The organism is Flavobacterium succinicans LMG 10402 (assembly GCF_000611675.1).
In the GTDB taxonomy this organism is placed as follows: domain Bacteria; phylum Bacteroidota; class Bacteroidia; order Flavobacteriales; family Flavobacteriaceae; genus Flavobacterium; species Flavobacterium succinicans.
Genome location: NZ_JATV01000019.1, coordinates 1 through 57671, shown reverse-complemented (window position 1 = coordinate 57671; position 57671 = coordinate 1). Strand labels below are relative to the sequence as shown.

Genomic DNA, 57671 nt, shown 5'->3' with positions numbered 1-57671 from the left:
ATTGAATTTGAACGGATCATCGAACAATCCCAATTCGAATTTCTTGCGCAGTATCCGTTTTACCGCATCATCAATCAAAGCCATTGGCACTTTTTTCTCTTTTGCCAATTGTGCCAAATGATAACGATAGGCATTGCTTTCCATATCCATATCACTACCTGCTGTAATCGCGGCCAATGCTGCTTCTTTGTTATCTTTTGCAAAACCGTGATTGACCATTTCGCCAATAGAGCCCCAGTCTGAAACTACGAAACCTTTAAAATTCCACTTCCCTTTAAGAATATCGCGTTGCAAATAGGCATTGCCAGTGGCTGGAATTCCGTTCAAGTCATTGAAAGCATTCATCAATGTTGCCGCACCCGCATCTAAAGCCGCTTTGAAAGGAGGCAAGTAGGTTTCCCACAACATTCGATCACTCATATCTACCGAATTATAGTCGCGTCCGCCCACCGCAGCACCATAGGCCGCAAAGTGTTTTACACAAGCCATCACCGAAGTAACGTCTCCTAAATTTCCTTGAAAACCTTTAACTCTTGCATAAGCAATTTTAGAACCCAAATACGTATCTTCTCCAGCACCTTCCATCACACGACCCCATCTTGGATCTCTAGAAATATCGACCATAGGCGCAAACGTCCAGTGAATTCCAGCAGCCGCTGTTTCTATAGCCGCAATTCTTGCCGAAAGTTCCATGGCTTCTAAATCCCATGAAGCGGCTTCAGCCAAAGGAATAGGGAAGGTGGTTTTGTATCCGTGAATGACGTCTTGACCAAATAACAACGGAATTTTCAAACGCGATTGCATGGCCAATTCTTGGTATTGACGCGTATATTTGGTTCCCAAAATATTCAACATAGAACCGATTAGTCCTTGTTTGATTTCGGCTTTTTTGTTGGGATTAATGGTGATAGGGCCAGTAGCAGCATTATCACCTGTATATTGATTGAGCTGTCCTATTTTTTCTTCCAAAGTCATTTGTCGCAATAACGCCTCGACTTTTTGATCGATATTCTTGGATTGTGCAAAAACCAGCACATTGCACCCCAAAAATAGTAGTAGTATTACCTTTTTCATTTTCTTTAGTACTTATTTAGTTGTGGAATGATCCACACATTCTTCTTATAATCGACGCTTCCTTTACTTTCTTCTTGAACAACTCTATCGATAATTTCAATTCCTTTTTGAGCCATATTTTCAAAAGTGTCGATGCCGTTGTTTGGGAATCCCATTCGGGTTCTGTGAATATTAAATTGATTTGAAAACTTTCGATTAAAGGCTTTTTCAATACCTTCTTTACCCGACATAAATCCTAATAAACCTCCCCAAGTAGCTGTAGGATTATCAGAATCCCAACCTGCTAATGTTCCTATCTTGATTGTTTCGACGATATTGCCTTCTCCATAAAAAAGGCTGATTAAACTCGAGGCGAAATTAATTCCAGAAGCAAAGCAGCCATTGCAATACCGATTCTTTGAAGTCATATCGTACCCGTCTTTTTGTTCGACTTGATAGCGCTGGTACACCTCATCTCGGGTTTGTTCCCAAGGTATGTTTTCCAAATACCTGCTTTTTACAAAATCATACATTTTGCTAGCATACGAATCTTTAGGAAGTTGCTTTTTCGAAACCTCAGCCATCCAAAGAATGCTCTCCTTATTTGATTTTTTGGTATCAGCAACAGAAGCCAAAGCATACATAGACACATAAAAATTAGCAATCCATTCGGAGTCGTATCTAGCGGTATTTTGAATGGGAAGTTTGGCCATTTTTAGAGCAATGTCTGGTCTTGATGGCGCAAAAAAACCAAAAATTTCGGTGGTCAATTGTGCGTCAATCATTTCGTATTCAGGATTATTCTTTGGATCTCCAGTAGCGGGAGGAATCATTCCAAGTTGCATTAAATCAAATGCTTTTTGGTTGGAAACCCACAAATAATTTTCCTCTTCTTTTTTAATATGCCGCAACCATCCCTCTCTTATATCTTCGCCTGAAAGGATTGATTTTTGCTTGGTATAAAGAAGTTCTTGGTAGATATACTCGATGTCGGTATCATCATCGGAACCCCAAATGCCCTCAGGACCTACAAAAACAAAATCGATGTTTTTAGACAAATCGCTCGGCACACCTTGTCCCCAAATACTTGGCTGATCTGTTGTTCCCCAATCCAATCGGGTATAAAATTTGCCTGTTTTTATTTCACCTATATCGCCTATTTTGTCCATCTCGGTAACCAAACCTGTCCAATTGGCAATGCATTGTCCTAACCAAAAACCATAAAGTTTGTCCTTATAGTCACTTCGGGAAATGACCAAATCAGTAGCTTTAGGCTGAATCATTGAAACTAGAGATTTTCTTTTTTTAGTTTCTTTTTGATTTTGACTGTTTAAGGAAACACTCCAAAACAAAAGAAAAACAATTATAGTAATGGGGTACTTCATTTCTGTTTTTTCTTGTTAGCTACTAATTCTACATAAACTGGAAAATGATCCGAAGGATAGCGCAAGTCTTTAGCATCAGTCAAAACCGCATATTTTTGAACCGTCAACCCGCTATTTTTTGACAAAAAGATATAATCAATTCGGTCTTTCACCGCCACATCATAACGAAATCCATTAAAAGTTCCCTCGGGGCCAAAAGGTTTTTCTTGGGATAGTTCTCTGGCATCTTCCATCACTTTTTTCAATTCCAAAATTCTACTCTCGTTGGGAGTCGTATTGAAATCGCCTATAAAAATAACGGGGTAATTTTTAGTATTTAGCTCGGCTATGGTTTTTGAAATAAGCTGAATCCCTTTGGTACGAGCTTCCTGACCTTTGTGATCCAAATGCGTGTTGAATACCCAAAGGAATTGCTTACTTTTTTTGTCTTTCAATAAAACATAAGTACATACTCGGTTGCACGCAGCATCCCATCCCATAGAAACCTGATTAGGCGTTTCAGACAACCAGAAGGTATTGGATTGTAGGAGATCAAATCGGTCTTTTTTAAAAAACACACAAGAGGCTTCTCCTTTTCCTTCCAATTCTCTACCAATTCCTACCTTGGTATACTCAGCAAAAACTTGAGTCAAATCGGTTACTTGATTGGGTGTTGCTTCTTGTACCCCAAAAACATCTGGGGCATAAAACTGCATTTGCGCAATCCAAAAGTCCTTTCGGTGCGACCAATCATTGAGCCCATCACTGGCTATATCCAAACGGATATTGTAAGTCATCACTTTTAAAGATTGTGCCGAAACTGTTGTTCCAATCAACAGTACTAAAAGGCCAAGGATAATGTTTGCTTTGCTTTTCATCAGATAAAAGAATTCGTTTGTATTAATTATAGACTCTAATATAATCAATTTCGAAAGTAGATGAAGTAAAATTAGGATCTACGTCTCCACCCCAAACGCCTCCCATTGCCAAATTGACAATCAAGTAGAAATTTTTATTGAATGGAAATTTATCTGAATTTTGAAACGTGTAAAACAACACATCATCTACATAAAATTTGATTTCGGAAGCAGACCAATTGGCTTTGTAAATATGAAACTCGGTGCTGCTGTTCGGTACTTTTATGGTTCCGGTATCAGGAGTCGCTCCAGAACGTCCAGGCGAATGCAGTGAGGAATGATTTTGATCTAAATTCTTTCCAACCGATTCTAGAATGTCTATTTCTCCACAAGCTGGCCATCCTACTGTTCCAATATTGGCGCCAAGCATCCAAACTGCTGGCCAAGTTCCAACACCAACTGGCACTTTGGCTCTGATGACAATCGTTCCATAGGTAAACTCAAATTTGCCATTGCTCTCGATTCTACCTGAAGTAAATTTACCTTTGCCATAATCTTCTCTATAAGCCGTAACTTTTAAAACGCCATTTTCAACGATTAGATTTTTAGAACGATTGGTATACGATTGCAATTCGTTGTTTACCCGCCCTGGATCCCAAACTTGAGTGTTCCATTTGGAAGGATCAGGAGCTCCGTTTACGTTGAACTCATCAGACCAAACCAATTTTGATTCAACTTTTACCGTTACCGAAATAGTAGTATTGATGTATTGCGCACCATTATAAGCCGAAGCTAAAATTGTATAACTATTCGTGCCTACAGTTTTAAAAGCATAAGCATAATCGGTAGTGGTTACATCAATCACTTTGCCTTCAATCAATAGTTTGTATGAAGTAGCATTGGTCGCTTTGATTTTGAAATTAACTTTTCCGCTTCCGTCACCGGCAGGATTTTGCGCATCGGCACCCACAATAGTTGCGGTAACCGAAAGATTGGAAGGTGTTGGAATAACAGGCTCTTCAGAACCGCTACCCGAGCCACTACAAGAAAGAAAAACCAATAAAAACAAGCCCAAAACGAAACCTATTTTTGCATTAAAAGTGTGTATTTTCATCATTAGTTCATTATTTTAAATTGTAAATACGTAAAATAGATTCCTCCTTTTTCAAAAACGACCCGTACGGGTGTTTCCCCTTTTTCTAAAGCAATATTAGAAATCCTAACTGAGCTATACTTTTCATTATTCCCTGTAGCGGGAAGCAGAACACTTTCTGTTTTTTTGTTGTTCCCAAAAACCAAATGCACTTGCCCCTCTGTTGTGGCACTCGCATAAGTAATACTAACTGAATACGTAGCTTTCTTTTTGGAAGTTACAGTGTATTGTAACCATTCGCCCGCTTCAATAAATCCTACTTGAAAACCGTTGCTTTCTTTATTGTTTGAAGAAACAATATCAACGCCATCATTTCTTCCTATGAAACCTTTGTTGTACGGAGTAAACTTTGTCCCATCGATATTTTGAAAATCGGTATCATAATAAGCTACTCCTTGTGTGCCCAAGTCATAATGCGTGGCAGGAACACGAGCTGGAAGTAGGTGTTTTTTGAAAGCTCTGGCAGTAGAATTTTGTACTTGTCTGAACATAGCATCTACCACATCTGGTCTAATAGTTACGTGCTCGAGCTTGTAATTATCTGCTAATTCCATTAGGACTTTTTTGGCAAAAGCTGGACTTGGTTTTGATTTTCCATCTTTCCAATACTCCAGTAATTGCTGGTAGCCTTGCGGCTGTGTTACCGAAGTTACACCAGCGATACTTTCTATTTTTTTCATTGGCCAAAAAGCCCAACCAATATTGTTTTGCTCTACTAGACTAATGGCTTCTTTGAACCAAACATTAGAGTTTTCACCACTTTCACCTAACCAAATAGGCACGTCGTATTGGGTTCTGTAATCCAACATCGTTTGAATGGAAGCTTGGTCATTGGTATTCCAATATTTATGAAAACTCAAAGCCAAGTTATCATCCCAAAGCGGGAAAATTCCGTTGTAGTTATTGCCCCAACAGTTGCCTTCGATAAAAATCAAATGGTTTTTATCAATGGCTCTAATGGCCTGAGTAGTCTCCATTAGCAAAGAGCGCAAAGGACCATTCGAAGCTTCGTCACAGCCATTGGCATTGGTTCCAGTAAAATTCCAATTGGGCTCATTGATAATATCATAGGCTCCCACCCAAGGATTGTCCTTGTAGCGTTCGGCTATTTTTTTCCAAAAAGCAATCATTTTATTGCGATTAGCAGCACTCTCCCAGAGCGATGGTTTTGACTCATCATAGTCTGATATTGCAGCATCTTTTCCTTGACCTCCGGGAGCGGCATGCAAATCTAAAATCAAATATATTTTATTGGCTTCGCACCATTTTAGCAAAGCATCGGTGCGTTTGAAACCTTCTTCAAGCCAGGTGATTTCACCATTTTTTTCATTTTCAATAGCGGGTGTATACAAATTGTAATGCATAGGCAATCGCACCGAATTGAATCCCCAAGCAGCCAAGGAATCAATATCCTTTTTGGTGATGCCATTGTCTTTGTAGGTTTGGTAAAATTTTTCGGTGGCCTCTGCGCCAATTACATCTAAAATTTTTTCCTTAATCTTATATTGTGGTCCAGCAAAATTGCCCGTTTTGAGCATGTACCCTTCTTGCACCATCCAACCTCCTAGACCTAAGCCTCGAAGCACTATATTTTGTCCTTTTCCATCCACAATTTTTTGATGGTCTCTGTGCAAAAAGCCTTGAGCCCATCCGACTGTTGGTAGCCAAGCAAGAAGTATAAAAATTACTTTTTTCATTTTTATTCTGTTTTAAATAACCCTTTTAAAGTTTGATACTCTAAAAGGGTTGCGAAGAAAAATTACCAAACAAATGTAGCTACAGCACCCGCATCAAGTGTGGTGGTCACCCATTTTCCATTGTTTTTTATATTAAAAACTTCGTTAGTATTGCCATCGTTTTCTACAATCAAAACTTTTTTTCCTGCTGGTGTTTTGAAAGCCACATTGTTTAAGTTTCCTATTATATTACTGCCAATTCGAATGGAACCTGCAGGTACAAATTTAGAAGCATGGGCAATGATATAATAGGCAACATTTCGATCGAAAGATTCGCTAGAATTTATCGTTAAAGCACCTTTGCAAGTAGTACATCCGCCATTAGTGTGTGGTCCGAAAGAACTGTTGTTGGCTAGGTTCCATTCCAATGCATTTTTACTCCAATTACGCATAGAGCCAATGATTACATTTTTTAAATGCCATTTTAAATCCTCTCCGAAATTACCATCTGAAGAAGTATATTGTTCTGTGAAATATACATTCTTGGTAGGAAAAGCATTGTAAATTGAAGAAAGTGCATTGATGTTTCCAGCATACAAATGATACGCAGATCCGTCTACAAATGGAGCTGCTCCTGCATCATTAAAAATAGTAGTGGCATATTGAATGTTATCGCAATTGTGGTCATAAGCAATGATCTTAGTCGTGATTCCAGCTGTTTTAAAAGCAGGACCTAAATTGTTTTTGATAAAATTAGCTTGTTCTTGCGCTGTCATTACCATACTTGGATTATTACCTCCGTGTAAAGGTTCGTTTTGTGGCGTAATCGCATCGATGATGATGCCCTCAGCTTTCATGAGTTGGATGTATTTTACAAAATAGTTTGCGTATACTTCATAATATTTTGTTTGCAAATTGCCACCAACGAAACTTGCTTTGTCTTTCATCCAAAGTGGCGCTGACCATGGCGTTGCTAAAATTTTGATGGCTGGATTGATCGCTAGGATTTCTTTTAAAAGAGCAATCACGCCATTTTTATCTGGGGCCAAACTGAATTTTGACAAAGCCAAATCTGTGTCGCCAGCAGGAAGATCATTGTAAGTGAATGGAGTAGCATTCATGTCTGACGCTCCAATACTGATACGAATGTAGCTCACGCCGATACTAGTTTCGGAAGCACCATATAGCTCTTGCAATACTTCTTTCTTCTTGGCAGGAGTCAGCTGGTTGATGACATCGGCACTCCCGCCGGTTAGTGTATACCCAAATCCGTCGATGGTTTGAAAAGTTTGGGCGTCGTTTACTTCGATAGAAGGATAAGTATTGGGTAAAGTACCAAATGTAAGCACTTTGTTTTGTTTGGCTAATCGTACGGATTGATCGCCTTTGGTGAGCCAGTAATCGACCTCGTTTTTGCCTACTGGTGGAGTGGGAGTTGGGGTAGGAGTGGGTGTAGGAGTGGGTGTAGGATCTCCGCCATCGCTAGGTGATGAGCAACTGATTTGCATGGAGATAGCCAAAGCAAAAAGAAGGTAACGGATAATTTTTATACATTTAGATTTCATTAGTACTGTTTTTTATGGGTTATGATTACTTTTTGGAAAAATAGAGGGTCCTATAATGTTCCAAAAATTCACAATTGATAGCTGCCTAGCCCCGACAGGAGGGATAAGCAGCTGAGCCGGGGTTCGGCTCGGCTGCTTAGGAAGGATGGCGGGAACGTTGCCTACAGGTACTGCCTGATGTTTCGCTCCCAATGTCATTAAGTTAAGTGATTTTTGATTGAAGATTAACGATTTTAGATTTTAGAGTAAGTGAATAAAAATTAAATGCTTTTAAGTATGTTATACATCAGCAATCAAAAATCGTTACTCAAAAATCAGCAATCATTTTATCATTTAACCCTTAACTTAATAACATTGGTTTCGCTCTTTTTTTTCCTATTCCTGTTTTTGCTGATATTAATACAGCAAGGTCTGGATACTATGTGGTGGTATTGTGGTTACGGTTTTCTCGGAAGCAATCATCAAATTGTAGGTGACTTCTTTGTCGCTTTGGTTCATGACCACGGTGACCATAGAGCCATCTGCATTTTGAAATGAAGTGCTGATTAGACTACTGCGGCTAGAGGCGGTGGCTACTCTGCGCGCTTGCGGGCGAATGAATTTGGCAAAATGACCAATATAATAATAAGACGGCGTGTAGATTAAGGCTCCCGATTGAGAGTCGGCATGGATGGGCGAGAAGCAAAAATTCCCCACGTGATTAGGTCCTCCTTTGTCGTCGAGTAGAATATTCCAATCGGTCCAAGCTACGGTTCCGTTGTTAAAATCATGAATCATTGAGGCTCCATATCGTTCGGCGTTGGGCCAAAACTGGTATTTTTGGGTATCGAATTTTTCGATACAACCTTCGGTAAATATGAGGTTTTTGTCAGGAAAGGCTTCGTGTACTTTGCCTACATTTTCATACATGGAGTTGCCGCCAGACCAAGATTCGTACCAGTGAAATCCCATTCCCCAAGCATACTTAGAGGCTTCGGGGTCGGTAAAAATGACATTGGCTCTTTGGTTCATCAAATCGCGGTTGTGGTCCCAAACAATGATTTTTTTGTTGCCTAGTCCTTCTTTTTTCAAAGTTGGTCCTAGGTAATTTTTCAAGAAGTCTCTTTCGGCTTCGGCAGAGAAAACACAGGATTCCCAAGTTTGTACTGCCATAGGTTCGTTTTGAATGGTCAATCCCCAAATAGGCATTCCTTCTTTTTCGTAGGCTTTGATAAACTTAGCGTAATAATTCGCCCAAGCTTGGTAATATTCTGGCAAGAGTGTTCCGCCTTTTAGCATTTGCTTGTTGCTTTTCATAAAGGCTGGTGGACTCCAAGGAGAAACGTAGGTCACTATTTTTCCGCCTGCAGCTTGAGTGGCTTGCTTGATCATTGGGATTCGGAATTGTTTGTCATGCGCAATAGAAAATGTTTTCAAATCCTTATCGCCTTCTTCGATATAAGTATAGCTTCCACTGCTAAAATCAGAGCTATGAATTGTTGTTCTTAGCAATGAATAGCCTATGCCTTTTTGTGTATCGTAGTAAGCGGTTAAAAATTCTTGTTGTTTTTCTTTTGACAATTTGGCAAACACTTCGGCACTTGCATCAGTAATGGCACCACCAATTCCCATCAAGGATTGGAATTTGCGTTGAGGTTCCACAAAAATGGAAATTTCTGTTTCTAGCGGTTGTGATGCTTTTGCAAAGACCAAATGGGCTGTAGGACTTAATCGCAAGTTGGTATTGGCTGCTGTGGTGTAAACGGTCACTTTTTTTCCAGCTGTTGTAAACGCTTGTTTTTCTTTGCTTTCCTTTTGTTGTGCAAAAAGGGCTCCCATAAGAAGCAAACAGAATAGAGATATAGCTGATTTATTCATAAGTATAAATTTTATTTATTATGAGGCATATCGGTTATCGCCTTTTATGCATTTGGTGTTTGCTTGGACAAACTTGTTTTTGATGGCGATTCCGTTTTACTGTGTCTTGTTGTACGTATTTAGTAATCAGTTGTCTAAGTTGTGCTTTTTTTATTAAAAAATAGCCCATAATCATATGAAAATGAGCTATTTTAACCAAAATCAAAGCATAACTAACAACTTTTATTTTCCTCTAAACTCCACTTTAGAAATAGTGATTCCGCTAGGAGTAAAGGTGTTTCCACCACTTCGGATGACAAAATATATTTTACCCGTTTGATTAAACTTCACGGTATTAGAAATAATTCCTGCGGTATTTTTACACAGCCAACTGCTCAATTATGTATGATCAGCTGCGTTGTCAAAGTTGCCTCCTTTTACCGAATTCCCTTTTAATGGATCTGAAGTAGCTACAAAAATTTCTTTGGTCGTTACGTTTTCGGCAGCACCTCTTCTTGCAGCAATGTGTGTGATTTTGTAAGTTCGAGCATAAATGGATAAAAAAAAATGATTACAATTCTAGTTTTTTTAATACTAATTTATTATAAATGTAATCCATCAATAAGTACTAAATTTAATTTCATAAACTTTTAATTAGTGCTTATTGATGGATTAAATACAATGTTAATATCCAGGATTTTGGGTTAACAGTGCATTAGCATCTAATTTATCTTGAGGGATAGGCCATAAAAGTCTATTTTGGTTGATATTACTAGCATATGGTAATAAATTTCCATTGCCATCTTTTTGTTTAGATAGAAATTCTATTGCTTTCCCCATTCTTTTTAAATCAAACCAGCGATCGCCTTCGAAAGCTAATTCCATTAATCTTTCTTCAAGAATTTTATTAAATGCGTCTGATTGGTTTGAAGCACTAATTGAAGCAATTCCTGCTCTTGTTCTTATTATATTAACTTGAGACATTGCTCCAGTAATATCTCCTTTATTAGCTAATGCAGCAGCTTTCAGTAATAAAATATCAGCTAAGCGAGCAATATAAAAATTTTGATTACCATTAGTATCTCTCATTTTATAACAAAAAGGATAGTTAGTTGAAGGCCAATAGGTGTCAGCCCAACCTACGTTTGCTCTTGTTATAGTTGATGCTACTCTTTGTTTATCGTTATTATTTGCATAAGCTTTAACTAAAGTATGGGAAGGAGCATTAAATTTTTTCCAATCTGTTCCTAAAAACATAAAAGTATTCCAAGCACCGATAGGACTACCCCATCCATCTCCGTTAATTTCCCAAATTGATTCCGAATTTCCTTCGTGAGCGTTGTCAAAAAGATGATCAAAAGTAGGTAATAGAGTGTAACCACCACCAATAACTATATCGCAATATTGGTTTACTTTTGTCCAATCAGGATTTGGCATAGTTGCATATACTTTAGCAAGAAGGGCGTTGGCTGCCATTTTGTTGGCTTTAAATTTATTAGAAGCATCTGGAGCTTTTTGAATTGCAACTTGGCAATCAGCGATGATTTGTGCATATACTTCGACAATAGGTTTTCTTGCTGGGAATAGGGCATTAAATGCTTCATCAAAGTTAGCACTTGAAATTGAAAATATAGCTTCTTTTGCTATCGGACAGTCTCCCCACAGTTGAACTGCTTGAAAATGATTCAGTGCTCTAATTAGTGAAGCTTCACCTATCATTTCGTTTTTTCTGGTTGCGTTTAAATCTGTAGCTTGATCAACGTAATTGATTACAATATTACAAGTATTGATATTGTTGTAAAGATCATTCCAGTCGCCTTTCATTTGTGAATTAGTTGATAACATTTGGTAAGCTTCATACTGAAAAATAGCAGGATTATCTGCACCAATATAAGCATTATCAGATTGTCCGTCTCCAATCAAGAAATAATCCAATTGCCAATAACCAGAACCAAAAGTTCCATATACTGCGTTCATTCTTTTTTCCGCATCAACGGCATTTTTTATTACTATCCCACCATTTAGAGAAGTTGCTTCTTCAGTAATAGGTTCTGTATCCAAATAATCTGAACATGATGTTAAAAAAATCAGCATCAATGCTGTGAATATTTTTAAATAATTTTTAAATAATTTCATAACTATATAGTATTTATATTTTAGTTCTAAAAATTGGCTTTTAACCCAAAAATAAATGTCTTAACTTGAGGATATGTACCAAGATCGATACCTTGACCAATTCCTGTAGCATTATTAAAAGCTCCAACTTCTGGATCAAAACCTTTGTAATTAGTTATTGTATATAGGTTTTGTCCTGTTAGATATAATTTTATTGAATTTAATTTCCAATTTTCTAATTTAAATTGATATCCTAGTGTGATAGCTTTTAATCTTATATATGATCCGTCTTCAATGAATCGGTCCGAAACGTGCAAGGTACTTGGGTCATTGGCTTTTGGAACATCAGTAATTTGACCCGAAGTAGTCCATCTATTTAACACTTCAGTTGATTGATTGTTGTAGTTATTCATTAATGTTAAATCCATTCTGGAAGCATTGTAAATATCTCCTCCTTGTGTTCCTGTAATTAATGCATCTAAGCTAAATCCTTTATAGCTAAAATTATTACTTAAACCAAATGTAAAATTTGGATTGGGGTTTCCAATATTTGTTCTATCATCTGGTGTAATATTTCCGTCCCTATTAATGTCTTGATATAATAACGAACCTGTAGCAGGATCTACTTTGTCTACTTTATACCCATAGAAAGTTCCTAAAGCGCTTCCTTCAGTCAATAGAATTATGCTTTCTCCAATAGATGATAAATTTTGGAATGGTAATTTTTTAAGTAAACCTAATTTCACTACTTTATTATCATTGAAAGAAATATTAAAGTTAGTATTCCATTTAAAATCACCTGTAAAGTTTATTGTGTTTATACTTAACTCAAGTCCTTTATTTTCAATTTCACCGGAATTGTAGTAATACGGTTTTGAAAACCCTGGGAAATAGATAATTTGAAGTAAGTCTTTGGTGGCTTTTTTATAGATATCTGCTGTAAATTTTATTCTATTTTTAAATAATCCAAGATCTACACCGAAGTTAATATCAGTTGTTGTTTCCCATTTTAAATCAGGATTACCTATTTGATCTAATGTTGTCGTATTCGTTAAAGGATTAGTATAATTCAAATCGAAGCTAGAATAAGCTGGTAAACCTGATAAATTACCTGTTTTTCCCCAACCACCTCTAAGTTTTAATTCACTAATAGAATTTGACTCTTTCAAGTAATCTTCATTAGAAACAATCCATGCTGCTGAAATTGCTGGAAAGAAACCCCATTTATTACCTTTTGATAATTGAGAAGCACCACTTTGTCTAAATACTCCATTCAAGATGTATTTGTTGTTAATGGTATAGGTTGCTCTCCCAAAATAGGATAGGCTCCTTACTTCGTTTTCTCTTATTTCGAAAGATTGATTTTTTGCAGCATTAATATCGTAATGAGTTTGATCAACAGAAAAACCAGTTCCAGAATTTGCTTCTTTAGTATATTTGTTTTTTTGCATTGATACCCCTCCTAATAAATTTAAATCTGAATTACTAAATTTCAATTGATAGTTTAAAGTGTTTTCAAAATTCCAATTATTATTATTATCAATTGTGTTGCTACCTCTTCCTTTGATAGACAAAGGATTGTCATTTCCATTTCGTCCCCAAACATTACTATAAGGGTCTACAAACTGAACATTATCGGATCTTGTTAAATCTAATGATACCATTGGTTTCCAAATCAGGTTATTCATAATGTTAACATCAAAACTAATACTGCTTAAATATCTATTTACAGCTGTTTTGTTTTGTCTAGATAATAAAGACACTGGATTTTCCCATCCTGATTGATAGGGGTTTTCGGCATATTGACCATTTTTGTATCCGTCTTTATAAGATCCATCAGTATTTGTTTCTCTAATATTTAGTTCAGATCCCCAGATAGGTAAAAATGAAGGGGTTACTAAAGCACTCATAATAGCACCACCTTGTCCTACACTATTGTTATCACTAATAAAAGAACCATCCGATTGAATGATATTCATGCTTACATCTGTTTTTAGCCAAGAATACAGATTTGCATTTATATTTATCTTGCCTGAAAATCGATTATACTTTGATGGTTTTATTATACCTTCTACTTTTTGATATCCTAGAGCTCCATAAAATTTTATTTTATCTGTACCTCCTGCATAGGAAAAGTTATAATTTTGATCAATACCTGTCTTCAAAATTTCATCTTGCCAATTTGTGTTTTTTCCTGCATATTTTGCATCATTTGCAGTTGTTAAATAATTGGGATTAATTTCAGTTATTAATGTTTTATAATCTGTTAAATTTAGAACGTCTACGTTACTTACCGCTTTTGAAAACCCTAAGTAGGAGCTAAATTGAAAATCATTTTTATTTGATTTTCCTTTTTTAGTGGTTATAATTACTACTCCAGAAGAACCATTCACACCATATATAGCTGTTGCAGTTGCGTCTTTTAATATGGATAAATCTACAATGTCTTCTGCATTTATGCCAGAAATATCTTTAGTTTGGATTCCATCAACAACGTACAAAGGTGAGTTTTCTGAATTTATAGAACTAAGCCCTCTAATTCTTACATCAAAACTTGAACCTGGTTTTCCCGAAGTTTGGACAACATTAATTCCTGCCGCATTACCCTGTATTGCTTGAGCAACAGATATGATAGGGCGATTTTCAAATGCTTCCGACTTAACTTTAACAACTGCATTTGTTGAATTTTTCATTCTCTGAGTTCCATAACCAACATTAATTACCACTTCATGTAAATCTTGAGACTGAGTTTTTAATTTGAAATCAATTTTGGTTCTACCGTTAATCAATTCTTGAATGGTACTGTACCCAATAAAGCTAACTACTAGTGTTCCATTAGATGGGGCTTTGATTTTAAAACTACCATCAAAATCGGTACTAGTGGCTACTTTTGTGCCTTTTACAGCTATTGTTGCCCCTGGTACAAATAGTCCATTTTCGTCCATTACTTTACCGTTTATTATGGCCTCTTGTGCAAAGCCATATAAAGAAAATAAGAGTGACGAAAAACAGAGAATAAATGTTTTTGTGAATTTCATTTTTCTAAAATTTAGGTTAATTATTTATTTAATTTTCAGCAATACTAAGGTTATTTTTTTGATATTCTCAATAAAAATTCCTTACAAAAACACATCAATTCAAAGAAATAAACTTTATAAAAACACATCAATTTTATTTTAAAATATTGATTATATGTATTTTAAATATGTTTTATTGATATTTTTAAAAATTATAAAAACTAAAATAAACACTACATTTGTCTTAAAAGCTACATTTTTGTAATTTTAACAAAATATAAATAATGTATAACCCAGTTTGAGTATTTTTTTTAAGAAAATGAAAACGTTTTCGTTTTTATAAACAATTTTTACCTACGCTTACTTTTATGAGACATTTAAAATCTACCCTTTATGCCATTTTACTCTTATTTTACGTTTCGTCTTTATTAGGGCAAATAAAAAACATAGGATTACCCGATATTAAAAATTATACCCGAGCTGATTATAAAGGAGGCACTCAAAATTGGGGTATAGATCAAGATAAAAACGGAAATCTTTACTTTGCCAATAATGATGGTTTGTTTCAATTTGACGGTACGACTTGGAGAAGATTCAGGATGAAGAATTCTGAGGCGATTCGATCGGTTAAGATTGATGCAAGTGGAAAAATTTTTGTAGGTGGGTATAATGAGTTTGGTTTTTTCCAGCCCAATGCAAAAGGTAAATTAATGTATCATTCATTAACTCATTTATTACCCAAAAAAGTGGTCGAAACCATAGATTTTGTCTGGAAAATTCATTTAGTAGACAATGGTGTAGCTTTTCAAGCATTTTCAAAAGTATTTTATTATAAAAACAATACCCTTACCATCATAAAAGCCCCTAAGCGATTTCAATTCTCCTTTTTAGTTGATGGTAAATTATACTTACAAGATATTGCCAATGGTATTTTAGAATATAAAAACAAAAAACTGTATTCATTGCCAGGGACTAAGGCTCTTAATTCGACGGAAATTTGGAGTATCATTCCATTACCCAATCAAAAATTATTAATTGCTACCTTAAATAAAGGGCTTTTTACCTATACCAATGGATCCTTACAATCTTGGAATACAGAAACGAATGCTTTTGTGAAAAAAAATAATTCTTTAGGAGGAATCGCAATACAACATAATTTTATTGTAATCAACACCGTTTTGAACGGAATTGTGGTTTGTGATACCAACGGAAAAATTATTCAACTTATCAACCATAGAAAAGGTTTGCAAAATAACACTGTTTTAACCTCCTTTGTGGACAATAAAAATAATATTTGGTTAGGATTAGATAATGGTATTGCTTTTGTCAATGAGAATTCTCCGTTTACCTATTTTGGTTTTAGTTATGATATTAGTACAGTATATGCCTCTGTAGTACATGATCAAAATCTTTATGTAGCCACAAATAGAGGTGTTTTTTTTCACAGTTGGACTAAGAATTTTAAGGAAGATGTGTTCAAATTAGTTGAAGGAACTACAGGACAGTCTTGGAATATTCAAGTGGTTGATAATCAATTATTATGTGGCAATAATAATGGAGCTCTGGTTATTCAAGGTGGTCGAGTGAGTGAAGTATTAGACAACAAAGGGTATTTTGGCTTTAAAAAAATTCCTGGAAATGAAAACGTAATGATTGGTTCTAATTATAGTGGATTTGCCTTATTTGAAAAGAAAGGAGCTCATTGGAAATTTAGCCATCAAATTGCAGGATTTGACAATGCTTCAAGTCATTTTGAAATTGATGAAGAAATGATTTGGATAATAAAAGATGGATTGCTTCATCAAATGATGTTGAGTGCCGATTTAAAAAGATTTACGGCAATTAAGACCCATCGATCCATTTCAAAACAATATAAAGGTATAACTAGTATTCAACGCTTGAAGGATAAAATCTACTTTCAAACCCAAAATCATTTTTTTAGATACTCTAACGAACAAGAAACTTTTTTTGAAGACAAAACGGTAAGCTTACTTTTTAAAAAGATACCTGCAGTTGCTTTGGTTTACGAAGATCAGCTTGGTAATATTTGGTATACCTATGGACAAGGATTAGGTATGTTACAAAAACAAAACAGATCTTACGTTAATAATGTTGCTCCATTCTCTAATCTAACTGGAGAATTAGTTCATAATTTCATTGCCATAAATGCTATTGACAAAGAGAATATTTTTATTGGACTAACCGATGGATTGGCACATTATAATCCATTAAAAGCTAATAATTTTGTAACCACACCAAAAGCATTTATCCGAAATTTTACTTTTCCAAAAGATAGATTACTATTTGGTAATGGAACTGAAAAAGCTAAAAAATATACACTTCCTTATTCCTCCAATCATGTTCAGTTTTCTTTTTCATCTCCCACTTATGAGAATTTAGATAACGTAGAGTTTTCTTATCAGCTCGAAGGCTTTGACGAACAATGGAGTTCTTGGTCACGAGTTTTTACTAAAGAATATACTAATTTGAGCGAAGGAACCTATAGTATGAAAGTCAAAGTTCGAAACAGTTATGGAATTCAATCAAAAGAAGAAACCGTAAAATTTACAGTCCTTCCACCTTGGTACCGTAATTTTTTCGCTTATTTATTCTATGCGATTATAGCTGTGGCCATTATTCTCTTTGTTCAAGATAGAGTAAAAGCTAAAATTCGAAAAAATAAATATTATGAAACGATTGAACAAAGAAGATTGTATTTAGAGAAAGAATCCAAAATTCGTTTAGAGCAATATGCGCTAGAAAAAGAGATAGAAAAATTGAAAAATGATAAGTTGAAAATCAAAATCTTAGCGAAAGATAAAGAACTGGTAAATAACTCTTTACAGGTAGTTAAGAAAAATAAAATTCTCAATGGTATCATTCATAAGCTAAAAGAAATCAATCATGACCGCTTAGAAGACAGTGTGAAAACGCAATTTACCAAACTACAAAAGAGCATCGTAAAAGAGGTAAATTCAGATAAAAGTTGGACCGATTTGGAAAAACACATCAAGAACGTCCATTATGATTTTTTGAAAAGATTAAAAGAGCACTGTCCGACCATAACTCCCAGAGAATTAGATTTAGCCACCTATCTATTGATGAACATGTCCACGAAAGAAATTGCAGAGATTATGAATATTTCGGGAGGTGGTGTAGAGTTGGCCCGATATAGGTTGCGAAAAAAATTAGATTTAAATAAAAAGGAGAATTTGATCGGTTTTTTAATGAAAATTTAAGAATTGCCAAAAACGCGACTGTTAAAGTTGCGTTTTTGGTTTAATACAATTATTAGTCAGTTGAATTAGCAAGAATAAATTCAACAGTAGTTTTTATGACAGTTTTGTCGCCCAATATTTTTCGATGTCCCAGTTGGTTTGTCAAAAGTAAAGTACTGTTTTTACAATGTTCATGAATATGTATGCCAGTGGTAACTGGAACTTCCAAATCATCATTGTCATGAATGACCAAGATCGGAATAGGAATAGTTTGGACCGCTTTGTAAGCAGAATAATCATCCATGCGTCCACCATATTTAGCTTCGAAAAAATCTTTTAAATGAATGGCAATTTTTTTATTCAATTGTAATTTGAAAATAAAATCATTGAGGATGTCCTGCACAACATCACCACTACCAATAATTGTAGCATTGTTTACCTTCAACCCTTCTTTTATGGCGTTTAAGGTTGACATGCCCCCAAGTGAATGCCCCACAATACCTTCAAAGGGACCAAACTGACGCTCAATTTCATGGATTGATGCTATAAAGTCGGTCATAATGGTAGTGCTACCAGCAGATTTTCCATGGGCAGGCGCATCAAAACTTACAGTTGCATATCCGTTTTGAATCAATTCGTCCGCGATTTTGAATAATTGCGTTCCTCGTCCTGACCAACCATGTACCAATAGTATTTTTTTGTCACCGTTTCCGTAGTGGTAGGTCATTATTTCTTTTTGAATAGCCGGAACAGTGATTCTTACTTTTTTACTGTTGGTATCCATAGCATGCTCTCTTTTTGGTGTTTTATGTTTTATGGGTGTCACAAAAAGTTTGGCCGCAAATCGAGTTACAAGTTTAGTGGATAAAAAAGCGAATAGCTTAGCTATTAGGATAATAAATTTTGGTATCTCTAAATTTTTTGAAGATTGAGTGTTGTTTTTTGGCATATTGTTATTTTTTTATAAAAAGTCAAATTTAGCTTCTTTTTTACTAAATTTAAGAAGCATAAAAGTACTATAAATTCCAATTGTTTAATAAAAGGTTTTTTCAAAGCAATAAAATGTGATTTTAGTATTTAATAGTCTGATTTTTAATAGTATAGTTAATATATGTACAAGTTTAATGCTTTAATTAATTAAATATGAGACATGATAAAAAAAATATAATTGCGATTATATTAGGAGGTGGACAAGGATCAAGATTGTATCCTTTAACTGAGTTTAGGTCCAAACCAGCGGTTCCGGTAGGAGGGAATTATCGATTAGTAGATATTCCAATATCGAATTGTATGAATTCAGATATTTTTAGAATTTTTGTATTAACACAATTCAATTCGAAATCCTTAAATGCTCATATTAAAAACACCTATAATTTTAGTATTTTTAGTCATGCTTTCGTAGATATTTTGGCAGCAGAACAAACCATTGACAATCCTACATGGTTTCAAGGTACTGCGGACGCTGTAAGACAATGTATGCCTCACTTCTCTAATCATGATTTTGATTATGTTTTGATTCTCTCCGGAGATCAATTGTATCAAATGGATTTTAACGCCATGCTCGAAGCACATATAGCATCTGATGCAGCAATTTCTATCGCAACATTACCAGTAAATGCAAAAGATGCCCCCGAGTTTGGTATACTAAAGACAAATGCGCAAGGTGATATAGAATCCTTTATTGAAAAACCAGCTCCCGAATTGTTGCCGGAGTGGACCTCTGAGGTAAGTGACGAAATGAAAGCAAAAGGCAAGCATTATTTAGCCTCTATGGGGATCTATATTTTTAATAGAGCTTTGTTAGAGGAATTAATGAAAAATAAAGAAACTAAAGATTTTGGTAAAGAAATTATGCCTCAAGCCTTAGGCGTTCATAAAATTCACAGTTATCAATTTGAGGGGTATTGGACAGACATTGGAAATATAGAATCCTTCTTTGAGGCTAATATCGGACTTACCGCTGACTTACCTGAATTCAATTTGTTTGACAGTGATAATAAAATTTATACTAGACCCCGATTATTACCTCCTTCAAAATTTAAAACCACACAATTAGACAATGCTATTGTGTCTGAAGGTTGTATAATTAATGCCAAAGAAATAAAAAAATCAGTTATTGGAAATCGGTCTAGAATTGGAGCAGGAACCGTTATTGAAAATTGCTATGTGATGGGGAGCGATTTTTATCAAAGCGTAACCGATATCGAAAAGGATTTAGCAAAAGGGAAGCCCATTGTTGGAGTTGGTGAAAATTGTTATATCTATCAGGCAATTGTAGAAAAAAATTGTAGAGTAGGTAATAATGTTTTTATCAAAGGAGGAGCGCATCTTGAAAATCGTAATGAGGAATTGTATTGTATTAAAGAAGGAATTGTTGTCATTAAAAAAGGGAAAGTTATTCCAGATAATTTCAGATTAGAATAAGAGGCTTTCTATAATAAAATAAGCGAAAAAGTGTAAAGTAAGATGCAAAATCAAACAAGAATTGTTATTGAAAATGTGTTGCCCCAATTAGATGGTGGTGCTCATTATATTAAAAGAATCATTGGTCAAAAAGTTGCCATTAGCGCAGATGTATTTTCAGATGGTCATGATGTAATTGAATGTTGTGTAAAGTATAAGCATGAGGCCGATAAAAAATGGCAAGAAGTTAGAATGTGGCCTACCCATAATGACGAATGGAATGGCAGTTTTACGGTCGAAAAACAAGGATTTTACAGTTATTGTATTGAAGGTTGGGTAGATTATGCGTTGAATTGGCAACATGGAACGGAGCGTAAAATTCAAGACCATCAACACGTAAAATCTGAATTGCTGGAAGGTGCTGAATATATTGAAGCTATTCTAAAGAAGGTAGAACCTTCGGAGAAGGAATTCCTTCAAAACGCTTTACAGTGCTTTAAAAACGAAGCAGATTATGAAACAGCCATAAAAATGGCAGTATCCATTGAGTTAAAAAATATTTTCAAAAAATATCCCGTTCGTTACATAGAAAATAAATCTTCAGAGCTAAAGGTTTATGTGGATCGAAAAAAAGCATTGTACAGTACTTGGTACGAATTCTTCCCAAGATCCTCTGCTGCAGAACACGTAAAGCATGGTACTTTTAAGGACTGCGAACGATTGTTACCCAGAGTAGCAGCCATGGGTTTTGATACCTTATATTTTCCACCGATTCATCCTATTGGGGAAATTAATCGTAAAGGAAAAAATAACGCTACTAATGCTCAGGAAGGTGATGTTGGTTCTCCATGGGGAATTGGTTCTCAGTATGGTGGACACAAATCAACGCATCCTGAATTAGGTTCTATTGAAGATTTTAAATCTTTGGTAAAAAAAGCCCAAGATTTAGGCATTGAGGTGGCAATGGATTATGCTTTGCAAGCAGCTCCCGATCATCCATACGTAAAAGATTTTCCGCAATGGTTCAAGTGGAGACCCGATGGAACCGTACAATATGCCGAAAATCCACCCAAAAAATACCAAGACATTCAGCCAATTTATTTTGAAAGCAAAGATTGGAAAAACCTTTGGAAGGAACTATTAGATGTAGCTTTGTTTTGGATTGAAGAATGCAATATCAAAGTCTATCGTGTCGATAACCCACATACCAAACCATTCTATTTTTGGGGTTGGCTGATTGGTGAAATCAAGAAAAAACATCCAGATGTTTTGTTCTTGGCCGAGGCTTTTACACGCCCGAAAATCATGAATGAATTGGCCAAACAAGGTTTTAGCCAATCGTATACGTATTTTACTTGGAGAAATACCAAACACGAATTGATGGAGTATGTGACCGAGTTGACTCAGTCTACCCAAAAAGAGTATTATCGTCCCAATTTTTGGCCCAATACACCTGATATTAATCCGTTTGCGTTACAAAGAGGGAACGAATCCATTCATTTGCAAAAATATTTTTTGGCCGCGACCTTAAGTTCTAATGTTGGGATTTACGGACCGGTGTTTGAATACAGAATTAGCGAACCGATGGCTCCAGGAAAAGAAGAGTATCTAAATTCTGAAAAGTATGAGTACTTGCATTGGGATTGGTCCATACAAAATAATTTGATTGACAAAATCAAGCAAATCAACGCCATTCGAAAAGAACAAGATTCTTTACAGCAAACCAATAATATTGTGTTTTGCGATACTAATAATGACCAAGTATTGGCATACTACAAGTTCAACGATAGCAAGCAAAATGAAACGCTGATGGTAGCTAGTTTAAATGCCGAGCATACCGTTCAAGCCATGGTGAGATTGCCATATGCTTCGATGGGAAATCAACCCATTCGAGTGCATGATTTGATTACGGATGCTATTTATTACTGGGAAAGCGAATGGAATTTTATAGAGCTAAGTGCCGCTTTGCCTTTTCATTTATTCAAAATTTTAAGATAATTTATCTTTTGAAAACAACACCTTTTTTTTCATCTTTATACTACACCAAATAAATGAATAAAGTACAAGTACATTCTCTTTTCACTGAATTTGATATCGATTTATTTAAAGCTGGGAAGCATTTTCGTCTCTATGAAAAATTAGGCGCACATCCAATTGAAGTGGATGGCGTGAAAGGAGTATATTTTGCCGTTTGGGCACCCTCTGCGCAGTCCGTTTCTGTGGTTGGAGATTTTAATTATTGGATAGCAGGCAATCATGAGTTGTATGTGCGTTGGGATGCTTCGGGTATATGGGAAGGTTTTATTCCAAATATCACTAAAGGCACAACTTATAAATACAAAATTCAGTCCTCCAACAACGGTATAGTTACTGAGAAAGCGGATCCTTTTGCTTTTTATTGCGAAAAACCGCCACACACCGCCTCAGTAATCTGGGATTTGGATTATAAATGGGACGATGACAAATGGATGAAGTCTCGAAAAGAGCACAATGCGCTAGATAAACCCTGTTCTGTTTATGAAGTGCATTTGGGATCTTGGAAACGCCATGCGGATGACAATAGTTTCTTAAGTTATACTGAAATGGCCGAAGACCTTGTGAGGTATGTCAAAGAAACAGGATTTACACACGTTGAGTTCATGCCCGTAATGGAATATCCTTATGATCCCTCTTGGGGTTATCAGTTGGTGGGGTATTTTGCACCTACTTCTCGTTTTGGAAACCCGCAAGAGTTTATGTATTTAGTGGATCGTTTACACGATGCAGGAATTGGAGTAATTCTGGATTGGGTACCTTCTCATTTTCCTGATGATGCGCACGGGCTAGGTTTTTTTGATGGCTCTAACTTGTTTGAACACCCAGACCGCAGAAAAGGTTACCATCCTGATTGGAAAAGTTTGGTATTCAATTATGGTCGAAACGAGGTGCGTTCTTTCTTGATAAGTAATGCTTTGTTTTGGTTGCACCACTATCATGTGGATGGATTGCGAGTTGATGCTGTGGCTTCTATGTTGTATTTAGATTATTCTAGAAACGATGGGGAATGGGAACCAAATATTTTTGGTGGACGCGAAAACCTAGACACGATAAGTTTCCTTAAAGATTTTAATGAAGCCGTTTATGCCAATTACGAAGGTGTGCAAACCATAGCCGAGGAAAGTACTTCATTTCCTATGGTGTCTCGACCAACTTTTGCTGGTGGATTAGGCTTTGGAATGAAATGGATGATGGGTTGGATGCACGATACCTTGCATTATTTTCAAAAAGAGACGGTTTATAGAAAGCACCATCAAAATGAGTTGACTTTTTCTATGACGTATGCTTTTTCAGAGAATTTTATGTTGCCACTTTCTCACGATGAAGTGGTGTATGGAAAACATTCTATAGCAGGAAGAATGCCAGGTGATGAATGGCAAAAGTATGCCAATCTAAGGTTGTTATACGGGTACATGTTCACGCATCCAGGAACAAAACTGCTGTTTATGGGTAGCGAATTTGGGCAAAGCGCTGAGTGGAATTTTGAACAAAGTCTCGATTGGCATTTGCTACAATATCCTTTTCATCTAGGAATCAAAGCCGTGATTACTGCCTTGAATACTTTGTATAAGTCTGAGCCTGCCTTGTACGAAAAGCAATTTAGTCCTGAGGGATTTGAATGGATTAACTATTCCGACCACGAGAATGCAGTTATGACTTATATCCGAAAAGGGAATGATGCAAAGAATGATTTGATTGTGATTTGCAATTTCACCCCAGTAGTTCGAGAAAATTATCGCATTGGGATTCCAAGAAAAGGTGAGTTAATCGAACTATTCAACAGCGATTCCAAGTTATTTGGCGGAAGTGGCGTGCAACAAAGCGGAAAACTAAAAGTCGAAGCCACACCTTATGATGGCAGAGATTATTCCATCGCCTTGACGTTGCCTCCTTTGGCGATTTCAGTGTTCAAAATAAAATAGCCTTGTGCATTCAAAATAAAATCGTTTATAAGACAGAAGTTTTATAAACGATTTTTTATTTGGGCGTGCCCTCCTCTAGCCAGAAAAAGGCTAGAGGAGGTCGTGCTGTACGTTCCCGCTTCCCGATAGAAAAAATCGGGAGAGCTCCACTGCCATCACTCACGCAAGCGTTTTCATAAGTACTATTCTGGAATCAAAGAAATTTTGCTTTCAATTCAGGAGTAGGCAATAAGCAATGTTCTTGTTGACCGTACCATTTGTACCTGTTTTTGGCGATATAATCATAAATGGAATTCAAAAGGGGAGAGGGAAGGATTTTAAAGACAATAGCCAAACTAAAAATTCCGCCAAGCTCCTTCGCAATGTCCAAAACCGCCTCCGATTTATAAGAATACGAAACCCCTGGTGCATAAAAAACAAGACTATCTATTTTGCGAGTATCAATACCAATGTGTTTTTGTATAGCTATACCCAATTCACTTTGTAAAGCTACAAATCGGAACACATCTTTTTTATCGTGTTGTATTATGGTTTGTACGGCAGTATTACACAAATTGCAAACGCCATCAAAAAGGATGATTTTCTTGTTTTCAGGAAGCGATAGCGATTGTTGCATTGGTTTATTGGTCATAATTTAGGTTTGAGAATATGTTGGATTACCGCAAATTCGCAAATTTTTTTTTTGTGTTTAGATTTAAGATTTGCGTTTAAGATTTCAAAATTTGATTTAAAAAAAACCTAATGTTTTATGTTAACGCGAACTAATTCCCCTCTTGAGAGGGGTTAGGGGTGTGTTTTTATTTATTGAATGCAAATATCTTGTTCAGATTATCAAGTCTAATACATTAATTGTCCATAAAAGGATATTAAATTTTAAGCTAACTTGTTCAAACCTTATTTCTTAAACGCTTCCACTAATTCTAATTCGTCTAAACTTACTTTCGAAGTAAAAATACCGTAATTAACAGTAGCTTTATTTTTCTCAATACTATCAATCGTTCCCACCGCTTTTCCATCCGCCATGCGCACTCTATCGCCTAATTTTAGAATAGGTTTTGGTTTTTCAACAACGGGTTTCAGTTTCTTTTCTTTTTTGATTGTTCGAATTTCCTCGACCTTGACTTCAACCTCTTTGATGATCTCTTTTTTCTTTTCGGTGATGACTTTGGCTTCTTTGGCAGAAACCTTTTTGCGCTTAGAGTTTTCTATTTCAATGATTTTCAAAAACTCACCGATAAGTTCTTTTTTGTTCTTATTGTTAAAATATTTCTCTGAAATGTCTTCTATTTTTTGACCAATGTAAATCGTCTTCTGATTGCTGTCATACAATTCCTGATAGCTTTCCAGTTTTTGCTTGATTTTTACATTGATGTTTTCCATTTTTTTACTTTCCTCTCTGGCTTTCGATTCTTCTTCTTTTAGTACTTGAGAGGTTTTTTCGAGTTTAGAACGTTCTTTTTGCAACGTGGCAATAGTTTTGTCAAAACGTACTTTACCGGTTTCGATTTTCTTCTTGGCACGATTGATTAAGCCAAACGGGATACCGTTTTTCTGAGCTACTTCAAAAGTAAAAGAGCTACCCGCTTGCCCCAAAACGAGTTTATACAACGGCTCTAATGTTTTCTCATCAAAAAGCATATTGGCATTTTGTGCACAAGGCAATTCATTAGCCAAAATCTTTAAATTGGAGTAGTGGGTCGTAATGATTCCAAAAGCTTCACGATGGTAAAATTCTTCCAAGAAAATTTCGGCAAGTGCGCCACCCAAATCTGGGTCGGAACCTGTACCAAATTCATCAATCAAAAACATGGTTTTTCTATTGCACTTTTTTAGAAAATAATTCATGTTTTTTAAGCGATAACTGTAGGTACTCAAATGATTTTCTATGGATTGATTGTCGCCAATATCCGTTAAAATTCGGTCAAACAAAAAGGTTTCACTGCGTTCGTGTACCGGAATCAACATACCCGATTGCAACATTAATTGTAATAAGCCAACGGTCTTTAAGGAAATGGTTTTTCCACCCGCATTGGGTCCAGAAATAACGATGATTCGGTTATCTTGGTTGAGTTCTATAGTTTGTGGATGGGTAACTTCGTTCTTTTGTTTGTTGTTCAAATACAAAATTGGATGGTAAGCATCTCTTAGAAATAACCTTCTTTCTTCACTGATTTGAGGTAAAATAGCATTGATTTTGTTGGCATATTTGGCTTTCGCAGCAATAACATCAATATCACTCAAAAACTCTTGGTATTCGATAAGCAAAGGCAAATACGGACGTATAGCGTTTGATAATTGCTTTAAGATTCGGGTGATTTCTTCTTTTTCTTCATATTCGAGATTGCTCAATTCACGCGAATATCTCAAAGTAGCTTCTGGTTCGATATAAGCAATACTGCCTGTTTTCGAACTTCCTAAAATGGTTCCTTTTACTTTACGACGATACATCGCCAAAACGGCTAAAACTCTGCGATTTTGTACAAAACTCTCTTTGATATCATCCAAATATCCCAATCCGTTATATTGCGATAAGGCCACACCGAAACTTTGGTTTACCTTACCACGAACCACGTTCATATTTCTTCGAATGTTGAGTAAATCTGGAGAAGCATTGTCTTTGATTTCACCATATTTGTCTACGACTTCATCAATTAGCGTAATGATATTTTTGGTGTATTCTACTCTAGCGGCTCTAGCATTCAAATTAGGATAATAGTCTTCGAATTTTTTTAGGAAATTCAATAAGAAATTACTTGTGCTGGAGAGCGTAGCAATTTTTCTAAAACTTCCTACTTCGAGAAAGCTATCTTCAATTCCAAGAAATTTGATTTCATGAGTAATTACGTCAAATCCGTGATTCGGAATGGCATTGTTATTTTGAAAAGAAGAAACATATTCAGAGGTTTGCAACAAAGCTTCCATCAACGTTTCTTTCTCTCTGAAAGGCGTTATGTTTAGTGCTTTTTCTTTACCAATATCGGTATTGCAAATATCCGATAAGGTTTCGAGCACAGTGGGGAATTGTAAGTCTTGTAATGTTTTTTCGGTGATAGCAATCATGAAATCGTTTAATTTTGGTATGCAAAAATAAGTATTCCTTTTTGAGTATTCGCATTATTAGTCGATAGCTTCCTTTTATATTCAATAAATACTTTTTTATGCCAACTATAAATAAAATAGATTCTCACTATCGAAAACAATTTTTACATTTGAACAAAAAAAAGGTATGACTCCAGAAGAATTAGTTCAAGAACAATTAGAAGCTTATAATGTTCAAGATTTGCAGCGATTTGTAGCTTGTTTTTCAGAGGATGTTCAAGTGTATAAATTTCCTAATCTATTGCAGTATTCTGGTACTATCAATTTTGAAAATCATTATGCAAAGGCATGGGCAATGAATCCAAATCAAAAGGCAATTGTTAATGAGAGAATGAGTTTAGGGAATTTGGTTATTGATAAAGAAAAAGTCATTGGAAGAGCGTCAGGAGAGGTAGTTCAAGTAATCGCAATGTATAAAGTGGAAGGTGGAAAAATAACTCAAGTATTTTTTGAATATGAATAATTTAAAGTCCGAACCTAAATCATTGTACTTGGCGTCAGATTGGGGATTGTTTTTAAAAGACGAGATAGAAGCCGAGTATTTTAAAACATTGATGCAAGCTGTGGATGAAGAATATCAAAATCATACCTGTTTTCCGCCAAAAGACTTGATTTTTTCTGCTTTTAATCATTGTACATTAGAAGAGGTAAAAGTAGTTATCATTGGTCAAGACCCTTATCATGGAGAAGGCGAGGCTAATGGTTTGAGCTTTTCGGTGAATGATGGAGTTAAAATCCCACCATCCTTACGCAATATTTACAGAGAGCTAACGGATGATTTGGGTGCTATTTTTATGCCTACTTCGGGAAATTTAGAAGCGTGGGCAAAACAAGGAGTTTTGTTGTTGAATGCTACTTTGAGTGTTCGAAAAGACAGTCCCAATAGCCACAAACATTTGGCTTGGAGTAAGTTTACAGATGCTGTTATCGAAAAATTAGCTTCTGAAAAACAACAGCTTGTTTTTTTACTTTGGGGAAGTTTTGCACAAAAAAAAGGCAATAAAATTGACCGAACGCAACACTTGGTTTTAGAATCGGGTCATCCATCGCCTATGAGTGCTAATCAAGGAAAATGGTTTGGGAATAAACATTTTTCACAAACAAACGCTTATTTAACGGAAAAAGGATTTGCACCTGTGGATTGGTTGAATAGAGAGTAAAAACTTGTTGTTATCACTTATTGCTATTCATTACGGTGTTTTTTTTTGGGGGATTGAAGTGTAAAGCCAGACCCTTGTGGTAACGCCCAAATAGTGAGATAAATAAAATGTATATATTAAAAAAGGAGCTCGTTGTTTTTGACGAGCTCCTTTTTTTAGCACTTAAAAGTATTATTTTTTGATGATATCTTTCAAAACGGCTTTATCTGAATAGTTAATGACTTCTAGAGTAATCTCTTGATTTTGGGTGGTTTTTCCATGCACAGTGTAAAGTTTTCCTTTTGCTACGCTGAGGTTGCTTTTGTAAAAATCTACATCACCAAACTTTAAAGTGTTTTTAATGTCAATAGTGTCAATCCATTTTTCACTTAAAATTTGAGAAGCTTTCTCTGAGTAGATAAAGGGTTTGTTGCTTAAGTCATTCAAAACTCTTGCGTTTGGGAAATAGTTGCAACGGGTGTCTTTACCAGAAAAAATGGCTGCAACGGCAAACAATCCCATGATTAGTCCTATTAGATAATAAGCGAAACGATATTGAAATTTCATGAATTTGATTTTTTTTGCAAATGTAATTCAAAGTAGGTTTAAAATACAATTAAATTAATGTCATTATCCTGAATGCCGAACCATTCTCCAATTGCTTTGTTAGTAAGGATTCCATGATAAAGATAAACACCATTTTTAAGTCCTTTGTTACAGCGAATGGCGCTTTCTATGCCGCCATCTTGGGCAATTTGAAGTAAATAGGGAGTGATAATATTACTGATGGATAAAGAAGCGGTTTTGGAATATCTGGAAGGGATATTAGGGACGCAGTAGTGTATGATGTTGTTTTTAATAAAGGTAGGCTTTTCATGCGTTGTTACTTCAGAAGTTTCAAAACAGCCTCCTGTATCAATGCTTACATCCACAATAACAGCGCCTTTCTTCATGTATTCGACCATGGTTTCGGTAACTACAATCGGACATCGTTCTTTGCCACGCATGGCTCCAATCGCTACATCGCATCGTCTTAAGGCTTTTAATAAAGATTTTGGCTGGATCGTTGAGGTGAATATGCGTTGGTTTAAATTGTTTTGCAAACGTCGTAATTTAGTAATCGAATTGTCGAATACCTTCACGTTAGCGCCAAGGCCTATGGCGGTTTTGGCGGCAAATTCTCCAACGGTTCCCGCTCCCAAAATAACTACTTCTGTTGGAGGAACTCCTGTAATGTTGCCAAATAATAAGCCTTTGCCAAATTCGGTACTAATCATTAATTCCGAAGCGATAAGTATGGAAGCTGTCCCTGCGATTTCGCTAAGCGATTTTACGGCAGGATAGGTTCCGTCTTCATCTTTGATGTATTCAAAGGCCAAAGCGGTAATTTTTTTTCGAGCTAGTGCTTCGAAATAAGCTTTTTGACGGGTTTTTAATTGAATGGCAGAAATCACAATGGTTTTGTTATGCATCAATTCAATTTCGGTCAAAGTAGGTGGTTCTACTTTTAAAATCATTGGGCAAGCCAAAACTTTGGCGGTGTCATTTGTAATTTCGGCACCTGCCTCTGCATATTCATGGTCACTATAGCTTGCACTTTCACCGGCTCCCGATTCGATCATAACGCGATGTCCTTGAAAAGTAAGTGAATTTACGGCATCTGGAGTCAAACAAATTCGTTTTTCTTGAAAACTGGTTTCTTTTGGGATGCCAATAAAGAGCTCACTTTTATGTCTGGCCACTTCGAGTTTTTCTTCTTGAGGTAGTAGTTGTTGTTTGGTAAATGGACTAATTGACATAATGAGAGGATAATTTAAGCGTACAATTTACAAAAAGTATTTTAGTAATTTTTGGTTTGCTACCATGATATGAACTTGGTTTAAACTAGAAGGAGCTCCATTTTGATGTCGGCACGTTCGTAAACGCCTGATTCAACAGGGATTTCTTTAAAATCAAAGGATTCATACAGATGAATGGCAGGTTTTAATTTTCTGTTAGAATATAAAATTAACTTTTGGATTCCCATTTTTTGAGCTTCTTCGATACAATATTTCATCAATTGCCTGCCAATGCCTAGACCTTGAACCTTTTCGGTAATGGCCATTTTTGACAATTCGAAGGTGGTTTGGTCTATTTTTAGTAACGAAACAGTTCCTACAATTTCATGCTTGTATTTAGCAAAATAAATTTTTCCGCCTTTATCAATAATTTCTCCTATAGGATTACTCAATACCAATTCGTCCCTTGGTTCCACTTTAAAATATTTATTCAACCATTCAATATTTAGTCTTTTGATGGCTTCTTTATGTTCAATTGAAAAGGGGATAATCTGTACTTCAGTTTCGGTATTTTTCATGTTGAATAGTTATTGAAGTTCTATTTTTCTGTGGCCGTCTTCCAAAATTTCAATCGTAAGTACAGCATGCTCTTCAGGAAGTAAGGAGGCTATTTTTTCTGCCCATTCTATAAAACACCAATGGCCAGAGTAAAGGTATTCATCAATACCCATATCGAGTGCTTCAATTTCTGATTTCAAACGATAACAATCGAAATGGTAAATCTTTTGTTTATCAGTAGTTTGATATTCATTAACTAAAGAAAAGGTTGGGCTACTTGTTGCGCCATTTACACCAAGTGTTTCGCAAAGTTTTTTAATTAAGGTTGTTTTTCCAGCACCCATTTCTCCATTGAACAATAGTATTTTAGGTGGATTTTGCTCTAGTATTTGTTTAGCTACTTGGTCGAGTTGCTCAATAGAATAGATAAGTGTCATTCGTTTAAAAATTTAGGTTTTTGTTGCTGATCTTTACGAAGTTTATGCTCTATTTTCTATTACAATTATTAGGCATGTGCTTCAGGAATTTTAATTTCTATAGCGTTTAATTTTAAAATGAAATGGTAAAAAAAACAATTTTTTATCAGTTAAAATACTACCATAAATCACCCACTTCATTTTTAATAAAAGCCAAAGCAGCATGACTTGGAGATTGTTTTTCTAATAAATCATTCAGTAGCACTTCACGCATTTGTTCAGCATTTTGCACCGATTCCTTTTGAGCAGCTACTCGAATCATTTGGTTAGTCGCATTTTTTGCAGTCAAAATAATACTCCAACATTGCTCAGACATATAGATTTGCTGGGTTAAATTATGTTCTAATTCCTGTTCGATATGTGCAATCAATAATTGTTCATAATCTGTTTTTACTGCCGAAATAGGGGCAATACGAATCAATAATTGGTTGAGACTGATGCGCTCCAAAAACAATGTCATACGCTCATAGGCTTGCAAACGCAACGGCAAAGCGGTTTTTTGAGCCTCTTTGTGTAATAAATAACGACGACGTTGGTCTTCGTTTTTGGTATGTAAGTTGAAAAATTGGTACGCCACTACTCCAGTAATAATAGCGGGTAAGGTGTAGCTAGCTAGTTCTATGATTTTTGATGCATCCATGATTTTCATTGGGTTTGAGTGCAAAAATAAACTTTTTTGAATAGGATTGTTTACTTGTTTGGCTGATTTATGGACGATTCAAGATAGATTTTGTAGGTAAGTATTTTTCTTTAGGGTTTAAAATTTCGTAATGATTGATCGTCATAATCATTTGATACTACTATTTTTGCTGTGACCAAAATCCTTACCACACTACAACCATTATGGATATTACCCTTTTACTTTTATTATGTTTAGCGGCTTTTGCTGCAGGATTTATTGATGCTATTGTTGGTGGAGGAGGACTGATACAAACACCTGTCGGTCTGATTTTGTTACCCAATTTTCCAGTAGCAACTGTGATTGGAACTTTGAAAGTACCGGCCTTTAGTGGGACATCATTTGCTGCATTTCAGTATTTGAAAAAAGTAGATTTAAATTGGAGGTTGCTCGGCATTATGATGCTGTTGGCATTTCCTTCGGCCTTTTTGGGATCAACGTTACTTACGTATGTGAGTAATGATTTTATGAAACCACTTTTGTTGGTTGTATTGTCGTTTTTGCTGGTGTATACGTATGCCAAAAAGAATTTTGGACAACACATCGAAAAAAATAGTTCAACTCAACGTCAACTTTTTAACGCTATTGCTATAAGCTTTGTGGTGGGGTTGTACGACGGATTTATTGGTCCAGGGACAGGGAGTTTTTTAGTCATGGCGTTCATTGCTATTATGGGATTCGATTTTTTACACGCCTCTGCGAATGCAAAAATGGTAAATCTCGCAACTAATTTTGGTTCCATTTGCTTGTTTATGGTTAAAGGTAAAATCATTTGGACTATTGCTCTGCCTATGGCGGCCAGTAATGCGGTAGGCGGATGGTTGGGCGCAAAATTGGCTATCAATAAAGGTAATAGTTTTATCCGAATCTTTTTTTTGGTGGTAGTGATTGGAACCTTGCTTCGTTTTGCGTACGATGTTTTTTATGCATAAAAAAAAAGGAGCTTTTTAGACTCCTTTTGGTGTTGTGTTATTCGGTACAATCTACAGTTTTGAATTTGTATTTTACCTTTTCATAATCGATGGGTTGGCCTTTTACAAAATACGTTTTGCCTAAATATGTTTCAATTTTGCCATTGCCAAGAATGAGTTCGTTGCCTTTTTTAAGAAGCGCCAGTGGGTTTTTAAAGATCGTTTTGTCAGTTGGTCCAACCAAATAGGAGTAGTCTACTAGTAGGGTGTCTCCGCTAAATTTCCCAGCTATAGTTCCTTCTTTGATAGGGACTTCGAATTCTTTCATGATTAAGTCTCCGGTAATGCTTCCGTCTTTTAAAGTGTTCACTTTTAAGGTCGCTGTGTCTTTTTCGAAAACCGCTTGATAACAGGCTACTGAAACAGGCGTTTCGTCTACTTTTTTCGAAGCTTCGTTTTCTTTTTTACAACTAACTAGAACTAGACACGAAAAGATCGTGTACGCTAAGATTTTGTTTTTCATGTTTTTGCCTTTAGGTATGGATTTTTAGCTCTAAAATACAAAATTTAATCGCTTTATCAATACAAAAGAGTCAAAATGTTAAAGTAAAGAGGACGTTTTTGTTGGTTTCTTTTGATATGGGATGGCTATGGGTTTTCGCAGGAGTAGGGTTTTGCGTGAGGGTAATGTCATTGAGATTAAGGACTAAACGAGAAAATGATTGCTTATTTTTGAATAACGATTCTTCATTGCTGAAAAAACTGAAAATCATTTGATCTTTATTCACTTGCTCCAAAACCTAAAATGTCTCGCCAATTCGCAACCGCTCGGTCAAGAATCGTTACGCTTCAAACTAAAATCTCTTTACTTGATGATATTGGAGTCATGTCCAAATTGGCGCCGTAGAAGTGTTTTTTAATTTGTGAAATTGACAACTTGGTTTTCGGATATCGTACTTAAATCCTTATTTTTGCCTACCTTTAATAAAAACTACATGCACCAATATATTGATCAACTTAACGAGGCACAGCGCGAACCCGTACTTCAAAAAGACGGGCCTATGATTATTATCGCGGGTGCGGGGTCAGGAAAAACAAGGGTTCTTACCATTCGTATTGCCTATTTAATGCATCAAGGAATTGACGCTTTCAATATTTTATCGTTGACGTTTACCAATAAAGCAGCGAGAGAGATGAAAAATCGTATTTCGCAAATCGTAGGTTCCGGTGAGGCTAAGAATTTATGGATGGGTACGTTTCACTCGGTTTTTGCTAGAATTTTAAGAGCCGAGTCGGATCATTTAGGGTATCCTTCTAATTTCACCATTTATGATTCTCAGGATTCCTTGCGTTGTATTTCGGGAATTATCAAAGAAATGCAATTGGATAGAGATATTTACAAGCCTAAGCAAGTTTTGAGTCGAATATCGAGTTACAAAAATAGTTTGGTCACGGTGAAGGCTTATTTTAATAATCCAGAATTGATGGAAGCCGATGCTATGGCCAAAAAACCACGTTTGGGTGAGATCTATCAACAATATGTAGAAAAATGTTTCAAATCGGGAGCAATGGATTTTGATGATTTGTTGTTGAAAACCAATGAGTTGTTAACTCGTTTTCCGGAAGTTTTGGCCAAGTATCAAAACCGTTTTCGCTATATTTTGGTAGATGAGTACCAAGATACTAACCATTCGCAATATTTGATTGTACGGGCATTATCGGATAAATTCCAAAACATTTGTGTGGTAGGCGATGATGCGCAAAGTATTTACGCGTTTCGTGGTGCGAATATCAATAACATTTTGAATTTTCAAAAGGATTATGAAGGCGTAAAAACGTTTAGATTGGAACAAAATTATCGCTCTACCCGAAATATTGTAGAAGCCGCCAATACTATCATTGATAAAAACAAAGTTAAATTAGATAAAATTGTTTGGACGGCCAATGATTTTGGACCAAAAATAAAAGTCCATCGCAGCATGACCGATGCCGAAGAAGGACGATTTGTGGCTAGTACCATTTTTGAACAAAAAATGCAACATCAGTTACACAATGGTTCGTTTGCCATTTTGTATCGTACGAATGCCCAATCACGTGCCATGGAGGATGCCTTGCGAAAGCGAGATATTCCGTATCGTATTTATGGTGGATTGTCTTTTTATCAAAGAAAAGAAATCAAGGATGTGTTGTGTTATTTGCGTTTAGTCATTAATCCAAAAGATGAAGAGGCTTTGGTGCGAGTGATTAATTATCCCGCTCGAGGCATTGGTGATACGACTATCGAAAAATTGACCATTGCTGCCAATCATTACAAACGTTCGATTTGGGAAGTGATGCAAAATGTGGACAAAATTGATTTGAAACTCAATTCGGGAACCAAAAATAAATTGGCCGATTTTGTCACTATGATTCAGAGTTTTCAGGTGATTAATGAAAATCAAGATGCTTTTTATATCACAGATCATGTAGCCAAAAAAACAGGCTTGGTTCAAGAACTCAAGAAAGACGCCACTCCTGAAGGCATGGCCAAAATTCAGAATATTGAAGAGCTACTCAACGGTATTAAAGATTTTACCGAAGGGCAAAAAGAAATTGATGGTGCCCGAGGAGCTTTGTCTGAATTTATGGAAGATGTAGCACTAGCTACCGATTTGGATAAAGACACGAGTGATGAAGATCGGGTAGCCTTGATGACCATTCACTTAGCCAAAGGATTAGAGTTTCCACATGTGTTTGTAGTCGGGATGGAAGAAGATTTGTTTCCAAGTGCCATGAGTATGAGTACTCGAAGCGAATTAGAAGAAGAACGTAGATTGTTTTATGTGGCCTTAACTCGTGCGGAACATCAGGCGTACTTGACCTATGCACAATCCCGTTATCGTTGGGGTAAACTAACCGATTGTGAGCCTTCGCGTTTTATTGAAGAAATTGATGGGCAGTTTTTAGAGTATTTAACACCAGCAGAAAGCAATTACCGCTATAAACCACAAATCGATAGTGATATTTTTGGCGATGTAGATAAATCCAAGTTGCGTTTGGCTAAACCCACAGCAGGAACTCCGCCGAAGCCAGCGGGCAATGCTTCACCAAAAACGGAGGTCAACGTTCGAAAATTAAAACCTGTAGGTAACGCCTCAAAATCAGAAGGATCCAATTTATTTGACAATCAAATGGTCGTTGGGAATATGGTCATGCATGAACGTTTTGGGAAAGGTCAAATTTTAAACATCGAAGGGGTTGGTGCTGATAAAAAAGCTGAAATTAAATTTGAAGTCGGTGGCATCAAGAAATTGCTGTTGCGTTTTGCTAAATTAGAAGTCATAGGGTAAGCACTTCCTTTAGATAAACCTTCAATAACAAATAAAAAAAGTATGGCACAATTTATTAAAATATACGAAGACAAACCTAGTGAAGCCGCCATAGCTAAAGTGGTCAAAGTACTAAAAGAAGGGGGATTGGTCATTTATCCAACCGATACGGTATATGGTTTAGGCTGTGATATTACCAACTCAAGGGCTTTGGAGAAAATCGCAAAAATTAAAGGTATCAAGTTAGAAAAAGCCAATTGGTCGTTTATTTGTCATGATTTGAGCAATCTTTCCGATTATGTACGTCAAATCGATACTGCGACTTTTAAAATTTTGAAACGTGCTTTACCAGGGCCGTATACTTTTATTTTGCCCGGAAATAACAATTTGCCAAAAGAGTTTAAAAAGAAAAAAACGGTTGGAATTAGGGTTCCTGATAACGCCATTATTCTTGAAATGGTCAAGATGTTAGGTAATCCTATTGTTTCTACCTCTATACGTGATGAAGACGATGTGATTGAATATACTACCGACCCAGAGCTTATTTTTGAAAAATGGCAAAACTTGGTCGACATCGTTATTGATGGGGGCTATGGTGAGAATATTGGATCGACTATTATTGACTTGTCGGAGTATGAGCCTGTGGTGATTAGAGAGGGTAAAGGCGATTTGGATCTTTTTTAGCCTACTTTTTTAAATAGATTTATAAATATATTTTTTTTGTAGTCTTATTTGCATTTTTACTTTATATTTACCTTATCTTAAGGTGCTATTTATTCAATACATAGTTATAATGTGATTATTAATATATTTAATTGGTTATTAAAACAATATTAAGGTCGCGTTTGGCAGGTCGAAAGACCTGCCTTTTTTGTTTATAATTATAGAGCTAAGAATTTTTCTTTGATTAAAGCGATTTCTTGAAGTGACTGTTTTTTTTACGAGTCGCAAAGTAAAGCTTATTAACCAAAGGTTTATGTCCTTTCCATAAAAGCTGTACCGATCCATTTTCAATCTCATTTTTGCAAAGAAAATCGGGAACAATTGCCAAGCCTTTTCCGGAACTTAAACACCTAACAATAGAGTTAATATTCGGAACAATATAATTGGGTCTAAAATCTGGATACTTGTTGAAGTTTAATTGCCAAAATTTGCGCAAATGCTCCATATCACCCGTTGTGCCATACCATTTTTGTTGTTGTAACCAAGTTTCAATAGTGGGATAATCGGCGGTTTTTAAAAGATGATCAAATGCTTGTCTATCCATATCTTTTCCACCTATTAAAATAATCGTTTCTTTAAAAAAGGCCTCAAAAGTTATCAAAGGGTTGGTGACAATTTGCGGAGTGATAATAATGTCCAAAATACCTTTCTCAAGTCCATCAATCATTTCTGGATACAATCCAAATTTGGGTATGCAAATAAAAAAATATAATTCACATTTGGAAACTGTTTTTTGAAGTAGAACTAAAATAATAAGACACTTTTCTAAGCTGTACTATACCAATGAAATAACCGTAGCACGCGAACTAATTCGGGCTAATGGGTATTCTTTTTTTTAACACAATAGCACTTCATGTGTTTTGACTCCGAAAAAAGCACGTTCTTTGTACTCAAATAAAGCATTATGAATTCGGCTCAATTTTATAGTTTTTTACAACAGCATTTTCCTTTTCAGCCTACGTACCAACAAGATATTTTTTTTCAAAAAATCGCAATTTTTCTTACTGAAATTCCATGTGACACGATTTTTGTATTGAAAGGATATGCAGGAACGGGTAAGACAACGGTAATTTCTACGCTGGTGAATAGCTTAGCGAGCATCAACAAAAAAGCGGTTTTATTAGCGCCAACGGGTAGAGCCGCCAAAGTAATCGCTAATTATTCTGAAAAACCAGCTTTTACGATTCATAAGAAAATTTATTTCCCCAAAAAATCGTCGGGAGGCGGAGTTTCTTTTACATTACAGCCCAACAAACACAAGAATACTATTTTTATAGTTGATGAGGCTTCGATGATTTCAGATACCAATTCGGATTCGAAATTATATGAAAATGGATCACTTTTGGATGATTTGATTTCGTATGTATACTCGGGAACCAATTGTAAACTGATTCTTTTAGGTGATACGGCTCAGTTGCCACCAGTCAATTTAGATATTAGTCCGGCCTTAGATATTCAAACTTTATCGTTGCATTACAACAAAGAAGTCGATCATATTGAGTTAGATGAGGTAATGCGACAAGCTGAAGATTCGGGTATTTTGTTCAATGCAACGGCTTTGCGTGAATTACTCCAAGATTCTTTTGTTACCGAGTATCAATTTGATTTGAAAAAATTTAAAGATATCGTTCGACTCGTGGACGGCTACGATATTCAAGATGCGATTCATTCGGCCTATAGTAACTACAGCATTGAGGACACCGCTTTTATTGTACGTTCCAACAAAAGAGCCAATCAGTACAACGAACAAATTCGGGCCAAAATTTTGGATAAAGAAAGTGAATTGGCTACGGGTGATTTTTTGATGGTGGTCAAGAACAATTATTTTTGGCTAAAAGATTCCGACGAAGCTGGATTTGTGGCCAATGGTGATATTATCGAAGTACTTGAAATGTTTGGTATCAAAGAGCTCTATGGTTTTAAATTCGCCAAAGTTAAAATCCGAATGGTCGATTATCCCAACCAAAAACCTTTGGAAACCGTTTTGTTATTGGATACCATAAAAAGCGAATCTCCTTCTTTGACCTACGAAGAATCGAATCGATTGTATCAAGAAGTGATGAAAGATTACGAAGGAGAAACGAAATACAAACAGTTTCAAAAGGTCAAAAACAATGAGTATTTTAATGCGTTACAGGTTAAATTTTCCTACGCTATCACTTGTCATAAATCTCAAGGTGGACAGTGGAATACGGTTTTTATAGAACAGCCGTATTTGCCTAACGGAATCGACACCGATTATATTCGCTGGTTGTACACCGCTATGACTCGTGCTAAAAATAAGTTATATTTGATAGGATTTAAAGACGATAGTTTTGTGGAGTAATTGTTTGAAATAACCGCAAATTTGCAAATTTTTAATTTAAATAGTAATGGGTGTAATTTGTGAATTTTCGGTAAAAAACAACAATTACGAATGAGTTAAAGTCTTTCGTGTTGTAACAAAATATGGATTTTATATCTTTGTTAAAAGTAATTTTAAATAGGATAATATTCATCTTTGAATGCTGTTGATGTAATAAATAGGTCTATTTCACACATAGTAACTTTGTGAACAGTAAAACGTCTATTGCTTTCTTATAAGAACTAAAAATTTTATACTTTTCCTATGTGGTTAAAAATGATTTCCCCTAAATAAGTCCTTTAAATTTTAAAACTTTACTCTTTAAGAGCCTTAACGGCAATAAAAATAAAACAATGAAAATAATAGCAGTCATTCCCGCTCGATACGCCTCAACGCGATTTCCAGCAAAATTAATGCAAGATTTAGGTGGAAAAACAATCATCAGAAGAACTTATGAGGCCGCCATTAACACCCAACTTTTTGATGATGTGTTTGTGGTAACCGATTCTGATATCATCTATAATGAAATTGTATCAAACGGAGGAAAAGCCATCATGAGTATCAAAGAGCATGAGTCGGGGAGTGATCGAATTGCTGAAGCAGTTGAAAATCTCGATGTAGATGTCGTGGTCAATGTGCAAGGCGATGAACCATTCATCAATGCAGAGCCTTTAGCTAAAGTAATTGAAGTATTTAAAAAGGATACGAATCATCAGGTGGATTTGGCTTCGCTGATGCGAGAAATTACAGATGAAGACGAAATTAATAATCCTAATAATGTAAAAGTAGTTGTGGATCAAAATGGATTTGCGTTGTATTTTTCACGTTCAGTAATTCCTTATCCAAGAGAGAGAAATGTAGGGGTGTGCTATATGCAACATATTGGAATTTATGCTTTTAGAAAACAAGCCTTATTGGATTTTTACAGTTTACCCATGAAATCCCTAGAAGCTTCCGAAAAATTAGAACAATTACGCTATTTGGAATTTGGGAAACGAATCAAAATGGTCGAAACTGCACACGTGGGTATTGGTATTGATACGGTTGAAGATTTAGAGAAGGCTAGACTATTTTTGAGCTAAGTACGAGTGGTACTACTATAAAAACTGCTTTATTTCGGACTAAATTTAGAAGAGCCATAAAATGACTTTAAAAAGTTAATTTTCATGGCCTTTTTAGATATAATTAACAAGTGTCGTCATTCCTTGTGATAATATTTAAGTACTTTTGCGACACTTTTACCAAACCAATTTGTAATTTAAATGGATAAAAAATATTACTCTTTTTTGTTTTCCACTCGCTTGATGGCGGTGTTGTTTATTGTTTATGCAGTAGCTATGGCTGCTGGAACTTTTATAGAAAGTAAATACAATACGGATACGGCCAAAATATGGATTTATAATGCTTGGTGGTTCGAAGCCATTCATGTTTTTTTCTTGATTAATTTCTTCGGAAATATCAAAAGATATCAGTTATTGAAAAAAGAAAAATGGGCTACTTTATTGCTACATTTGGCTTTTATTTTTATCATCATTGGCGCATTTATTACGCGTTATATTAGTTACGAAGGCATGATGCCCATTCGTGAAGGAGCAACAGAAAGCCGAATCTATTCTGACAAAACTTTTGTTACGGTTTTTGTGGATGGCGAATACAAAGGTGAACCAAAGCGTCGTACTTTCGAAAAACCAGTGTTATTATCTCCAGTAACCAACAATGATTTTTCGATTGCGGATAATTTTGCCGACATTCCATTCGAAGTCAATTACGAAAACTTTATCATGGGTGCCAAAGAATACATCAAACCTGATCCCAAAGGAGTTTTATATTTAAAGATTGTAGAAGCCGGAGATGGTGGAAGAGAAGAACATTTCTTGAAAGAAGGTGAAGTACAAAACATTCACAACGTATTGTATGCTTTGAATAAATACACAGAAGGCGCTATCAATATCACAACTACAGGAAAAGAATACACTATACAAACTCCATTTGAAGGAAACTTTATGCGAATGGCGGATAAGCTACAAGGCAAAGTAGCCAAAGATGTGGTGCAACCTTTGATGATGCGTTCTTTATATTCTATTGGTGAAAAGCGTATTGTATTTCCAGAACCTGCTATTAAAGGTGTTGTGGCATATGAATCAAATAATGATTTTAAAGCCAAAAATCATGAAGATGCTTTAGTATTGAGCATCACTTCACAAGGAAAGACTGAAAAAGTAACGGTTTTGGGTTCTAAAGGAAAAACGGGTGATGTAAAAACTGTAAAAATCGGAAAATTAGATTTTGCTATTTTCTACGGAAGTAAAGAATACCAATTGCCATTCAAAGTGAAGTTGAACGATTTTATTGCCACCAAATATCCTGGAACAGAAAAGAGTTATTCGGCTTTTGAGAGTCAAGTTACTGTTTTGGATTCCACTGGAAATTTCGATGCGCGTATTTATATGAATCATGTGTTGGATCATAAACAATATCGTTTCTTTCAATCGGGTTTTGATCCAGATGAAAAAGGAACTATTCTTTCGGTAAACCATGATTTCTGGGGAACCAACATCACATATTTGGGGTACTTTTTATTGTATTTTGCTATGATGGCGATATTATTTACCAAACATTCTCGTTTTGGTGATTTGAAAAGAAAGTTAGAAGCAGTAAAGAATAAGAAAGCTAAATTACTTTCTATTTTCTTGTTGTTTTTTGGATTGCAAGGTTTTGCACAAAGTCATGAAGGACATAATCATGCAGAAGGTGATGGCCATGATCACGAGCAATCCGTTATGCATACCCGAAAAGCACCAACTGAAGCCGAATTGGACGAGCTTTTGAAATCCAATACGGTCAAAGCAGAACATGCCGCTAAATTTGGTAGATTGATTATTCAAGATGCCGGCGGAAGGATGAAACCAATCAATACTTTTTCGTCTGAATTGTTGCGAAAAGTGAGTCATGATAATACATTTAAAGGAATGAACTCGGATCAAGTGTTTCTGTCAATGACCCAATTTGCGAATATTTGGTTGGAAGTACCTTTGATATATATTACACCCAAAAACGACAGTATTCGTAAAATTATAGGTGTTGATAGCAAAGCTAAATTAGTTCCATTTATCAAATTTTTTGATGAAAAAGGAAATTACAAATTGTCTCCTTATTTGGATGCAGCCTACAAAGCAGCCAATCCTAATAGTTTTGAAAAAGATTTTATCGAAACGGATAAAAAAGTCAACTTGATGGAATCGGCGTTGAGCGGACGAATCTTGAAAATTTTCCCGATACCCAATCATGAAAATTCAAAGTGGGTTTCCTTCTTAGAATTGAATGAAGCTGGTTTAAAAGGGATGGATTCTACCTATACCAAAAGCATTTTGCCTTTGTATTTTGGAACACTGAATAATGCCATTAAAACCCAATCGTATGACACTTCTGATGAATTGTTAGAAAGTATCAATGGATATCAAAAGAAATTTGGTGCAAAAGTTAGACCTTCAGAAGAAAAGATTGATCTTGAAATAGCTTACAATAAGTATGATGTTTTTCAAAAATTACCAAATATCTATCTGCTAGCGGCAATGATGATGTTGATTTTTACAATCATTCAAATTTTTAAAGATAGAAAAGTGTTGCGTATCATAATTAATGGATTCCATGTTTTTATTGGACTTTTATTTGCATTACACACGGTTGGATTAATAGCTAGATGGTATATTTCTGGTCACGCACCTTGGAGTAACGCTTACGAATCGATTATTTATATTGCATGGGCCACGATGTTTTTCGGATTGGCTTTTGACCGAAAATCAAAATTAACTGTAGCTTCTTCAGCCTTTGTTACGGCTATGATTTTATGGGCGGCATCTCTGAACTGGATTGATCCAGAAATTGCAAACCTGCAACCGGTTTTGAATTCGTATTGGTTAATGATACACGTGGCAGTAATTGTAGCGAGTTATGGACCGTTTGCGCTAGGGATGATTCTAGGATTTGTTTCTTTGTTGTTGATTTTCTTTACTAATGAAAAGAACAAAGCCAAAATGGATTTGAACATCCAAGAGTTAACTTATATTAATGAAATGGCATTAACTATTGGATTGGTGATGCTAACGATAGGAAACTTTTTGGGTGGTCAATGGGCTAACGAAAGTTGGGGACGCTATTGGGGTTGGGATCCAAAAGAAACTTGGGCTTTGATCAGTATTATGGTGTATGCCTTTGTGATTCACATGCGATTCGTTCCTTCGTTAAGAGGAAAATGGATATTTAATTTGATGAGTATGTTTGCTTTTCTTTCGATTTTATTCACCTATTATGGAGTAAATTTCCATTTGGTAGGTTTACATTCTTATGCGAGTGGCGAAGCGAAATCATTGAGTTGGATTTGGTATTCCATAGGAACCATTACGTTCATCGGAGCCTTAACCTATCCAAAGTATAAGAAGTTTTATAAAAAATAACGTTACTACCATTTAAATTCAAAATCAGCTGTTTTACCATCAGCTGATTTTTTTTTTTAAGATTAACTTTTGTTGGTCTAATCAAGATTTTTTTGAAACGAATAAATGGTTACTTTTATGAAAAATTATAAGATGAAAAAATTAGTTTCCATAGTAAGCCTAGCATTACTATTTTTTAGTTGTCAAAATCAAGCACAAACCTCAAAAGTTAATTCTACAGTTATGACTACCAATCTTGCCAAAGAAACCATCTATCAATTTAAAGTAACCGATTTATCAGGAGACACTTTTGATTTCGCTTCGTTGAAAGGGAAAAAAATAATGATTGTCAACACCGCTTCCAAATGTGGTTTGACCCCTCAATACAAAGATTTAGAAGCCTTGTATAAAGAATACAGCAGCAAAGGATTTGTAATTGTTGGTTTTCCAGCGAATAATTTTGCCTCACAAGAGCCAGGAACCAAAGAGGAAATAGCTACGTTCTGTCAACAAAATTACGGGGTAACTTTCCCGATGATGGATAAAGTTTCGGTAAAAGGAAGCGATATGTGTGCTGTGTACCAGTTTTTGACTCAAAAAGCTAAAAACGGACTAAAAGATTCTGAAGTTGAATGGAATTTCCAAAAATACTTGTTGAATGAAAATGGCGAATTAGTTGATGTTATTTCACCTAGAACCTTACCAACCGACCCAAAAATTGTGAATTGGATAAAAAGTTAGTTTGTTTTATATATTTAGTTTTAGAAATTTAATTTGAAAAAGAGTTTGCTTAGCAGGCTCTTTTTTTTGGAGTATATTCAAATTTTTACATTTAATGAAAACCTCAAATTCGCATTTTTTGCCACGTATTCACTAATTAAACCCAGATTTTAATGTGGTTTTAATTCCGCAGATTCTTAAAACCCTACTATTTGAGAAATTTTACATCTATTTCGATGGCATTATGGAAACAATTTTTGAATTCGTGGCTACTTTTTGAAAAGCGATTGCTATGGCATCATCCGTGTTCCGTTTCAAAACGACTTAAAGACAATACAATTTGCGATAAATTTTACGATTCTTTATCTATAATTTCATTTACAGCAGCCTCGTAATTTCGGATACTTTTGGCCTTTTTAATTTGCTTGTGTACTTTGTGTGGATTTGAAAAAAGCACCGAAAAATACTCCCACAAATGATGCATTTTCAATAAAATATGAGTAGCACCAGATAAGGATTCACTATAGCCTTCGTAAAGTGTATCATGAAACTGACTAAACACTTCCATTTTATTTTTTGGGTATTCGAAAGTATTGTTTTTAATCATACTGGGAAGAAAGGGGTCTGCAATCAATCTGCGCCCAATCATCCAGTGGTCGATACTCGGGAAACGTTGCTGCATCTTTTGAAATTGCGCCACCGAAGTGATGTCCCCGTTGTAATACAACTTGTGTTTGGTAGTGTCAATGCAGTTTTGAAACCCTTCCAAATCGACACCTCCTTTGTACAATTGTTTTCCTAAACGAGCGTGAATGGCAATGTTTTTTATGGGATATTGGTCCAAAATAGGAAGGACGTCTAGTATTTCTTGTGGCGATTCGTAGCCCAAACGCATTTTCATGGATACAATAATATCTGTTTCGGTATGCGCTCTGTCGAGTATGTGATTGATTTTTTCTGTATTGCTGATGAGTCCTGAACCCATTCCTGATTTGGTAACCATCGGGTAGGGGCAACCTAGATTCCAATTAAGTTCTTTGTACCCCAATTCTTTTACATAGCGAGCAACAAATAAAAATTCTTCGGCATCGTTCGTAATTACTTGCGGAATTACTTCAAGCGTAGCATTGTTTTCTGGGAGTAAATCTCTGTGATAGGAATTTTTGATGAGTAATTTTCCGTTCAGCCGAATATAAGGCGAATAAAAAGTGTCGATGCCGCCAAAATATTTTTGTTGTGCATTTCGAAATCGGTAATCGGTGAATCCTTGTAAAGGTGAAGAAAGCAATGTGAAACTCATAGTCGTAATAAAGCTGCAAAGATAAGTCATTCAAGCGGAAGGCGACTCATTAATTATTTTCTGTTTTTTAGCCACGAATTTATTGAGTTTTATTTTTTTAGCCACGAATTCACGAATTAATAAAATAAAACGAAGCCGACAGATTACTCAAATTCAAGAAAACTTAAAAATTTGTGTTGTTTTTCTGCTATGAATTTAAAATTTAATTCGTGGCTATTATTTAGTACGAATTCAAGAATCTGTAAAATAAAACGAAGCCGACAGATTACTCTAATTGTAATTATTTTAGGTATTTTTTTGGACATTAATTGCCTCCAACTTTAGTTGGAGGGGTAAAATTTGAATGTTTTAATGGCTTTAGCCAAAATTAGCTGCTTTTATTTGGCTAAAGCCAATGCAATCATTCCTTTTATCTCCAGCTAAAGCTGGAGTCAATTCAAACTATATAATTAAACAATCTTAATAACTCTAGCTAAAGCTGGAGTCAATTCAAACTATATAATAAAACAATCTTAATAACTCTAGCTAAAGCTGGAGTCAATTCAAACTATATAATAAAACAATCTTCATAACTCCAGCTAAACCTGGAGCCAATTGAAAGAAAAATAACGGGGTAATTACCTCTAATTCAATAAAAAAATAATTCGTGCATTCGTGGCTATTATTTAGTACGAACGCACGAATAGATAAATAATAATTCGTGAATTCGTGGCTAAACAAAACTACTTTATTCCAAAATCAATTGCATGAATACCGAATGCAACCAACGATCAAATTTAAAGCCCGATTCTTTGATGATACCCACAGTTTTGAATCCGAATTTTTCATGAAACAACACACTACCTTGATTTTCGGCATCGATAACTGCAATCATTGTGTGGAGTTTTTGGGCTTTGGCCAAAGCAATTAGTTCTGCTAATAATAAGTTTCCAATTCCTTTTCCGTGGTAATCATTCGCTACATAGACAGAATGTTCGACAGTAAATTTATAGGCTTCTCTAAAACGAAACTCGCTGTACATTCCAAAACCAACCACTTGCCCCTCTGCTTCGGCTACGATTACAGGGAATTTTTTGGATAATTTATCATACAAAATCGCTTTTTGTTGTTCATACGTTCTGATGTTGTAATCATACAAAGCGGTTGAATGCAAAATGTTATAGTTGATGATGTCCAATATGGCTTGTGTATCTTCGGTTTGGTAGGGTCTGATTTCGATTTTCATTTTTAAAGTATTTCTATCCAAAAATAGGAAAAATTGATACGATTTGAAGGTTTTCGGTACTCAAGTTTGTAACTTTGCCGCTCAAGTTGAAGTACTATAACTTCTAACTTTTTTAACATCTAATTTCCAAATTCAAAAATGGTTTATCCCAAAATACCTTTAGCACAAAGCATACTTCAGATTTTTTTAGCCAAAGGAATTCAAACAATAGTTATCTCTCCAGGTTCTCGAAATGCCCCTTTAACGATTGGTTTTGCGAGTCATCCTGATTTTACTTGTTATAGCATTGCCGACGAGCGTTGCGCTGCATTTTTTGCGATGGGAATTGCCCAACAAACGCAAAAGCCAGTGGCCGTGGTGTGTACTTCTGGTTCGGCATTACTGAATTATTATCCTGCATTTGCAGAGGCTTTTTATAGTCAAATTCCATTGATAGTACTTTCTGCAGACCGTCCACAAAGCAAGATAGACATTGGTGACGGACAAACGATTCGTCAAGAGAATGTTTTCCTGAATCATTCGTTATACAATGCCAATTTAACCGAAGACGCTTCTTTCGAGAATGATGTAAAAATCAACGAAGCGATTAATACTTCGATTACCCAAAAAGGTCCCGTTCATATCAATGCGCCTTTCGAAGAACCATTGTATGAAACTGTTGAAGCTTTTACGGTAAATGCTCATATTGATGCAACGATTCCCGCTACCGTTGATAAGCCATTAGGTGATTTAACGCCTTTTGCGGAGATTTGGAATGCCTCCAAAAAGAAAATGATTTTGGTAGGCGTTAGTGGTTTGGATGCCAATGCGAAGTCGATTAATGTGATTGCGAATGACGATTCGATTATAGTGATGACCGAAACGACTTCGAATATTCACCATCCGAGTTTTGTCAACAATATCGATACGATCATTACGCCGTTTACAAAAGAAGACTTCGAAGAGTTTCAACCCGATATTTTGGTGACTTTTGGAGGAATGGTGGTGTCCAAACGCATCAAAGCTTTTTTAAGAAAGTATAAGCCCAAACACCATTGGCACATTGACCCTTTAAGAGCTTACGATACTTTTGGTGCTTTAACGCATCATTTTGAAGTACATCCTAATACCTTTTTTACCGCATTTTATCCTTTGGCACAAAAAGTTAAGAGCAATTATTCTTCCCAATTAGCGCATGTGAAATATTTGCGCAAGCAAAAACACGATTGGTATGTTTCTAAAATGCCGTTTTGTGATTTTATGGTTTTTGATAAAGTAATTTCGAATTTGCCTAAAAATTCTCAATTGCAAATCAGTAACAGTTCGGCCATTCGATACGCTCAGTTGATTGATATTGACCCATCGATTGAGGTTTTTTGTAACCGAGGAACAAGCGGTATTGACGGAAGTACGTCGACTGCCATTGGAGCGGCTGTTGCTAATGGAAAACCAACAATTTTTTTGGGCGGCGATATTGGTTTTTTCTACGATAGTAACGCCCTTTGGAACAATTATATTCCAAAAGATTTCAAAATCATCCTTATCAATAATGGAGGCGGAGGAATCTTTAGAATTTTACCAGGACATAATGAAACTCCGGTTTTTAATACTTTTTTCGAAACCTCACATCGCTTAACTGCGGAACATTTGGCTAAAATGTATGGTTTAGCATACAGTAAAGCAACGGATGCAGCAAGTTTAGATGAGGCAATTGCCACTTTGTTTCAGCAAAATGAACAACCTCAACTATTAGAAATCTTCACCCCAACGGTTGAAAACGATAAGATTTTGTTGCAATATTTTAAAGAGTTGATATAAATTATTGATTTGGTAATAATATAAAAGATTAAATGTTTAAATTTGAGAGAGTTATAAAAAAAAACAAATAATAAATTTTAAACTTTATTCTATGAGTTCCAGAGAAGAATTAATCGTTAAGTATGCCTCAGATTTAAAAGAAAAGTGTGGTGTAACTCCAGACATGGATTTACTTACGAAAGTAACCATTGGTTGTGGACCATCTATTTACAATGCCGATTCCGCTACTGTAGCAGGAAGTCAGCCTTCGGAATTAGAAACGGTAAAAAAGAATTTCTTGATTGGGAAATTAGGACTTGCAGATGGGCCAGAATTAGATAGTTCCATTGATGCTGTGATGGAACAGTATGGAAAATCAAATGCCAATAAATATAGAGCAGTGGTATATTATTTGTTGACCGTGCATTTCAAAAAAGAAAGTGTGTACAACTAGTAAAGTGAATTACCTTTTAAATAAAAAGCGCCTTAATTGGCGCTTTTTGTTTGTTTTATGGAAAGCCGTTTGCTTAACCGATTACACTTGCAACCAGAAAAAGAACGATTAAAACAATGACTACTACTTTTAAGTATTTTGAATTTCTCATGATTGTTTTTTTTGTTGTTTTCAAAAATATCAAAACTTTTTGATTTTGAGCTATGCGAGGCGTATTTTAACGAATAGGAATTGGAAATACGGGCAAACTAGCATGCCCTAAAGCATCTACAGACTGTACGGCAAAGAAATAATTGTCTTTTGAGTAGGGGATTTCTATTTTGTTGTCTTTTGTAAAAACTGCTTTTTGCCAATGAGAAGCGCTTGTTTCTCTTATTAAGATGTTGTATCCAAAAATGGGTTTTCCTTGTGGAGCTTGCCAAACTAATACGGAAGAATTGGTTAGTTCTTTGACTTCAATTCCGACGTTTTCTGGTGCTTTGGGTGACCAAGCTAAATTGCTGAAAGTAGCCAAATTAGAGCAGGTTACTTTACGCATGTATTCAAAGTCCATGAACTCGGGTAAATCGCCATATTGAATGTTGTTTTCTTTGCGAACGTTTTGATGTTGATGGTCATAGTTCTCATTCATTTCACAAAAACGAATCGCTGTAAAACCATTTTGGCTAAAGGGAGTATGGTCACCACCTCTTAAAAAACGATCATTACGGTACACCAATTGAATGTCTAGTTGTGGTACATATTGATTGGTTACCGTTTTGATATAGCGGGCTAATTGTCGGGACGGACTATCATTGTCGCGATTGGTAGCTTTTCTCATTTTGGCTTCTGCCTCCGTTTCGGTATAAGGAATCGTTTCGCTAAATACGCGAACTTGAGTGTTATCGCGCAGTTGGGTACCGCTAGATAAACTATTGCCAATCATGTCATTATTGAGCATGGCAATCAAATTCCATTTTTGTGCTTTCGCTACGTCAGCAAGGTGTTTTGCACCATACAATCCTTGTTCTTCTCCGACTACAGCAACGAATATAAGGGTAAAAGGAAATTCTCTTTGACTCATAATTCTCGCTAATTCCATTACACAAGCTACTCCCGAACCATCATCATTGGCTCCTGGTGCATCCGATTTGGCATCCATTACATCTGAAGCACGAGAATCCAAATGACCACTAATAATCAAAACACGATCATCGTTTGGGTCAGTTCCCTTTAGGGTCGCCATTACATTGCCTAATTCGCTATCAACGGCTATTCGTTTGCCATCGGCTTTGATGGTGAAATAATCAATTTTAGAGGTTAATCTTCTATTTGATGCTAATGCGTATTTGTCAAATTCTGATTTTACCCAACGCTGAGCAGCACCTATTCCGCGGGTGTTACTTTTAGTATCACTTAAAGTATGTCGTGTACCAAAAGAGACTAATTTTTTTACTATAGTTTCGAGGTTTTCGGTTTTGACTTCTTGAACCATTTTAGCAATTTCTGGGTCAGAAGTTGTGATTTGAGAATGTACATTTGGAGCTACAAGAAGTAGTAAAAAGAGTTGAAAAAGTACGGTTCGTTTCATTGGAGTTAGTTTGATTTTTTCAAATTTAAACAATTAAAATAGTTTTAGGTATTTTGATTTAGAGATTAACACTTGTACAACTGTGTACTTCACAAGATACATCGAAGAATCTCAGCGCTTAACTCAAGAATATAGCAAAGTCTTTGTACCTTTGCGCCATAGAAAATAGAAGAAAATGATTCAAATAGGAAAATACAATACCCTAACCATTTTAAGAGATACCAAAGTAGGTTTGTTTTTAGGCAACCCCGAAAAAGATCCAGAAGGAATTCATGATATCCTTTTGCCTAACAAATATGTTCCTAACGAATTTGAGATTGGAGAAGAATTGATTGTTTTTGTGTATTTGGACCATGAACAACGACCTGTAGCTACCACTTTAGAACCTTATATTTTATTGAATGAGTTCGCCTTGTTGCGAGTGAATTATATCAATCAAGTGGGAGCATTCATGGATTGGGGAATGGAAAAAGATATTTTGGTTCCATTCAAAGAGCAAGCCCGACCTATGGAAAAAGGAAAACGCTATTTGGTGCATTTGTACATGGATGAAAAAACGAATCGTTTGGTCGCTTCTAGTAAAACCAATCAGTTTTTGAGTAATGATGTGCTTACAGTTGAAAAAGGAGAAGAAGTAGATTTAATCGTTTCGCATATTACCGAAATAGGGATTAATGTTATAATCAACGAACAACACAAAGGATTACTTTACAAAGATGAAGTCTACGATGATGCCATTCGCACCGGAGATAGAATGAGAGGGTACATTAAAAATATACGCCCTGATAACAAAATAGACGTGGCTTTACAAGTTCAAGGCTATCAAAACATTGAGCCTAATGCTGAAAAGATTTTGAATGAATTAAGAGCAAGTCGCGGTTTCTTGCGATTAAATGACAATTCGCATCCAGAAGACATAAAAACGGTTTTGAAGATGAGTAAAAAAACATTCAAAAAAGCTATTGGTGCACTTTATAGAGATAAAGTAATCGAAATTAAAGAAGACGGAATTCACCTAATACAAGAGTAATTTTACAATTTTCATATTGCAAAAAAAAGGCTAATCGATATACGGTTAGCCTTTTCTCTTTTGATGACATATTGTCTTCAAAAAGGATGCATTCGTAAGGTCTTTGTATCACCTGAAAAACAACAGTTTTTAACGTAAAGTAACTGCTTATAATAGATTAACTTAAGTGTAAAATACCTATTGAATGTTTTGTCTTTAAATGGAATTTTCGATTGGTTCAAAATAATAGAATTAACCTTGCAATAAAACCATTAGTTCTTATATAAATTGTAAGGATTCGATTGTGGTTAAACTCCCTTATTTCTTTTAGGCAACCAAATTGAAACGCTTATTGTTAACTGTAGGTGCTACTATTATGTTCTAGTATTTTTTGCAAACGAATCAACCATTTGCTCAATTGTTTTTGAAGTAGATTTTATCATTCTTTCCGAAAAAAATTGAGCGACATTTTTTTTAAATAATTTCAAAAGTTTTCATTTTTTAAGGTTAATAATTCAGTTAAAAATCGTGCTAATCCATACTCAAAAAAAGATGTACAACCTTGATTAGCAATAATTAAAAGTACTGTTTTTTTTAGTTCACCTTTGTTAAATAGACTGAATTTCTAACCAATTTTAACACTTCAAAAAGATTCGTCAGATTAGGATTATCAAAGCTTATTCAATAAGAATAGTATAAAATAGAAAAATGCTTTATTTTTACACTAAAATTTAAAATTGTAACGAATGGAATGGATTACCGCTAGAGAATTTGAAGATATAACCTATAAGAAATGCAATGGTGTAGCTAGAATTGCATTCAACAGACCTAATGTTCGTAACGCTTTCAGGCCCAAAACGACTTCCGAATTATACCAAGCTTTTTATGATGCTCAAGAAGATACTTCAATTGGAGTAGTCTTATTGTCTGCCGAAGGTCCTTCTACCAAAGATGGAGTGTATTCATTCTGCAGTGGTGGTGACCAAAATGCCAGAGGTCATCAAGGCTATGTAGGAGATGATGGACAACATCGTTTGAACATTCTAGAAGTACAACGTTTAATCCGTTTTATGCCAAAAGTTGTTATTGCGGTGGTACCAGGATGGGCTGTTGGTGGTGGACACAGTTTGCACGTAGTTTGCGATATGACTTTAGCTAGTAAAGAACACGCTATTTTTAAACAAACAGATGCCGATGTAACCAGTTTTGATGGCGGTTATGGTTCAGCGTACTTGGCCAAAATGGTAGGACAGAAAAAAGCCCGTGAAATATTCTTTTTAGGACGCAATTATTCTGCTCAAGAAGCTTTTGAAATGGGTATGGTCAATGCTGTGATTCCACACGATGAATTAGAAGAAACTGCTTATCAATGGGCACAAGAGGTATTGGCAAAATCACCAATGGCCATCAAAATGCTGAAATTTGCTATGAATCTAACCGATGACGGTATGGTAGGACAGCAAGTCTTTGCTGGCGAAGCCACTCGTTTAGCTTACATGACCGAAGAAGCCAAAGAAGGTAGAAATGCATTCCTAGAAAAACGCAAACCTAACTTCGAAAAGAAATGGTTGCCTTAAAAGTTTATAGTTGTTCAATGGTTTAAATTTGTTTGAAATAGTTTAAGGTTTAAAAATTGCATTTTGATTTTTTTTAAACCTTTAAACAACCTTAAACCTAGTAAAGAACCTTAAACTTTTAAACATTTTAAAAACAAAAAATAAAAAATGAAACACTGGATTCAAGCCGCACGATTAAGAACTTTACCATTATCCGTATCGGGAATAATTGTGGGGAGTATGTATGCCTTAGCGCATCCAACAGAAGCTATTTTAACACCAACCGAAGTGTTCAATTGGTTTATTTTAGGCTTTGCTTTGCTTACGACTTTAGGGCTACAAGTATTGTCAAACTTTGCCAATGATTATGGAGATGGCGTAAAAGGCACCGATAACGAAGATAGAGTAGGGCCTAAACGTGCCATTCAAAGTGGAGTGATTTCTGCGCCAGCGATGAAGCGTGCCATAATCATCACTTCTATACTTACACTTTTATCAGCCATTACATTAATTTATATTGCTTTTGGAGACACCAATTTTGTGTATTCGTTGTTCTATTTAGTACTTGGGGTTTTGGCTATCGCCTCAGCCATCAAATATACAGTGGGAACATCTGCTTATGGATATCGCGGATACGGAGACGTTTTTGTATTTATATTCTTCGGATTGGTAAGCACGCTAGGAGTTAACTTTTTGTATTCTAAGCAATTGGATTTCGATTTGTTTTTGCCTGCCATTGGTATCGGATTATTGAGTGTCGCGGTGCTTAACTTAAACAATATGCGTGACGAAGCTTCGGATAGAAAATCTGGAAAGAATACAATCGTGGTACAAATGGGCGGTGAAAAGGCCAAAAAATACCATTATTTTCTAATTATCGCTGCAATGGGGGTGTTTGTTGTCTTTGCTTTACTCAATAATTTTAATATCGATCAATACTTGTTTTTATTAGCCTATTACCCTTTGGTAAAACATTTGGATACGGTGAAAAAAAATACCAACCCTAAAGAATTAGATCCTGAATTGAAAAAAGTAGCCTTGAGTACTTTCTTTTTGTCAGTTCTTTTTTCATTGTGCATGATTTATTTCTTCTCAGACGTTATTGTGAATACTTTTATGGGTGGTCGATAAAAGGCTTCTTTCAATCTTTCAATTTTTAATTATTAAGTTATGAAAATTACATTTTACGGACACGCTTGTATTGGAATTGAAGTGGCAGGAAAACATATTTTGGTAGATCCTTTTATTACTGGAAACCCAAAAGCTAGCCATATCAATGTGAATGAACTAAAAGCAGATTACATTTTGATTACTCATGCTCATTTTGACCATGTGCAAGATGTCGAGGCTATTGCTAAACGCACCGATGCTGTGATTGTTTCCAATTGGGAAATAGCCAATTATTTCGGTGCCAAAGAACTAAAATTTCATCCTATGAATCACGGCGGAAGCTGGACTTTCGATTTCGGAAAAGTAAAGTACGTGGCTGCGGTTCACTCAAGCGCCTTCCCAGACGGAACTTACGGTGGGAATCCTGGTGGATTTGTAATCGAAGGGGAACACAAAAACATCTACATCTCTGGCGATACAGCACTAACAATGGATATGAAATTAATCCCAATGCGCACCAAACTAGATTTGGCGATTTTCCCAATTGGCGATTGCTTCACGATGGACATTGAAGACGCGATTATTGCTTCAGATTTTGTAGAATGCGACAAAGTGTTGGGCTGTCATTTTGATACTTTTGGTTTCATAGAAATCAATCACGAACAAGCCATCAAGAAATTTTTCGACAAAGGAAAAGACCTAATGCTTTTATCCATTGGCGAGTCGATAGAATTATAGTCATTTGATATAGTAAGAGTCAGGAGCTGTTTCCTGCTGTCCACTATATCTTTACTGCCGAACCCCGGCAGTAAAGGATGTCGTTCCCATCAGGGCTAGGGTCGAGTGCATTCATCACGCTTTGTTTTTATATTTTAATTATGATTAAAAAAACATTCCTTTTACTTTTTATAGTATTTTGTTGTTCTCCATCACTTCTAGCCCAAAAAACGGGCTATTGGGACAAAGAAAGAGCTACTTCCAAAGAAATTATCGTTTCTGCAAGAGACCGAATCATCATCAAAACAGAAGACTTACCTGTTGGAACCACCGAAGTCGTGTACCGCATTACGTTACTAGACGAGAACCAACAAATGGCGGGAAGTTTGGTTTCAGTACTAAAATCCATTCCAGACCCTACTGGAATTAGTCAAGGTTCGGCTGGTGCGGTGTTTATCTTGTCTAAAATCTCTGGCGATGATAAATGCCAATACGCTATTTTTTCTTCAAATACTGCAGCTACAAACTATCAAAAAACAGGGAGTACCACAGAGGCTTGCTTCTTGCAAGAAACCCCTTTGAGCAAAGACGCCAAACGCTTATCGACGGATAAATCCACTTGTTTGCAATCCAATGTTATTTGGTTTGGCTTCGAAAGCAAGAATTGGATTATGAAGCAAAAAATAGTGCTAGAGGTTGTGCCTTGGGTCGATTATAAATTGAGCCGTGGCTGGAACGCAAGCAATCGAAAAAACATTATTGAGCAGTGTAAGACCTCAACAATGGCGCAAAAAATGACCAATTCGGACGACTTTTGTGTTTGTGTTTTAGACAAAATCCAAAACAAATACACCCACACCGAATTTCAAAAGCTATTAAAAGAAGAGCGTAACAAAGCTTTTAAAGATTTTGGTAACAGCTGTTTTGGTGAATCTAGCGTGTCCAATACAACCTATGCAGACGCAAGAAAGCAGGCGGACCAATTAGCAAAACAAGGGAAGCACGGCGAAGCCATCACCAAACTAAAGATGATTATCAATGATGGCAAAGGCAAAGTGCAAGATTATAATGCTATTGGAACCAGTTATTTGTTGACCAAACAATACGGCAAAGCCATTAAATTTTTGCAAGACGGCGAACGCTTAGACGATACTGAGTTGTTGATTAAGTTGAATTTAGCCCACGCTTATTTGTTAAATGACAACTACAAGTCTGCCAAAGCGATTTACAAAAAGTACCAAAATCAAAATGTCACCGATAGTTTGAGTTGGGTTGAAAAGACCAAAGTGGATTTCGAAACCTTTCAAAAACTGGGAATTAAATCTGATGATTTTGAGAGGGTATTGAGTCTTTTTGAGTAGACTTAGCGATGGCTTTTTTATTTTTTTATTTTAGAGAGAATAAACAAGATTATGCTATTACGCATATATGTTTGTTAGGAGTAATTATACCAGAATGAAGAAAATAATGAATAAAAGATATCAAGTTTTTATAAGTTCTACTTATGCTGATTTAAAAGATGAAAGAGCAAAAGTTATTCAAGCAATAATGGAGTTAGATTGTATCCCCGCAGGAATGGAAATTTTTCCTGCGATTGATGAAGAACAATTCGAATTTATTAAGAAAGTAATTGATGATTGCGACTATTACATATTAATCATAGGAGGAAGATATGGCTCTCTTTCTGCAGAAGGCATAAGTTACACAGAAATGGAATATGATTATGCAATCTCAAAGAATATAAAAGTTATTGCTTTTGTTCATTCAAGTCCTGATGAAATTCCTTTAGGGAAGTCTGAAAAAGATTCAGTTTTAAGACAAAAACTTCAAGATTTTAAAGATAAAGTAGCAACAAATAGATTAATTAAATTTTGGAAAAATGCAGAAGAATTGCCCGGTTTAGTAGCTTTAAATTTGCCTAAAACAATTAAGGCATATCCTGCAGTTGGATGGATAAGAGCAAATTTGACATCAAATCCTGAAGTCTATGTTGAGTTAAACGAAATAAGAAAAGAAAATCAAGTGTTAAGATCACAAATTACCATAAATGAAAACAAACCCGAGATAGAGAATCTTGCAGAAATTGAAGATTTAATCGAAGTTTCAGGAAAACATACATATTGGAATAATCAATATCATCACGATGTTGAATCAAATTGGTCTAAAAAAATAACTTGGGGTGAAATTTTTGCACTAATATCACCTTATCTTTTAAAGAAGCCAAATGATTCATATGTAAAAGAAAAACTTTCACAAGCTATATACGAGACAATACATAATTTTGTTGACTCTGGAATAAGTTATATAAGAGACCAAGATTTTCAAACTATAAAAATTCAATTTTCAGCTTTACAGCTAATTGAATTAGAAACTATTACTGATAAAAATGGGCAAATAAACTTATAGGTATAGGCGCTTAGGTCGCAAATAATTATCTTAGCCTTATGGCAGATAGAAATATTTTCAGAGGAGTGAATTCGATAAAATTTCATAATAGATTTAAAGATGATAATTATTGTTTGACTTATCTTTCACAAATAAAATGGGCGGACGGATATAAATGTAAACGG

The 57671-nt window shown here is 35.6% G+C and carries 44 protein-coding genes and 1 pseudogene (1 of these 45 running past the window's edge); 22 read left to right on the top strand and 23 right to left on the bottom strand.

Annotation, left to right across the window (positions count from 1 at the left end; translation table 11 throughout):
• From bglX to AO58_RS0115395, 10 genes are all read right to left on the bottom strand, one after another.
• Nucleotides 1-1074, bottom strand: partial view of a beta-glucosidase BglX gene (gene bglX / locus AO58_RS0115435; RefSeq protein ID WP_024982559.1) — the 5' portion only. Its footprint begins 1152 nt before the window's first position; 1074 of the gene's 2226 nt are visible here — the first part of the coding sequence; it begins with the start codon at nt 1072-1074; its stop codon lies beyond the left edge, outside the window.
• A gap of 5 nt (nt 1075-1079) precedes the next feature.
• On the bottom strand, nt 1080-2438 hold the full coding sequence (locus AO58_RS0115430) for an ADP-ribosylglycohydrolase family protein (protein WP_024982558.1): 1359 nt from the start codon (nt 2436-2438) through the stop codon (nt 1080-1082).
• Nucleotides 2435-3295, bottom strand: a complete 861-nt coding sequence (locus tag AO58_RS0115425; RefSeq protein WP_024982557.1) for an endonuclease/exonuclease/phosphatase family protein — start codon at nt 3293-3295, stop codon at nt 2435-2437. The genes AO58_RS0115430 and AO58_RS0115425 overlap by 4 nt, the downstream gene beginning before the upstream one ends.
• Nucleotides 3296-3317: 22 nt before the next feature.
• Nucleotides 3318-4391: a glycoside hydrolase family 16 protein gene (locus tag AO58_RS0115420; protein WP_024982556.1), complete on the bottom strand. Its 1074-nt coding sequence runs from the start codon at nt 4389-4391 to the stop codon at nt 3318-3320.
• Nucleotides 4391-6124 (bottom strand): cellulase family glycosylhydrolase, encoded by a 1734-nt coding sequence (locus AO58_RS0115415; protein WP_024982555.1) that lies wholly within the window; start codon nt 6122-6124, stop codon nt 4391-4393. Before AO58_RS0115415 ends, AO58_RS0115420 begins: the two co-directional genes overlap by 1 nt.
• A gap of 62 nt (nt 6125-6186) precedes the next feature.
• Nucleotides 6187-7668, bottom strand: coding sequence for a glycoside hydrolase family 30 protein (locus AO58_RS0115410; protein WP_024982554.1), 1482 nt, complete (start codon nt 7666-7668; stop codon nt 6187-6189).
• Between the two features lie 396 nt (nt 7669-8064).
• Nucleotides 8065-9525: a glycoside hydrolase family 30 protein gene (locus AO58_RS0115405; protein WP_024982553.1), complete on the bottom strand. Its 1461-nt coding sequence runs from the start codon at nt 9523-9525 to the stop codon at nt 8065-8067.
• Nucleotides 9526-9747: 222 nt separating this feature from the next.
• The gene (locus AO58_RS18055) at nt 9748-9903 is read right to left on the bottom strand and encodes a hypothetical protein (protein WP_155959426.1); all 156 of its coding nucleotides are present in this window, start codon (nt 9901-9903) and stop codon (nt 9748-9750) included.
• A 285-nt stretch (nt 9904-10188) separates the two neighbouring features.
• Nucleotides 10189-11640 (bottom strand): RagB/SusD family nutrient uptake outer membrane protein, encoded by a 1452-nt coding sequence (locus AO58_RS0115400; protein ID WP_024982552.1) that lies wholly within the window; start codon nt 11638-11640, stop codon nt 10189-10191.
• Nucleotides 11641-11666: 26 nt separating this feature from the next.
• Nucleotides 11667-14657: a SusC/RagA family TonB-linked outer membrane protein gene (locus tag AO58_RS0115395; protein WP_035717941.1), complete on the bottom strand. Its 2991-nt coding sequence runs from the start codon at nt 14655-14657 to the stop codon at nt 11667-11669.
• A gap of 347 nt (nt 14658-15004) precedes the next feature.
• Here AO58_RS0115395 and AO58_RS0115390 point away from each other — a divergent pair, with 347 nt between their 5' ends.
• Complete coding sequence (locus tag AO58_RS0115390; RefSeq protein ID WP_024982550.1) at nt 15005-17875, top strand: triple tyrosine motif-containing protein; 2871 nt, start codon at nt 15005-15007, stop codon at nt 17873-17875.
• Nucleotides 17876-17927: 52 nt separating this feature from the next.
• Here the strand turns inward: AO58_RS0115390 and AO58_RS0115385 are convergent, their stop codons facing one another.
• Complete coding sequence (locus tag AO58_RS0115385; protein ID WP_024982549.1) at nt 17928-18803, bottom strand: alpha/beta hydrolase family protein; 876 nt, start codon at nt 18801-18803, stop codon at nt 17928-17930.
• A 194-nt stretch (nt 18804-18997) separates the two neighbouring features.
• Between AO58_RS0115385 and AO58_RS0115380 the strand changes: the two genes are divergently transcribed.
• Genes AO58_RS0115380 through glgB form a run of 3 tightly spaced genes read left to right on the top strand, consistent with a single transcriptional unit; the run spans nt 18998 to nt 24216 of the window.
• Nucleotides 18998-20278 (top strand): glucose-1-phosphate adenylyltransferase, encoded by a 1281-nt coding sequence (locus tag AO58_RS0115380; protein WP_024982548.1) that lies wholly within the window; start codon nt 18998-19000, stop codon nt 20276-20278.
• Between the two features lie 42 nt (nt 20279-20320).
• On the top strand, nt 20321-22255 hold the full coding sequence (locus AO58_RS0115375) for an alpha-1,4-glucan--maltose-1-phosphate maltosyltransferase (protein WP_024982547.1): 1935 nt from the start codon (nt 20321-20323) through the stop codon (nt 22253-22255).
• Nucleotides 22256-22308: 53 nt separating this feature from the next.
• On the top strand, nt 22309-24216 hold the full coding sequence (gene glgB, locus AO58_RS0115370) for a 1,4-alpha-glucan branching protein GlgB (RefSeq protein ID WP_024982546.1): 1908 nt from the start codon (nt 22309-22311) through the stop codon (nt 24214-24216).
• A gap of 193 nt (nt 24217-24409) precedes the next feature.
• On the opposite strand, the gene AO58_RS0115365 is transcribed toward glgB, so the two are convergent.
• Together AO58_RS0115365 and AO58_RS0115360 are read right to left on the bottom strand one after the other, a co-directional pair.
• Nucleotides 24410-24847, bottom strand: coding sequence for a thiol-disulfide oxidoreductase DCC family protein (locus AO58_RS0115365; protein ID WP_024982545.1), 438 nt, complete (start codon nt 24845-24847; stop codon nt 24410-24412).
• Between the two features lie 263 nt (nt 24848-25110).
• Nucleotides 25111-27276 (bottom strand): endonuclease MutS2, encoded by a 2166-nt coding sequence (locus AO58_RS0115360; protein ID WP_024982544.1) that lies wholly within the window; start codon nt 27274-27276, stop codon nt 25111-25113.
• Nucleotides 27277-27442: 166 nt separating this feature from the next.
• Here AO58_RS0115360 and AO58_RS0115355 point away from each other — a divergent pair, with 166 nt between their 5' ends.
• Both AO58_RS0115355 and ung read left to right on the top strand, forming a co-directional pair.
• On the top strand, nt 27443-27778 hold the full coding sequence (locus AO58_RS0115355) for a nuclear transport factor 2 family protein (protein ID WP_024982543.1): 336 nt from the start codon (nt 27443-27445) through the stop codon (nt 27776-27778).
• Nucleotides 27771-28475 carry a uracil-DNA glycosylase gene (ung, locus tag AO58_RS0115350; RefSeq protein WP_051536736.1) on the top strand — a complete coding sequence of 235 codons (705 nt, stop codon included), beginning with the start codon at nt 27771-27773 and terminating at the stop codon, nt 28473-28475. The genes AO58_RS0115355 and ung overlap by 8 nt, the downstream gene beginning before the upstream one ends.
• A 171-nt stretch (nt 28476-28646) precedes the next feature.
• Here ung and AO58_RS0115345 read toward each other — a convergent pair whose 3' ends face one another.
• From AO58_RS0115345 to AO58_RS0115325, 5 genes are all read right to left on the bottom strand, one after another.
• Nucleotides 28647-29021: a DUF4258 domain-containing protein gene (locus AO58_RS0115345; RefSeq protein WP_024982541.1), complete on the bottom strand. Its 375-nt coding sequence runs from the start codon at nt 29019-29021 to the stop codon at nt 28647-28649.
• 38 nt (nt 29022-29059) lie between these two features.
• Nucleotides 29060-30253, bottom strand: coding sequence for an alanine dehydrogenase (locus AO58_RS0115340; RefSeq protein ID WP_024982540.1), 1194 nt, complete (start codon nt 30251-30253; stop codon nt 29060-29062).
• 80 nt (nt 30254-30333) lie between these two features.
• Nucleotides 30334-30810 (bottom strand): GNAT family N-acetyltransferase, encoded by a 477-nt coding sequence (locus AO58_RS0115335; RefSeq protein WP_024982539.1) that lies wholly within the window; start codon nt 30808-30810, stop codon nt 30334-30336.
• 9 nt (nt 30811-30819) lie between these two features.
• Nucleotides 30820-31227, bottom strand: coding sequence for a tRNA (adenosine(37)-N6)-threonylcarbamoyltransferase complex ATPase subunit type 1 TsaE (gene tsaE / locus AO58_RS0115330; RefSeq protein ID WP_024982538.1), 408 nt, complete (start codon nt 31225-31227; stop codon nt 30820-30822).
• 157 nt (nt 31228-31384) lie between these two features.
• Nucleotides 31385-31906, bottom strand: coding sequence for a DUF7935 family protein (locus AO58_RS0115325; RefSeq protein ID WP_024982537.1), 522 nt, complete (start codon nt 31904-31906; stop codon nt 31385-31387).
• A gap of 203 nt (nt 31907-32109) precedes the next feature.
• Between AO58_RS0115325 and AO58_RS0115320 the strand changes: the two genes are divergently transcribed.
• Nucleotides 32110-32877 carry a sulfite exporter TauE/SafE family protein gene (locus tag AO58_RS0115320; protein ID WP_024982536.1) on the top strand — a complete coding sequence of 256 codons (768 nt, stop codon included), beginning with the start codon at nt 32110-32112 and terminating at the stop codon, nt 32875-32877.
• Nucleotides 32878-32914: 37 nt separating this feature from the next.
• On the opposite strand, the gene AO58_RS0115315 is transcribed toward AO58_RS0115320, so the two are convergent.
• Nucleotides 32915-33379 carry a hypothetical protein gene (locus AO58_RS0115315; RefSeq protein ID WP_024982535.1) on the bottom strand — a complete coding sequence of 155 codons (465 nt, stop codon included), beginning with the start codon at nt 33377-33379 and terminating at the stop codon, nt 32915-32917.
• A 472-nt stretch (nt 33380-33851) separates the two neighbouring features.
• Here AO58_RS0115315 and AO58_RS0115310 point away from each other — a divergent pair, with 472 nt between their 5' ends.
• Complete coding sequence (locus AO58_RS0115310; protein ID WP_024982534.1) at nt 33852-36185, top strand: ATP-dependent helicase; 2334 nt, start codon at nt 33852-33854, stop codon at nt 36183-36185.
• A 42-nt stretch (nt 36186-36227) separates the two neighbouring features.
• Entirely contained in the window at nt 36228-36848 is a 621-nt protein-coding gene (locus AO58_RS0115305) for an L-threonylcarbamoyladenylate synthase (RefSeq protein WP_024982533.1), read from the top strand.
• Nucleotides 36849-37071: 223 nt separating this feature from the next.
• Here AO58_RS0115305 and AO58_RS0115300 read toward each other — a convergent pair whose 3' ends face one another.
• On the bottom strand, nt 37072-37554 hold the full coding sequence (locus tag AO58_RS0115300; RefSeq protein WP_051536735.1) for a LysR substrate-binding domain-containing protein: 483 nt from the start codon (nt 37552-37554) through the stop codon (nt 37072-37074).
• Between the two features lie 237 nt (nt 37555-37791).
• Here AO58_RS0115300 and AO58_RS0115295 point away from each other — a divergent pair, with 237 nt between their 5' ends.
• The 4 genes from AO58_RS0115295 to AO58_RS0115280 all read left to right on the top strand — a co-directional run bounded on the left by AO58_RS0115295 (nt 37792) and on the right by AO58_RS0115280 (nt 44405).
• Nucleotides 37792-39213 (top strand): ATP-dependent DNA helicase, encoded by a 1422-nt coding sequence (locus AO58_RS0115295; RefSeq protein WP_024982531.1) that lies wholly within the window; start codon nt 37792-37794, stop codon nt 39211-39213.
• Between the two features lie 371 nt (nt 39214-39584).
• Complete coding sequence (gene kdsB, locus AO58_RS0115290) at nt 39585-40313, top strand: 3-deoxy-manno-octulosonate cytidylyltransferase (protein WP_024982530.1); 729 nt, start codon at nt 39585-39587, stop codon at nt 40311-40313.
• A 180-nt stretch (nt 40314-40493) separates the two neighbouring features.
• On the top strand, nt 40494-43685 hold the full coding sequence (locus AO58_RS0115285; RefSeq protein WP_024982529.1) for a cytochrome c biogenesis protein: 3192 nt from the start codon (nt 40494-40496) through the stop codon (nt 43683-43685).
• A gap of 132 nt (nt 43686-43817) precedes the next feature.
• Nucleotides 43818-44405: a glutathione peroxidase gene (locus AO58_RS0115280; RefSeq protein WP_024982528.1), complete on the top strand. Its 588-nt coding sequence runs from the start codon at nt 43818-43820 to the stop codon at nt 44403-44405.
• Nucleotides 44406-44736: 331 nt separating this feature from the next.
• On the opposite strand, the gene AO58_RS0115275 is transcribed toward AO58_RS0115280, so the two are convergent.
• Nucleotides 44737-45684, bottom strand: a complete 948-nt coding sequence (locus tag AO58_RS0115275) for a tRNA dihydrouridine synthase (protein WP_024982527.1) — start codon at nt 45682-45684, stop codon at nt 44737-44739.
• 727 nt (nt 45685-46411) lie between these two features.
• Nucleotides 46412-46909 (bottom strand): GNAT family N-acetyltransferase, encoded by a 498-nt coding sequence (locus tag AO58_RS0115270; protein WP_024982526.1) that lies wholly within the window; start codon nt 46907-46909, stop codon nt 46412-46414.
• A 138-nt stretch (nt 46910-47047) separates the two neighbouring features.
• Between AO58_RS0115270 and menD the strand changes: the two genes are divergently transcribed.
• Together menD and AO58_RS0115260 are read left to right on the top strand one after the other, a co-directional pair.
• On the top strand, nt 47048-48706 hold the full coding sequence (gene menD / locus AO58_RS0115265) for a 2-succinyl-5-enolpyruvyl-6-hydroxy-3-cyclohexene-1-carboxylic-acid synthase (protein WP_024982525.1): 1659 nt from the start codon (nt 47048-47050) through the stop codon (nt 48704-48706).
• A 91-nt stretch (nt 48707-48797) separates the two neighbouring features.
• On the top strand, nt 48798-49139 hold the full coding sequence (locus AO58_RS0115260) for a DUF2853 family protein (protein ID WP_024982524.1): 342 nt from the start codon (nt 48798-48800) through the stop codon (nt 49137-49139).
• A 217-nt stretch (nt 49140-49356) separates the two neighbouring features.
• On the opposite strand, the gene AO58_RS0115255 is transcribed toward AO58_RS0115260, so the two are convergent.
• Complete coding sequence (locus AO58_RS0115255; protein ID WP_024982523.1) at nt 49357-50709, bottom strand: M28 family metallopeptidase; 1353 nt, start codon at nt 50707-50709, stop codon at nt 49357-49359.
• A 175-nt stretch (nt 50710-50884) separates the two neighbouring features.
• Between AO58_RS0115255 and AO58_RS0115250 the strand changes: the two genes are divergently transcribed.
• The 7 genes and pseudogenes from AO58_RS0115250 to AO58_RS18325 form a co-directional block, all read left to right on the top strand.
• Complete coding sequence (locus tag AO58_RS0115250) at nt 50885-51739, top strand: CvfB family protein (RefSeq protein WP_024982522.1); 855 nt, start codon at nt 50885-50887, stop codon at nt 51737-51739.
• A 725-nt stretch (nt 51740-52464) separates the two neighbouring features.
• Nucleotides 52465-53295 (top strand): 1,4-dihydroxy-2-naphthoyl-CoA synthase, encoded by an 831-nt coding sequence (locus AO58_RS0115245; RefSeq protein WP_024982521.1) that lies wholly within the window; start codon nt 52465-52467, stop codon nt 53293-53295.
• Between the two features lie 147 nt (nt 53296-53442).
• Nucleotides 53443-54405, top strand: coding sequence for a 1,4-dihydroxy-2-naphthoate octaprenyltransferase (gene menA / locus AO58_RS0115240; RefSeq protein WP_024982520.1), 963 nt, complete (start codon nt 53443-53445; stop codon nt 54403-54405).
• 39 nt (nt 54406-54444) lie between these two features.
• Nucleotides 54445-55122: a metal-dependent hydrolase gene (locus tag AO58_RS0115235; RefSeq protein ID WP_024982519.1), complete on the top strand. Its 678-nt coding sequence runs from the start codon at nt 54445-54447 to the stop codon at nt 55120-55122.
• A gap of 140 nt (nt 55123-55262) precedes the next feature.
• Nucleotides 55263-56462 carry a tetratricopeptide repeat protein gene (locus tag AO58_RS0115230; RefSeq protein WP_035717937.1) on the top strand — a complete coding sequence of 400 codons (1200 nt, stop codon included), beginning with the start codon at nt 55263-55265 and terminating at the stop codon, nt 56460-56462.
• Nucleotides 56463-56556: 94 nt separating this feature from the next.
• Nucleotides 56557-57507 (top strand): DUF4062 domain-containing protein, encoded by a 951-nt coding sequence (locus AO58_RS17375; RefSeq protein WP_211516864.1) that lies wholly within the window; start codon nt 56557-56559, stop codon nt 57505-57507.
• 38 nt (nt 57508-57545) lie between these two features.
• Nucleotides 57546-57671 (top strand): annotated as a pseudogene (locus tag AO58_RS18325) (IS1595 family transposase); the annotation flags it as partial.

What these genes read in the sequence shown, in the direction of transcription:
- AO58_RS0115425 (WP_024982557.1), bottom strand. Translation starts at nt 3,295, where the DNA reads ATGAAAAGCAAAGCAAACATTATCCTTGGCCTTTTAGTACTGTTGATT.
- AO58_RS0115315 (WP_024982535.1), bottom strand. Translation starts at nt 33,379, where the DNA reads ATGAAAAACAAAATCTTAGCGTACACGATCTTTTCGTGTCTAGTTCTA.
- menD (WP_024982525.1), top strand. Translation starts at nt 47,048, where the DNA reads ATGGTTTATCCCAAAATACCTTTAGCACAAAGCATACTTCAGATTTTT.
- AO58_RS0115275 (WP_024982527.1), bottom strand. Translation starts at nt 45,684, where the DNA reads ATGAGTTTCACATTGCTTTCTTCACCTTTACAAGGATTCACCGATTAC.
- AO58_RS0115270 (WP_024982526.1), bottom strand. Translation starts at nt 46,909, where the DNA reads ATGAAAATCGAAATCAGACCCTACCAAACCGAAGATACACAAGCCATA.
- AO58_RS17375 (WP_211516864.1), top strand. Translation starts at nt 56,557, where the DNA reads ATGAAGAAAATAATGAATAAAAGATATCAAGTTTTTATAAGTTCTACT.
- tsaE (WP_024982538.1), bottom strand. Translation starts at nt 31,227, where the DNA reads ATGACACTTATCTATTCTATTGAGCAACTCGACCAAGTAGCTAAACAA.
- AO58_RS0115385 (WP_024982549.1), bottom strand. Translation starts at nt 18,803, where the DNA reads ATGCCAAAAAACAACACTCAATCTTCAAAAAATTTAGAGATACCAAAA.
- AO58_RS0115250 (WP_024982522.1), top strand. Translation starts at nt 50,885, where the DNA reads ATGATTCAAATAGGAAAATACAATACCCTAACCATTTTAAGAGATACC.
- AO58_RS0115300 (WP_051536735.1), bottom strand. Translation starts at nt 37,554, where the DNA reads ATGATTGATGGACTTGAGAAAGGTATTTTGGACATTATTATCACTCCG.
- AO58_RS0115380 (WP_024982548.1), top strand. Translation starts at nt 18,998, where the DNA reads ATGAGACATGATAAAAAAAATATAATTGCGATTATATTAGGAGGTGGA.
- AO58_RS0115255 (WP_024982523.1), bottom strand. Translation starts at nt 50,709, where the DNA reads ATGAAACGAACCGTACTTTTTCAACTCTTTTTACTACTTCTTGTAGCT.
- AO58_RS0115325 (WP_024982537.1), bottom strand. Translation starts at nt 31,906, where the DNA reads ATGGATGCATCAAAAATCATAGAACTAGCTAGCTACACCTTACCCGCT.
- ung (WP_051536736.1), top strand. Translation starts at nt 27,771, where the DNA reads ATGAATAATTTAAAGTCCGAACCTAAATCATTGTACTTGGCGTCAGAT.
- AO58_RS0115230 (WP_035717937.1), top strand. Translation starts at nt 55,263, where the DNA reads ATGATTAAAAAAACATTCCTTTTACTTTTTATAGTATTTTGTTGTTCT.
- kdsB (WP_024982530.1), top strand. Translation starts at nt 39,585, where the DNA reads ATGAAAATAATAGCAGTCATTCCCGCTCGATACGCCTCAACGCGATTT.
- AO58_RS0115245 (WP_024982521.1), top strand. Translation starts at nt 52,465, where the DNA reads ATGGAATGGATTACCGCTAGAGAATTTGAAGATATAACCTATAAGAAA.
- AO58_RS0115415 (WP_024982555.1), bottom strand. Translation starts at nt 6,124, where the DNA reads ATGAAAAAAGTAATTTTTATACTTCTTGCTTGGCTACCAACAGTCGGA.
- AO58_RS0115420 (WP_024982556.1), bottom strand. Translation starts at nt 4,391, where the DNA reads ATGATGAAAATACACACTTTTAATGCAAAAATAGGTTTCGTTTTGGGC.
- AO58_RS0115360 (WP_024982544.1), bottom strand. Translation starts at nt 27,276, where the DNA reads ATGATTGCTATCACCGAAAAAACATTACAAGACTTACAATTCCCCACT.
- menA (WP_024982520.1), top strand. Translation starts at nt 53,443, where the DNA reads ATGAAACACTGGATTCAAGCCGCACGATTAAGAACTTTACCATTATCC.
- glgB (WP_024982546.1), top strand. Translation starts at nt 22,309, where the DNA reads ATGAATAAAGTACAAGTACATTCTCTTTTCACTGAATTTGATATCGAT.
- AO58_RS0115280 (WP_024982528.1), top strand. Translation starts at nt 43,818, where the DNA reads ATGAAAAAATTAGTTTCCATAGTAAGCCTAGCATTACTATTTTTTAGT.
- AO58_RS0115285 (WP_024982529.1), top strand. Translation starts at nt 40,494, where the DNA reads ATGGATAAAAAATATTACTCTTTTTTGTTTTCCACTCGCTTGATGGCG.
- AO58_RS0115335 (WP_024982539.1), bottom strand. Translation starts at nt 30,810, where the DNA reads ATGAAAAATACCGAAACTGAAGTACAGATTATCCCCTTTTCAATTGAA.
- AO58_RS0115400 (WP_024982552.1), bottom strand. Translation starts at nt 11,640, where the DNA reads ATGAAATTATTTAAAAATTATTTAAAAATATTCACAGCATTGATGCTG.
- AO58_RS0115295 (WP_024982531.1), top strand. Translation starts at nt 37,792, where the DNA reads ATGAATTCGGCTCAATTTTATAGTTTTTTACAACAGCATTTTCCTTTT.
- AO58_RS0115375 (WP_024982547.1), top strand. Translation starts at nt 20,321, where the DNA reads ATGCAAAATCAAACAAGAATTGTTATTGAAAATGTGTTGCCCCAATTA.
- AO58_RS0115310 (WP_024982534.1), top strand. Translation starts at nt 33,852, where the DNA reads ATGCACCAATATATTGATCAACTTAACGAGGCACAGCGCGAACCCGTA.
- AO58_RS0115340 (WP_024982540.1), bottom strand. Translation starts at nt 30,253, where the DNA reads ATGTCAATTAGTCCATTTACCAAACAACAACTACTACCTCAAGAAGAA.
- AO58_RS0115395 (WP_035717941.1), bottom strand. Translation starts at nt 14,657, where the DNA reads ATGAAATTCACAAAAACATTTATTCTCTGTTTTTCGTCACTCTTATTT.
- AO58_RS0115235 (WP_024982519.1), top strand. Translation starts at nt 54,445, where the DNA reads ATGAAAATTACATTTTACGGACACGCTTGTATTGGAATTGAAGTGGCA.
- AO58_RS0115430 (WP_024982558.1), bottom strand. Translation starts at nt 2,438, where the DNA reads ATGAAGTACCCCATTACTATAATTGTTTTTCTTTTGTTTTGGAGTGTT.
- AO58_RS0115320 (WP_024982536.1), top strand. Translation starts at nt 32,110, where the DNA reads ATGGATATTACCCTTTTACTTTTATTATGTTTAGCGGCTTTTGCTGCA.
- AO58_RS0115345 (WP_024982541.1), bottom strand. Translation starts at nt 29,021, where the DNA reads ATGAAATTTCAATATCGTTTCGCTTATTATCTAATAGGACTAATCATG.
- AO58_RS0115365 (WP_024982545.1), bottom strand. Translation starts at nt 24,847, where the DNA reads ATGACCAATAAACCAATGCAACAATCGCTATCGCTTCCTGAAAACAAG.
- AO58_RS0115405 (WP_024982553.1), bottom strand. Translation starts at nt 9,525, where the DNA reads ATGAATAAATCAGCTATATCTCTATTCTGTTTGCTTCTTATGGGAGCC.
- AO58_RS0115355 (WP_024982543.1), top strand. Translation starts at nt 27,443, where the DNA reads ATGACTCCAGAAGAATTAGTTCAAGAACAATTAGAAGCTTATAATGTT.
- AO58_RS0115410 (WP_024982554.1), bottom strand. Translation starts at nt 7,668, where the DNA reads ATGAAATCTAAATGTATAAAAATTATCCGTTACCTTCTTTTTGCTTTG.
- AO58_RS0115390 (WP_024982550.1), top strand. Translation starts at nt 15,005, where the DNA reads ATGAGACATTTAAAATCTACCCTTTATGCCATTTTACTCTTATTTTAC.
- AO58_RS0115260 (WP_024982524.1), top strand. Translation starts at nt 48,798, where the DNA reads ATGAGTTCCAGAGAAGAATTAATCGTTAAGTATGCCTCAGATTTAAAA.
- AO58_RS0115305 (WP_024982533.1), top strand. Translation starts at nt 36,228, where the DNA reads ATGGCACAATTTATTAAAATATACGAAGACAAACCTAGTGAAGCCGCC.